The 54,783-nt window shown below is 62.1% G+C and carries 52 protein-coding genes (1 of these 52 running past the window's edge); 27 read left to right on the plus strand and 25 right to left on the minus strand.

Features of this window, described 5'->3' with window-relative positions:
- The 5 genes from urtA to urtE all read left to right on the plus strand — a co-directional run.
- Positions 1–606: the final stretch of an urea ABC transporter substrate-binding protein gene (urtA, locus tag BX592_RS20925; protein WP_134194043.1), read on the plus strand. Its footprint begins 693 nt before the window's first position; only the last 606 of its 1,299 coding nucleotides appear in the window; its start codon lies off the left edge, out of view; the stop codon is at positions 604–606.
- 148 nt (positions 607–754) lie between these two features.
- A complete protein-coding gene (gene urtB / locus BX592_RS20930) occupies positions 755–2,407 on the plus strand; it encodes an urea ABC transporter permease subunit UrtB (protein ID WP_134194044.1) in 1,653 nt (550 codons plus the stop codon).
- A 1-nt stretch (position 2,408) separates the two neighbouring features.
- The gene (gene urtC / locus BX592_RS20935) at positions 2,409–3,602 is read left to right on the plus strand and encodes an urea ABC transporter permease subunit UrtC (RefSeq protein ID WP_134194046.1); all 1,194 of its coding nucleotides are present in this window, start codon (positions 2,409–2,411) and stop codon (positions 3,600–3,602) included.
- 9 nt (positions 3,603–3,611) lie between these two features.
- Positions 3,612–4,460 carry an urea ABC transporter ATP-binding protein UrtD gene (gene urtD, locus BX592_RS20940; protein WP_134194048.1) on the plus strand — a complete coding sequence of 283 codons (849 nt, stop codon included), beginning with the start codon at positions 3,612–3,614 and terminating at the stop codon, positions 4,458–4,460.
- Between the two features lie 3 nt (positions 4,461–4,463).
- Positions 4,464–5,156, plus strand: a complete 693-nt coding sequence (urtE, locus tag BX592_RS20945; protein ID WP_134194050.1) for an urea ABC transporter ATP-binding subunit UrtE — start codon at positions 4,464–4,466, stop codon at positions 5,154–5,156.
- A gap of 142 nt (positions 5,157–5,298) precedes the next feature.
- On the opposite strand, the gene BX592_RS20950 is transcribed toward urtE, so the two are convergent.
- The 12 genes from BX592_RS20950 to BX592_RS21005 form a co-directional block, all read right to left on the minus strand.
- Positions 5,299–6,765 (minus strand): efflux transporter outer membrane subunit, encoded by a 1,467-nt coding sequence (locus tag BX592_RS20950; protein ID WP_134194052.1) that lies wholly within the window; start codon positions 6,763–6,765, stop codon positions 5,299–5,301.
- Positions 6,766–6,777: 12 nt separating this feature from the next.
- Positions 6,778–7,914, minus strand: coding sequence for an ABC transporter permease (locus tag BX592_RS20955; protein WP_134194054.1), 1,137 nt, complete (start codon positions 7,912–7,914; stop codon positions 6,778–6,780).
- Complete coding sequence (locus BX592_RS20960; RefSeq protein ID WP_243849649.1) at positions 7,911–8,930, minus strand: ABC transporter ATP-binding protein; 1,020 nt, start codon at positions 8,928–8,930, stop codon at positions 7,911–7,913. The genes BX592_RS20955 and BX592_RS20960 overlap by 4 nt, the downstream gene beginning before the upstream one ends.
- Positions 8,927–9,901, minus strand: a complete 975-nt coding sequence (locus BX592_RS20965) for an HlyD family secretion protein (protein WP_134194056.1) — start codon at positions 9,899–9,901, stop codon at positions 8,927–8,929. The genes BX592_RS20960 and BX592_RS20965 overlap by 4 nt, the downstream gene beginning before the upstream one ends.
- A complete protein-coding gene (locus BX592_RS20970; protein ID WP_134194152.1) occupies positions 9,898–10,605 on the minus strand; it encodes a TetR/AcrR family transcriptional regulator in 708 nt (235 codons plus the stop codon). The genes BX592_RS20965 and BX592_RS20970 overlap by 4 nt, the downstream gene beginning before the upstream one ends.
- 106 nt (positions 10,606–10,711) lie before the next feature.
- Entirely contained in the window at positions 10,712–12,421 is a 1,710-nt protein-coding gene (locus BX592_RS20975; protein ID WP_243849650.1) for an alpha/beta hydrolase, read from the minus strand.
- Positions 12,422–12,699: 278 nt separating this feature from the next.
- Complete coding sequence (locus tag BX592_RS20980) at positions 12,700–13,743, minus strand: YncE family protein (RefSeq protein WP_243849651.1); 1,044 nt, start codon at positions 13,741–13,743, stop codon at positions 12,700–12,702.
- Complete coding sequence (locus tag BX592_RS20985) at positions 13,740–14,981, minus strand: MFS transporter (protein ID WP_134194060.1); 1,242 nt, start codon at positions 14,979–14,981, stop codon at positions 13,740–13,742. The genes BX592_RS20980 and BX592_RS20985 overlap by 4 nt, the downstream gene beginning before the upstream one ends.
- 10 nt (positions 14,982–14,991) lie before the next feature.
- Positions 14,992–15,420, minus strand: a complete 429-nt coding sequence (locus BX592_RS20990) for a chromate resistance protein ChrB domain-containing protein (protein ID WP_134194062.1) — start codon at positions 15,418–15,420, stop codon at positions 14,992–14,994.
- Positions 15,421–15,589: 169 nt separating this feature from the next.
- Positions 15,590–16,324: a superoxide dismutase gene (locus BX592_RS20995; RefSeq protein ID WP_243849652.1), complete on the minus strand. Its 735-nt coding sequence runs from the start codon at positions 16,322–16,324 to the stop codon at positions 15,590–15,592.
- 31 nt (positions 16,325–16,355) lie between these two features.
- Positions 16,356–17,543: a chromate transporter gene (locus BX592_RS21000; protein WP_134194064.1), complete on the minus strand. Its 1,188-nt coding sequence runs from the start codon at positions 17,541–17,543 to the stop codon at positions 16,356–16,358.
- Positions 17,540–18,520, minus strand: coding sequence for a chromate resistance protein ChrB domain-containing protein (locus tag BX592_RS21005; protein WP_243849653.1), 981 nt, complete (start codon positions 18,518–18,520; stop codon positions 17,540–17,542). The genes BX592_RS21000 and BX592_RS21005 overlap by 4 nt, the downstream gene beginning before the upstream one ends.
- Positions 18,521–18,699: 179 nt before the next feature.
- On the opposite strand from BX592_RS21005, the gene BX592_RS21010 reads away from it, so the two are divergent.
- From BX592_RS21010 to ureG, 7 genes are all read left to right on the plus strand, one after another.
- Positions 18,700–19,581: an urease accessory protein UreD gene (locus BX592_RS21010; RefSeq protein WP_134194068.1), complete on the plus strand. Its 882-nt coding sequence runs from the start codon at positions 18,700–18,702 to the stop codon at positions 19,579–19,581.
- Positions 19,582–19,784: 203 nt separating this feature from the next.
- Positions 19,785–20,087, plus strand: coding sequence for an urease subunit gamma (gene ureA / locus BX592_RS21015; protein ID WP_134194070.1), 303 nt, complete (start codon positions 19,785–19,787; stop codon positions 20,085–20,087).
- Positions 20,088–20,125: 38 nt separating this feature from the next.
- Positions 20,126–20,479: an urease subunit beta gene (locus BX592_RS21020; RefSeq protein ID WP_134194072.1), complete on the plus strand. Its 354-nt coding sequence runs from the start codon at positions 20,126–20,128 to the stop codon at positions 20,477–20,479.
- Positions 20,480–20,537: 58 nt separating this feature from the next.
- Entirely contained in the window at positions 20,538–22,244 is a 1,707-nt protein-coding gene (gene ureC / locus BX592_RS21025; protein WP_134194074.1) for an urease subunit alpha, read from the plus strand.
- Positions 22,245–22,285: 41 nt separating this feature from the next.
- Positions 22,286–22,975, plus strand: a complete 690-nt coding sequence (ureE, locus tag BX592_RS21030) for an urease accessory protein UreE (protein WP_134194076.1) — start codon at positions 22,286–22,288, stop codon at positions 22,973–22,975.
- Entirely contained in the window at positions 22,962–23,642 is a 681-nt protein-coding gene (locus tag BX592_RS21035; RefSeq protein WP_134194157.1) for an urease accessory protein UreF, read from the plus strand. Before ureE ends, BX592_RS21035 begins: the two co-directional genes overlap by 14 nt.
- Before the next feature lie 11 nt (positions 23,643–23,653).
- Positions 23,654–24,289 (plus strand): urease accessory protein UreG, encoded by a 636-nt coding sequence (gene ureG, locus BX592_RS21040; RefSeq protein WP_134194078.1) that lies wholly within the window; start codon positions 23,654–23,656, stop codon positions 24,287–24,289.
- Between the two features lie 86 nt (positions 24,290–24,375).
- On the opposite strand, the gene BX592_RS21045 is transcribed toward ureG, so the two are convergent.
- The 3 genes from BX592_RS21045 to BX592_RS21055 form a co-directional block, all read right to left on the minus strand.
- Positions 24,376–24,945, minus strand: coding sequence for a hypothetical protein (locus BX592_RS21045; protein WP_134194080.1), 570 nt, complete (start codon positions 24,943–24,945; stop codon positions 24,376–24,378).
- 599 nt (positions 24,946–25,544) lie between these two features.
- Entirely contained in the window at positions 25,545–26,063 is a 519-nt protein-coding gene (locus BX592_RS21050; protein WP_134194159.1) for a DUF2778 domain-containing protein, read from the minus strand.
- A 16-nt stretch (positions 26,064–26,079) separates the two neighbouring features.
- On the minus strand, positions 26,080–26,391 hold the full coding sequence (locus BX592_RS21055) for a type VI secretion system tube protein Hcp (protein ID WP_134194161.1): 312 nt from the start codon (positions 26,389–26,391) through the stop codon (positions 26,080–26,082).
- Positions 26,392–26,748: 357 nt separating this feature from the next.
- Here BX592_RS21055 and BX592_RS21060 point away from each other — a divergent pair, with 357 nt between their 5' ends.
- Complete coding sequence (locus tag BX592_RS21060; RefSeq protein WP_134194082.1) at positions 26,749–27,984, plus strand: glycosyltransferase; 1,236 nt, start codon at positions 26,749–26,751, stop codon at positions 27,982–27,984.
- A gap of 35 nt (positions 27,985–28,019) precedes the next feature.
- Here BX592_RS21060 and waaA read toward each other — a convergent pair whose 3' ends face one another.
- The 4 genes from waaA to BX592_RS21080 form a co-directional block, all read right to left on the minus strand.
- Positions 28,020–29,354 carry a lipid IV(A) 3-deoxy-D-manno-octulosonic acid transferase gene (gene waaA / locus BX592_RS21065; RefSeq protein WP_134194084.1) on the minus strand — a complete coding sequence of 445 codons (1,335 nt, stop codon included), beginning with the start codon at positions 29,352–29,354 and terminating at the stop codon, positions 28,020–28,022.
- 109 nt (positions 29,355–29,463) lie between these two features.
- A complete protein-coding gene (gene kdoO, locus BX592_RS21070; protein ID WP_134194086.1) occupies positions 29,464–30,348 on the minus strand; it encodes a Kdo hydroxylase KdoO in 885 nt (294 codons plus the stop codon).
- Positions 30,349–30,393: 45 nt separating this feature from the next.
- Complete coding sequence (waaC, locus tag BX592_RS21075) at positions 30,394–31,413, minus strand: lipopolysaccharide heptosyltransferase I (protein WP_134194088.1); 1,020 nt, start codon at positions 31,411–31,413, stop codon at positions 30,394–30,396.
- Between the two features lie 307 nt (positions 31,414–31,720).
- Entirely contained in the window at positions 31,721–33,115 is a 1,395-nt protein-coding gene (locus BX592_RS21080) for a phosphomannomutase/phosphoglucomutase (protein ID WP_134194090.1), read from the minus strand.
- Positions 33,116–33,370: 255 nt separating this feature from the next.
- Here BX592_RS21080 and BX592_RS21085 point away from each other — a divergent pair, with 255 nt between their 5' ends.
- The 4 genes from BX592_RS21085 to galE all read left to right on the plus strand — a co-directional run bounded on the left by BX592_RS21085 (position 33,371) and on the right by galE (position 37,834).
- Positions 33,371–34,645, plus strand: coding sequence for an oligosaccharide flippase family protein (locus tag BX592_RS21085; protein ID WP_134194092.1), 1,275 nt, complete (start codon positions 33,371–33,373; stop codon positions 34,643–34,645).
- 143 nt (positions 34,646–34,788) lie between these two features.
- Complete coding sequence (locus tag BX592_RS21090; RefSeq protein ID WP_134194163.1) at positions 34,789–35,577, plus strand: glycosyltransferase; 789 nt, start codon at positions 34,789–34,791, stop codon at positions 35,575–35,577.
- 65 nt (positions 35,578–35,642) lie between these two features.
- On the plus strand, positions 35,643–36,800 hold the full coding sequence (locus tag BX592_RS21095; protein ID WP_134194094.1) for a glycosyltransferase family 4 protein: 1,158 nt from the start codon (positions 35,643–35,645) through the stop codon (positions 36,798–36,800).
- Positions 36,801–36,811: 11 nt separating this feature from the next.
- The gene (gene galE, locus BX592_RS21100) at positions 36,812–37,834 is read left to right on the plus strand and encodes a UDP-glucose 4-epimerase GalE (RefSeq protein ID WP_134194096.1); all 1,023 of its coding nucleotides are present in this window, start codon (positions 36,812–36,814) and stop codon (positions 37,832–37,834) included.
- Between the two features lie 97 nt (positions 37,835–37,931).
- On the opposite strand, the gene BX592_RS21105 is transcribed toward galE, so the two are convergent.
- Positions 37,932–39,191 carry an acyl-CoA dehydrogenase family protein gene (locus BX592_RS21105; protein ID WP_134194098.1) on the minus strand — a complete coding sequence of 420 codons (1,260 nt, stop codon included), beginning with the start codon at positions 39,189–39,191 and terminating at the stop codon, positions 37,932–37,934.
- A gap of 660 nt (positions 39,192–39,851) precedes the next feature.
- On the opposite strand from BX592_RS21105, the gene BX592_RS21110 reads away from it, so the two are divergent.
- The 6 genes from BX592_RS21110 to BX592_RS21135 all read left to right on the plus strand — a co-directional run bounded on the left by BX592_RS21110 (position 39,852) and on the right by BX592_RS21135 (position 46,742).
- Positions 39,852–40,841 (plus strand): helix-turn-helix domain-containing protein, encoded by a 990-nt coding sequence (locus tag BX592_RS21110; RefSeq protein ID WP_166676411.1) that lies wholly within the window; start codon positions 39,852–39,854, stop codon positions 40,839–40,841.
- 69 nt (positions 40,842–40,910) lie between these two features.
- Positions 40,911–41,237, plus strand: coding sequence for an ArsR/SmtB family transcription factor (locus BX592_RS21115; protein ID WP_134194102.1), 327 nt, complete (start codon positions 40,911–40,913; stop codon positions 41,235–41,237).
- 291 nt (positions 41,238–41,528) lie between these two features.
- Positions 41,529–42,923: a cytochrome ubiquinol oxidase subunit I gene (locus BX592_RS21120; RefSeq protein WP_134194105.1), complete on the plus strand. Its 1,395-nt coding sequence runs from the start codon at positions 41,529–41,531 to the stop codon at positions 42,921–42,923.
- A 24-nt stretch (positions 42,924–42,947) separates the two neighbouring features.
- Positions 42,948–43,946, plus strand: a complete 999-nt coding sequence (cydB, locus tag BX592_RS21125) for a cytochrome d ubiquinol oxidase subunit II (protein WP_134194107.1) — start codon at positions 42,948–42,950, stop codon at positions 43,944–43,946.
- 61 nt (positions 43,947–44,007) lie between these two features.
- A complete protein-coding gene (locus BX592_RS21130) occupies positions 44,008–44,271 on the plus strand; it encodes a hypothetical protein (RefSeq protein ID WP_134194109.1) in 264 nt (87 codons plus the stop codon).
- A 152-nt stretch (positions 44,272–44,423) separates the two neighbouring features.
- Positions 44,424–46,742: an FdhF/YdeP family oxidoreductase gene (locus tag BX592_RS21135; protein WP_134194111.1), complete on the plus strand. Its 2,319-nt coding sequence runs from the start codon at positions 44,424–44,426 to the stop codon at positions 46,740–46,742.
- 82 nt (positions 46,743–46,824) lie between these two features.
- Here BX592_RS21135 and BX592_RS21140 read toward each other — a convergent pair whose 3' ends face one another.
- A complete protein-coding gene (locus tag BX592_RS21140) occupies positions 46,825–48,000 on the minus strand; it encodes an FAD-dependent oxidoreductase (RefSeq protein ID WP_166676412.1) in 1,176 nt (391 codons plus the stop codon).
- Between the two features lie 98 nt (positions 48,001–48,098).
- Positions 48,099–48,503, minus strand: a complete 405-nt coding sequence (locus BX592_RS21145) for an HPF/RaiA family ribosome-associated protein (protein WP_134194115.1) — start codon at positions 48,501–48,503, stop codon at positions 48,099–48,101.
- 289 nt (positions 48,504–48,792) lie between these two features.
- On the opposite strand from BX592_RS21145, the gene BX592_RS21150 reads away from it, so the two are divergent.
- From BX592_RS21150 to BX592_RS21165, 4 genes are all read left to right on the plus strand, one after another.
- A complete protein-coding gene (locus BX592_RS21150) occupies positions 48,793–48,939 on the plus strand; it encodes a DUF3563 family protein (protein ID WP_134194117.1) in 147 nt (48 codons plus the stop codon).
- A gap of 79 nt (positions 48,940–49,018) precedes the next feature.
- A complete protein-coding gene (locus tag BX592_RS21155) occupies positions 49,019–49,306 on the plus strand; it encodes a hypothetical protein (RefSeq protein ID WP_134194119.1) in 288 nt (95 codons plus the stop codon).
- 470 nt (positions 49,307–49,776) lie between these two features.
- Positions 49,777–51,669 carry an ATP-binding protein gene (locus BX592_RS21160; RefSeq protein WP_134194121.1) on the plus strand — a complete coding sequence of 631 codons (1,893 nt, stop codon included), beginning with the start codon at positions 49,777–49,779 and terminating at the stop codon, positions 51,667–51,669.
- A 152-nt stretch (positions 51,670–51,821) separates the two neighbouring features.
- Positions 51,822–52,499, plus strand: a complete 678-nt coding sequence (locus BX592_RS21165; RefSeq protein ID WP_134194123.1) for a response regulator transcription factor — start codon at positions 51,822–51,824, stop codon at positions 52,497–52,499.
- Positions 52,500–52,520: 21 nt separating this feature from the next.
- Here BX592_RS21165 and BX592_RS21170 read toward each other — a convergent pair whose 3' ends face one another.
- The 3 genes from BX592_RS21170 to BX592_RS21180 all read right to left on the minus strand — a co-directional run bounded on the left by BX592_RS21170 (position 52,521) and on the right by BX592_RS21180 (position 54,310).
- Positions 52,521–52,892 carry a response regulator transcription factor gene (locus BX592_RS21170; protein WP_243849654.1) on the minus strand — a complete coding sequence of 124 codons (372 nt, stop codon included), beginning with the start codon at positions 52,890–52,892 and terminating at the stop codon, positions 52,521–52,523.
- A gap of 435 nt (positions 52,893–53,327) precedes the next feature.
- Entirely contained in the window at positions 53,328–53,681 is a 354-nt protein-coding gene (locus BX592_RS21175; RefSeq protein ID WP_166676413.1) for a BON domain-containing protein, read from the minus strand.
- 215 nt (positions 53,682–53,896) lie between these two features.
- Positions 53,897–54,310 (minus strand): DUF3331 domain-containing protein, encoded by a 414-nt coding sequence (locus tag BX592_RS21180; RefSeq protein ID WP_134194129.1) that lies wholly within the window; start codon positions 54,308–54,310, stop codon positions 53,897–53,899.
- Positions 54,311–54,783 lie beyond the last annotated feature (473 nt).

The raw sequence follows: 54,783 nt of genomic DNA on the forward strand, positions 1-54,783 counted from the left end.
ACTGTCGTGTCGACCATCAACGGCGATTCGAACGTGCCGTTCTACAAGGAACTCGGCAACCAGGGGCTGAAGGCGACCGACGTGCCGGTGGTCGCGTTCTCGGTCGGCGAGGAAGAACTGCGCGGTATCGACACGAAACCGCTGGTCGGTCACCTCGCGGCATGGAACTACTTCATGTCGGTAAAAGGCCAGAACAACACCGCGTTCAAGGGTGAATTCGCATCCTACGTGAAAGCGCAGAGCCTGCCGGGCGGTGCGAAGCGTGTGACGAACGATCCGATGGAAGCGACCTTCGTCGGCATTCATATGTGGAAGCAGGCGGTCGAAAAAGCGAAGAGCACCGACGTCGACAAGGTACGCGTCGCGATGATCGGTCAGACCTTCGCCGCGCCGTCGGGCTTCACGTTGACGATGGATGGCAATCACCATCTGCACAAGCCGGTGATGATCGGCGAAATTCGCGGCGACGGGCAATTCAACGTCGTATGGAAGACCAAGACCGCGATTCGCGCGCAGCCGTGGAGTCCGTTTATCGCGGGCAACGAGAACAAGCCGGACGTGGTCAGCTCGATTCCGTCGGTACTGCGCCGCTCGCGCGTGGCCTGATCGCGTCCGCGCGTACCGCATGGCTTCACGCGTGTTGTACGACGCCGTAGTGGCTGGACCATCCCTGTAGCAAGCGGCATCGGACTGACCCGCCTCGTGGTCGCCGATGCCGCCGACATGCATGCCGCTTTCCTCTTCAAAGGCCATCATGGCGCTCTCCTTCTTCACACTGGCGCGGCGCGGTTTGGGCGCGGTGCGCGTTGTTTCCGTCAGCGCCGCGTTCACCCTGCTGACGACGCTGCTGATACCGCAGCACGCATTCGCGTTGACCGCGACCGACGTCGCACCGCTTGCGGGCGACGACTTCGATGCGAAGTCCGCGGCCATCGACAAACTGATTGCGATGCATGACGCGCAAGCGCTCGCGCTATTGAAGGCGCTCTCCGAAGACAACGCGCTCGCGACCGATGCCGGCGCAGTGCTGATTCAGGACAACGACACCGCGCGCGACGCGGTAACCGGAAAAACCGTCGCACCCGGCGACGCGCAACCGGTGACGCTGAACAATCTGCTGCGCTCGAAGGTCGCGGGCGCGTTGTCGGGCTTGCAGCTCGCGTCGCCGGATCTCGACACGCGGCGCGCCGCGATCGCCGAATTGCTGAAAAACCCCGACATCGCGATGAAACCGATGATCGACGCGGCGCGCGCGAAAGAAACCGACCCGGCGTTGAAACGGCGACTCGATGTGCTGTGGGCAATGACCGCCCTGCACGACCCCGACGCCGCAAAACGGCTCGAGGCCGTGCAACTGGTCGCCGCGCGGCACGATCTGGAGATGAATGAACTGCTGCGCCCGATCGTCGCGAAGAAAGCCGACGGCGGCTTCGCCGAACCCGACGATCGCGTGCGCGCGGCCGCGCAGCAAGGGATCAACGCACTCGACGCGATCCAGCGACGCAGCGAGATCGCCGGCACGATCTTCGCCGGGCTATCGCTTGGCAGCGTGCTGTTGCTCGCCGCGCTGGGACTCGCGATCACCTATGGCCTGATTGGCGTGATCAATATGGCGCACGGCGAATTCCTGATGATCGGTGCGTACGCAACCTATGTCGTGCAGAACCTGATCCAGCATTACGCGCCGCGCGCGTTCGACTGGTATCCGCTGCTTGCGATTCCTGCATCGTTTATCGCCGCAGCGGTGGTCGGCATCGTGCTCGAACGGCTTGTGCTGAAGCATCTGTATGGCCGCCCGCTCGAAACGCTGCTGACCACATTCGGCATCAGCCTGATCCTGATCCAGGCGACGCGAATGATTTTCGGTGCGCAGAACGTACAGGTCGTGAACCCGTCATGGATGAGCGGTGGCGTCACTGTGATGCAGAACCTGATCCTGCCGTACAACCGGCTCGCGATTCTCGCGTTCTCGCTGATCGTGGTCGGCATCGCGTGGGCGGTGCTGACAAAGACGCGCCTCGGCCTGTTCGTGCGCGCGGTCACGCAGAACCGGCGGATGGCCGCATGCGTCGGCGTCAGAACCGCGCTGGTCGATTCGTATGCATTCGCGTTCGGCGCCGGCATCGCCGGACTCGGCGGCTGCGCGCTATCGCAGATCGGCAATGTCGGCCCGGACCTCGGCCAGAGCTACATCATCGATTCGTTTATGGCGGTCGTGCTAGGCGGTGTCGGACAGATCGCGGGCACCGTACTCGGCGGCTTTGGCCTTGGTCTCGTCAGCAAGGCGATCGAGCCGTTCTGGGGCGCGGTGCTCGCGAAGATCGCGGTGCTCGTGCTGATCGTGCTGTTTATCCAGAAGCGTCCGCAGGGCATGTTCGCCCTGAAGGGCCGCAGCGCGGAGGCCTAACATGACGTCCGCTACTTCTTCACCCGCCGCGGTCGACGCACGCGCCACCGCGCTTGACGATGCGCAGCGCGCCGCGCTTCCGGGCTTCGCGCTCGGCCTGCCGGCGCGTCCCGCGTTGCTGTCGCGCCGCGCATGGCAGGCGTTGATCGCGTTGATTATCGTGATCGGACTGGGCGTGCCGTTCTCCACGCTCGTGCTGCCCGACACCAGCGCATTCCATCTGTCCGCGTATGCGATCACGATCGCCGGCAAGTTCATGTGTTATGCGATCGCTGCGCTCGCGCTCGATCTGGTATGGGGCTACTGCGGCATTCTGAGCCTCGGGCATGGGCTTTTCTTCGCGCTCGGCGGCTACGCGATCGGCATGTACCTGATGCGTGCAATCGGCCACGACGGCAAGTACGGCAGCGATTTACCCGACTTCATGGTGTTTCTCGACTGGCACCGGTTGCCGTGGTACTGGCAAGGCACGCAGCATCTCGCGTACGCGTTGCTGCTCGTCGTGCTGGCACCCGCCATCGTCGCGTGGGTGTTCGGCTTTTTCACGTTCCGCTCGCGCGTGAAAGGCGTCTATCTGTCGATCATCACGCAGGCGATGACGTTTGCCGCGATGCTGCTGTTCTATCGGAACGAAACCGGCTTCGGCGGCAACAACGGCTTTACCGACTTCAAGCGCATCGCGGGCTTTCCGATCACGCACACCGGCACGCGCACCGTGCTGTTTCTGATTACGTTCGCGGTGCTCGTAATCGCGTTTGTCGGTGCACGCGCGATCGTCACATCGAAGCTCGGCCGTGTCGTCACCGCGGTGCGCGATGGCGAGACGCGGCTGATGTTCCTCGGCTATAACCCGCTTGCGTACAAGCTGTTCGTGTGGACCGTGTCGGCGGTGCTGTGCGGCATCGCGGGCGCGCTCTACGTGCCGCAGGTCGGGATCATCAATCCGGGCGAGATGTCGCCGGGCAATTCGATCGAAATGGCGATCTGGGTCGCGGTCGGCGGGCGCGGCACGCTGATCGGACCGATTATCGGCGCATTCGCGGTGAACGGCGCGAAGAGCTTTTTCACCGCCTACTTCGCCGAATACTGGCTGTTTTTCCTCGGCGCGATTTTCGTGCTGGTGCCGCTGTTCCTGCCGAACGGGATGATGGGGCTGATCGAAATGCTCACGACGCGCAGAAAAAACCGCGAATAAGGACCGCCAATGAGCCACTACGTCTACCAGCCGGACGCGATCGACGAACGCGCATACGGCGGCGTTGCCGGGATGGGCCACGTCGCGAAGCCAGGCGAGATCGACGTCTCGCACGGCACGATTTTGTATCTCGAAGACGTCACCGTCAGCTTCGACGGCTTTCGCGCGCTGAACAAACTGACGTTGTCGATCGACGCGGGCGAACTGCGTTGCATCATCGGCCCGAACGGCGCCGGCAAAACCACGATGATGGATGTGATCACCGGCAAGACCGCGCCTGATTCCGGCACCGTGTTTCTGGGCCAGACGATCGACCTCACGCGGATGAACGAGCCGGCGATCGCGCGAGCCGGCATCGGCCGCAAGTTCCAGAAGCCGACCGTGTTCGAGCAGCACCCGGTGTGGGAAAACCTCGAACTCGCGATGAAGACCGACAAGGGCTGGCTCGCGTCGCTGCGTGCGCGGCTCGATCGCGCCGCGCAGGCGCGCATCGAGGAAACGCTCGCGCTGATCCGCCTCGAGGGCGAAGCACGGCGACTGGCCGGCGAACTTTCGCATGGGCAGAAGCAGCGGCTCGAGATCGGCATGTTGCTGATGCAACAACCGGCGCTACTGCTGCTCGACGAACCGGCGGCCGGCATGACCGACGACGAGACGATGCAACTGGCGGAGCTGCTGAACCACCTGCGCGGCACGTGTTCGATGATGGTTGTCGAGCACGACATGGAGTTCGTCGCGGCACTCGCCGGCGATACGGGCATGGTCACTGTGATGGCTGAAGGCAGCGTGCTCGCACACGGCACGCTCGACACCGTAAAAAACGATCCGAATGTGATCGAGTCGTACCTTGGACGCTGACCCATGCTTGAAGTGACGAACCTGAACCAGTACTACGGCGGCAGCCATATCCTGCGCAATGTGAAGCTCGATGTGCCGGACGGCAAACTGACCGTGCTGCTCGGCCGCAACGGCGTCGGCAAGACGACGCTATTGCGCTGCCTGATGGGTGTCGTGCCGGCGAAGAGCGGCACGATCGCGTGGCGCGGCACGCCGCTCACCAAACTGCCGCCGCATGCGCGCGTCGCACAGGGGCTCGCGTATGTGCCACAAGGCCGCGATATCTTTCCGCGCTTGAGCGTCGAAGAAAATCTGCTGGTCGGAGCCGCGAGCCGCAAGGCGCCGAAGGGCGTTCCGGATCGGATCTATGAGCTTTTTCCGGTGCTGAAGGACATGCGCGCGCGCCGCGGCGGCGATCTATCGGGCGGCCAGCAGCAACAGCTCGCGATCGGCCGCGCGTTGATGAGCGAACCGCAATTGCTGATTCTCGACGAACCGACTGAGGGCATCCAGCCGTCGATCATTCAGGACATCGGCCGCACGTTGCGGCAGCTGGTCGAAGAGATGGGATTGACGGTGTTGCTGGTCGAGCAGTACTACGACTTCGCGAAAGCGATTGCGGACCGTTACTGGGTGATGAGCCGCGGTGAAATTGTTGCGGGCGGCGAAGGCGCAAATATGGACGATGACGGCGTGCGTGCGCTGATTGCGGTTTAGATTCACGCGGCGTTCTTGCGCGCTTCGAACCGCCAGCTGAAACTGCAAAGACCTCAGGCAACCCAGCGGCAGCAAACGGCGGCTATAAAGCTGCCGGGGACCCCGATTCGTCGGACAAAGCGCATCGCGCGACGTCACCGTTTCACTGTTTCACCGTCTCGCTCACCGTCAGCTCCGCTGAATCGTCAGGCGTCATCCCGCCCAACGCCTGAAACAGCGCCGCTGTATCCGCAAGACGATCGGCCTGTGCGTGCGTCCGGTCGATAGCGGTCTGCAACGCCTGTCGCTGCGCGTCGATCAGCCCAAATTGACTGACGCCGCCTGCCGCGTATTGCCCCTGAGCGATCTGCACGCTCGCTTGCGCTTGCGACGCCGCTTCGTCGCGCGCCTGCAATTCGCGCGCGTCGCCGTTCAATGCGTGCAGCGTATCAGCGACCTGCTGCAGCGCCTGCAGTACGGTCTGACGATACGACGCGAACGCGGCGTCGTATGCGGCCTGCGCGGCGCGTTTCCTTGCATGCAACTCACCGCCATGAAAAAGCGGCTGCGTCAGATTCAGACCGATGTTCCAGATGTTCAAGCCATTGATGACATCTTCGATGCGCGTGCGCTCCGAGCCGATCCCCGCCGATACGACGAACCGCGGATACAGGTTTGCCGTCGCGACGCCGACATTCGCGCTCGCCTGATGCAGCAGCGCTTCGGATGCGCGGATGTCGGGGCGTTCACGCGCGAGCGTCGAAGGCAGCGTGAGCGGCATCGTGTCGGGCAAATGCAGCGCGTCGAGCGTCACGTCGCCGAAGTCCGCTTTAGACGGCTCGATACCGAGCAGAATGGCAAGCTGATGATCGGCCGCCGCGAGTTGCGTCGTCAGCGGAGGCAATTGCGCCTGAGTCTGCGCGAGCAGCGTGCGCTGGGTGCGCACGTCGAGCAGCGCGACGCCGCCCGCCGCATGGCGGCCTTCGATGATCGTCAGTTGCCGCGCCTGGGCGTCGGCCAGTTGTTGCGTCAGTGCGAGTTGCTGTTGCAGCGACGCGCGCCGGATCGAAGTCGAAACGACATTGCCCGCCAACGTCAGTCGCGCGGCGTCGAGTTCATAAGTCTGGTAGTCGACTTGCGCAAGCAGCGCTTCGAGCGCGCGGCGGTTGCCGCCAAAAACATCGAGCACATACGAAACACTCACCGACGCATTGAGCAGCGTGAACGGCCCAGGGTTCGGCACGTTCGGAACGCCGAACGCGGCGGGATTGACCTTCTGCCGCGTGCCCGAAAGCGTCGCGTCGAGCGCGGGGAACTCAGTCGCACCGGCTTGCGCGACATAGTTTTCGCGTGCTTCGATGAGCTTCGCACGGGCTTCGTCCAGTGTCGGGCTGTGTTGCAGCGCCATATCGACCAGACGGTTCAGCGCGTCGGAGCGAAACTGCGTCCACCACGCAGGCAGCGCATGGTTCGCGGCGACCAGCGTTTGCGTCGCGCCCGCTGCCTGCGTGATGGCCGGCAACGTGTCGCGCGTGTAAGACGTTGCATCGGGCGCGGCGGGCGAGCGAAAGTCGGGGCCGACGGTGCAGCCGCATAGAGCGAATGTGCATAGCAGCACGTAGCGTTTCATCGCCGCCCCCTTCTAATCCAGCGTGCGCCGATAGAAGCGCACGGCAACCGCCATCACAACAACCGTGAAGATCGCAACGGGCCACACCGATGGCCACAGATCAGCCCAGCCGTTGCCCTTCAGAAGAATGCCGCGCACCAGCCGGTTGAAGTACGTGAGCGGCAGCAGGTTACCGATCCACTGCGCCCAGACCGGCATGCCCGCGAACGGAAACATGAAGCCCGACAGCAACAGGCTCGGCAAAAAATAGAAGATGGTCAGCTGCATCGCCTGCAGCTGGTTCTGCGCGATCGACGACAACGTGATCCCGACCGTCAGGTTTGCCGCGATAAACAGCAGCGCGGCGATATACAGCGCGATCAGACTGCCGACGAACGGCACCTGGAACACGTAGCGCGCCGCGGTCAGAATGATCGACGATTGCACGAGGCCGATCGCGATATACGGCACCAGCTTTCCCGCGATTACCTCGAGCGGTAACACGGGCGTGGCGAGCAGATTCTCCATCGTGCCGCGCTCGCGTTCCCGCGTCATCGCGAGGCCGGTCATCATCACCATCGTCAGCGTCAGGATCGTGCCCATCAGACCCGGCACGACGTTGTATTGCGTAATGCCTTCGGGGTTGTACAGCCTGTGGATCTGCACATCGAACGCGGCAGGCGTACCGTTCAGATGCGCGAGCGGCCCCGTGATGTCCTTGTCCGCAACCGCTTGCGCGATGCCTGGCAGCGCGGCAAGCGGCGCCTGCGTAGCGGTCGGATCGGTCGCATCGGCTTCGACGAGCAGCGCGGGCCGTTCGCCACGCAACAGCCGCCGCGAAAAATCGATCGGAATCGACACAACGAACGTCACGTCGCCTCGCGCAAGCGCGCGGCGTGCCGCTTCGTCGTCGGGTACCGTGTCGACGATCTGAAAGTAATCGGAATTCTTCATTGCCGCGATGAAGCTGCGCGAAAACGGGCTTTGATCGCTGATCACCACGGCCGTGCGCAAGTGCTTCGGATCGGTGTTGATCGCGAAGCCGAACAGCGCGAGCTGAAGGATCGGCAGGCCGACGATCATGCCGAAGGTGATGCGGTCCCGGCGCAACTGGACGAACTCCTTGAGCACGATGCCCCACCACCGCGTGACAGAAAAAAAGCGGTTCACGATGGTTTCCCGTAGTTGTCGCTCGCGCGGCTCATCATGTAGATGAACACGTCTTCGAGCCCGGTTTCGATCGGCGCGATCCGCACCGACAGGCCGGAGGTCACCTGTCTGATCGCTTTTTCGAGCGCCGCGTGATCGTGTCCGCTCGCGTGCAGTGCGGAGCCGAACACGACAGTCTGATCGACGCCGGGCGTGTTGCGCAGCCGTTCGGACAGATCGGTCAAACGCTCGCCGCCGTGTATGGACCATGTGGCAAGCGCCTGCGAATCGATGACCTGCTGCGCGGTGCCCTGCGCGAGCAGCTTGCCGTATGCGATATATGCGAGCTTGTGGCAGCGCTCCGCTTCGTCCATATAGTGCGTGCTGACCAGCACCGAAATGCCTTGCGCCGCGAGCCGGTGCAGCTCTTCCCAGAAGTCGCGGCGCGCGGTCGGGTCGACACCCGCGGTCGGCTCGTCGAGCAGCAGCAGCCTCGGCTCGTGCAGCATGCACGCGGCCAGCGCGAGCCGCTGTTTCCAGCCGCCCGACAACGCCCCGGTCATCTGGCCGGCGCGCGTCTGCAGTCCGAGATTTTCGAGCGCGCGGTCCACCTTCTCCTTGCGGTCGCGCATCTGATAGATACGCGCGACAAAATCGAGGTTCTCGCGGATCGTCATGTCTTCCCAGTATGAGAAGCGCTGCGTCATATAGCCGACGTTACGCTTGATCTGCGCGCTGTCTCGCACGATGTCGTAGCCGAGGCAGGTGCCGCTGCCGGAATCCGGCGTGAGCAGGCCGCACATCAGGCGGATCGACGTCGTCTTGCCACTGCCGTTTGGCCCGAGAAAGCCGAAGATCTCGCCATGCGCGACCTGCAGCGTGACGTCGTTGACTACATGCTTGTCGCCGAAATGCTTGTTGAGGTGGTGTACGTCGATGGCGAGCGAGCTTGCCGGCGAACCGCTGACGGGCGAACCGTCAGGCGTGCGTTCCGGCCCGTCGCCGCGTGAGCCGTTTTGCGCGTCGTGCGTCGTCATTGCAGCGTCACCGACACAGGTTGACCAGGATGCAGGCGCGGCGCGTCGTCGACCGACGGATGCGCTTCGATCATGAACACGAGCTTCGCGCGGCTCTCGTTGCTATAGATGACGGGCGGCGTGTATTCCGCCGCGGTCGATATGAACGTGATCCTCGCTTTTATGTCCGATGCGCAACCGTCGCAATGGATCGTCAGCGCTCGGCCGGGCGCGAGCGAGCCGACCACCGCTTGCGGCACGAAAAAGCGCACCTTCACGTTTTGCGGCGGCAGCAGTTGCACGATCGGACTTCCCGCCTGCACCCATTCGCCGACGCGAAACAGCGTGTCGTAGACACGCCCTTTGGCAGGCGCATTCATGCGCATCTGATCGAGCTTCCATTGCGCCTGTGCGACGGCGGCCTGCGCCGCGTCCACTTGCGCGGCCTGCGCGAGCCGTTGCTGCGAGCGCCCCGGCAAGCGGGCCACCTCGACTTCACGCGTGAGCTCACGCACCTGCGCGTTCGCGGCATCGGCGGCGGCGCGCGAATCGTCGAGTTGTCCCTTCGGAATGCCGCCTACGCGATACTGCGCGTCGTCGCGCGTCAGTTGCTGGGCGGCCTTGCGCGCATTCGCGACGGCTTGCGCGAGCTGCGCCCTCGTCACGTCGACTTCCGGCGCGCGCTTGCCCGTCTGGATGTCCGCGAGTTGCGCGCGGGCGGCGGCAAGCTGTTGCTGAGCCTGTTGCAGCGCCGCCGTCTCATAGACCGATTCGAGCGCGAACACGGGCGCGTTCGCGGCCACGTCCTGGCCGCGTGCGACGTCAAGTTGCATCAGCCGGCCCGACTGCGACGAGCCGAGATACACGAATTCGCCTTCGACATAGCCTTGCCACGTGTTGTCGGCCCGATGCGAGCATGCGCCGAGCGCACCGCATACGACGAGTGCGGTACAGAGCCACGTGGTGCGCGCGGAGAAACAGGAACGCTTCATGAACTGTGCCCTTTGCGTAAGCGGCGCGTAGTCTTGCGCGCGGCGCGCGCTGCCGGCGGATGCATACCGCCCAGTAACAGCGCGGTGACGTGCCGATGCAATGTGTCGCGTTCGATTGGCGCAAAACCTCGAACGCTCTTCCACAACGTGGCGGCCGCTAGCGGCAGCATCACGAGCGCGATGATCGAGTTGAACATCAGAAGCGGATCGAGTTCGGGATTCACCGCGCCCGCGAGCTGCGCGTCCTTGATGCGGGCGCCAAAACGCCGGATGTTGTCGAACGGAATGCGCGTGATCATCCGGTCGCGCAGCATGCCGCCTTCGTTGACGACTTCGCGCAACCACAGCGACGGCAGCCATGGCATGCGGCCGGTCACGTCGAACAGCCGCGTGACGAACTCGTCGACCATAGAGAACGGGTCGTCGTTCGACTCACCGCCGGCGGCACTCCATACAAATGCGACCGACGGAGCAAGCCGTTCGTCGACAAGCGCATCGAGCAGCGTCTCGCGATTCGTGAAGTAATAGTGCACCAGCGCGGACGTGACGCCCGCGCCCGCGGCAATCTGCGCGACGGTAGTCGCCGCGATGCCGCGCTCGGCGAAGAGTCGCGTCGCGGTGTCGAGCAGATGCTCGCGCACGTCGAAATTCTCGACGACCGGGCGGCGGCCGCGAGGCTTCGCGGACGGACGTTTGGTGTTCAGTTTGGTGTTCACGAACTGAGCCTAATTGATGAGTTAGTTAAATTCAAAGCGGGTTTACCTCATGTTCGGCCTCACCGCCCCACTCATTAAAGCGGCTGCGCCCCTGTCACGGCTCCGATTCGTCGCCCGGGACCCCGTCGATAAACTGCGCGAGCCGTTCGGTGTCGGCGTTTGTCCAGCCGTCGGGACGCGTCACGCTGGCCCACCCGTTGGTGTAGTCCCGCGACGAGTAGTTGTGCCCGAAACCCGGCGGCACGCCCGCCAGCATATTGAGCAGGTCGCCGACCGCCTGCACGCCCGAGACGATCGGAAACCAACGCATCGCGCGAGGCATGTCGAAGCCGCGGGGCTGGGCCATCCATTCCGGCGGCCACCCAAGCGCCCGGGCATTCCAGAAGACCGCCGGATCGGCCGGATGCTGCAGATAAACGATTCGCGGAGCCGGCCAGTCGGCGTCCAATACCGGTTGATGCGGGTCCCGGTTCAGGAATCGTACGGAGCGCCCGCCATCGAAGATCGGCTGCCAGAAAGGTGACCTGCGCTCACGCTCGCGCGTGAGCTGTGAATGGATGGGATTGCTCTGTTTGCCGCCGACGATGAGCGCGCCATCCGTGCGAGCCACCATGTTGGCCACCGACGAAGCGGCGTCCGCCCCCACGAACGATGCTTCCACGCCTGCGGCGCCGAGGCTTTTGCCGAACAGCACAAGCTTCGGCCGGCGATCCGGCGGCAGCTTTGACCAGCGGGCATGAACGGCATCGAAGAGCGCGACACCTGCCTCGTTCGCAAGCCCGGTGTCGATGAAGTTGGCAAGCAGACTTGGCAAAAATGAGTACTGGATTGCCACGATCGCTGTGTCGCCGCGGTGCAGTTGCTCGAGCGCAGCCGCGGCTTTAGGGACGATCCAGCCCGTGCCGGTGGGCACCCATACGACCAGCACTTTCCGGTCGAACCCGCCCGCGCGCTCAAGTTCGCGGACGGCGAGTTGCGCGCGCTGCTCGGCGGAGTCCGCGGAATGCAGTCCTACGTACACCCGCACCGGTTCAACGAGCCCGGCATTCGTCCCGTGGAACTTCGCAAGATCCTGTTTGCTGGTAGCGGTGGCGACGAAGGTGCGCCCCATGCGTCCCAACGTGTCCCACGCGACAAACGAGGCGCGGCTGCCGGACACCGCTGACGATTCGGGCGCCACGATTCCCTCGACTGTTTTCTCGTTCACCGACGCGTGCATGGAGTGGACGGCAGCGATGAGGGCAGGAAGCACCGCGGCGCGACCGAGTGCGATGCCGACCACGACAACGATCAGCAATGCGATTGCCGGCACCGATACGATCGACGGCACGTGGCGCTGGATGACGCGCTTTAGCCCGGCGGCAACACAAGCCACCCCCCTTCCGACGACCACGAGGAGCGCTCCGGCGACGGTTGATAGCGCGCTCGCCAGCACGCCGTCCGGCCAGACGATGAACGGCATTCCCATCAAACTGCGTTGTTCGTTCTGCCAGCCAGGCCATAGCTTCGCGCCGACGACTATCGCGACGAGCCAGACCGCTATCAGAACGATCCGGCCGCGTCTGCTGAACACGCTATTGGGCAAGCGCCTCGATCGCTGCAGCAGCCGATATGCGCCACAGCCGGCCAATGTGCCTATTGCATAACCGGTCGCGAGACAGATCGCGCCGATTATGGTTTGCGTTACCCATGATCGTGGAATCAGCGTTGGACTGAGTGACTGCCACCAGAACAGAAGCGCGAGCAACGAACCGCTGAAGGTCGGCGTCCGCCGTGCGCGTCGGAGCGGGTTGGAATCGTGCATGCGTGCTCGCCCGGTTTGATACGGCTCGCATCCCGCTCACGCGGTTTTGACTGCTACGAGGTTAAGGACGCGAGCAGGCTTCGGAGAAACGTCCGGCGACAGTCGGCCCAAATTGGCCAGATGTCCAGCATTTTCGAGCGGCCGATGCACATCCCGAAGCGCGCAGGCTCGTCTCGAGACCAACCGGAGCTTTCACTGATTATATGGAAATGGACGAGCTCAGCCAGGAACGCTGCGCACTTCGGAGTCCCGTTCCCGAACACGTCGACAATCGTCCTTTATCGCGGCGCCATCACACGCAGCACCGGGTGCCCGTCGATACTCTTCAACGGAAAGTAGGATCGGTGCGTTTCCGGATCGACAGTGACGACGTGCGCATTCGGCGCCAGTTGACCGTCGCCGATCTTCGAGACGTTTGCACCTGCAATGCGGAACATCGACACGACACCCTTCTCGCCCGCCACATACACCGTGCGGTCGCCCGGATCGAACGCGAGCACGTCCGGATCGCCGCCGACGTCATAGGACGCCGTTACCTTCATCGTGTGCATATCGAGTACCAGCAGCCGGTCGTTGTCTTCACATGCGATAAATGCGAGGCGTTGCTCCGGGGCAATGAGCAAGCCATGATTGCCTCGCGCTCCCGGCAGATCGATGCGCGAGACGATGCCGTCGGTGCCCGGATCGATTTCGACGAGTTGCCGTTGCGACTGCACATTGACGAAAATATGCCGTGTGACTGGGTCATATTGCGTATTGCCAACTTCACCGCCAAGCGTAATGGTCGCAACACGCGTGTTCGCCGCGACATCGATCACCGTCTCCGTTTCACCGGTCTCATCCGAGACATAAAGCTTGTGGGCTTCCGGCGCGTAGGCCATGCCGTCCGGATAGACGCCGCCAGGTATGCGCGCAACCTCCTTCAGGGTTTGTTCGTCAATAGCAACCACCTGGTTCGCTCCTGTCGCCGATGCAAACACGCGCGACAGACCAGGCACCACCAGCACGCCATGAACGGCCTCAATACCAGGTATCCGCGCAACGACGCGCGACGCGAGCGTATCGAACACCACGACTTCGCTGTCACCGAGATGCGCAATAAACAGCAGATGCCGACCCGGATCGTAGCTCTCATAGTCGAATCGGGATGCGCGCCCCGGCAGCGGTATGTCGGCGATGTGCGTAAGCGGCAAACTGCTCGCTGTCGGTACGGCCGAACCCTTTGCGAGACACCCGGCGGTCAGTCCCAAAGCGGTGGCGATCAGACCGGCAGCGGCCATCCGGCGTCCCGCGCAAGCGCGATTGGCGCGCGTGTGATTCATGACGATCCTCCGTCCGGCCTGATGCGGCGGAACGAGACAAGCAGCGCAAGATCGTAGACGATCTTCAGCGCGCCGCACGCGATCAACGGTGCACCGAGCCAGCCGGCGCCGAGCAGAGCGCCGGCAATCGTCGGCGCTACCGCGGCTGCGAGGCTGCGAGGCACTGCGGTAAAGCTCGCGGCGGCCGGCCGCTCGGGCGGCGTAACAACAGCCATCACGTAGGCACTGCGGGTTGGCACGTCGAGTTGCGACAATGCGCTGCGCAGAAGCAGGAGCGCCAGTGTTAGCGGTAGTGAATGCGTGAAGGCTGCGGCGATCAGGCACACGCTCGACGGAATGTGCGTGAAGACCATGGTATTGAGTAGCCCGATCCGGCGGGCAAGGGGTGCCGCGGCGAGCTGCGACGCGGCGCTCAGCAATCCGGCCCAGAAGAAGAACCGTCCGGCCGCGCCAAGCGAGAGACCGAATCGCTGGATGAGCCACAAGGTCAGCAGCGAGTTGACGAGCAGGCCACCGGCGAAGGCGTCGACGCTGAACAGCAGCGCAAGGCGCGTCACGATTCCGCGCGAGGGTCCGAGCGGTGCACGCGCCGTTGCTGCATGCGACTCGCGCTTCGGCAGACGCAGATACAGCATGCAGATCACACAGCCCGTCAACGCGTATAGGACGAACATTGCGCGCACGGCCGCGAGTGCGGGAATGCCGGAATGAACCGCCATCCAGTCCGGCACCCCGGCCAGCAGCGCGCCGCATGCGGCGGATAGCGCGCCCGCGAGGCTGTAGCGCGCGAACAGCGCGGTACGGCTATCGGAATTCGCCGCCTCGGCAAGGCGGGTGTGTTCGAGCGGCAGAAACAGGCTGACATCGCCCGAGCTCGGGTTCAGCGTGCCGGCAAAGGCGACCACGAGCAACGGCCATAGCGACGACAGGCTGGCAAATCCAAGACCTGTGGCTGCCATCAGGCTCGCCGCAACGAGCAGCAGCGCGCGCTGCGGATAGCGGTTGCCTAAAAGGCCGACCGCGATCGTTGCGAGCGCCGATCCGACGAGCGTCGCCGTGCTGATCAGGCCGACCGTCAACTGCCCGAAGCCGAGCGACAACAGATAGGCAGGCAGCAACACTGCGATAAACCCGTCGCACAAGCCGCGCAGGCTACGTGCGGCCAGCAATATCGACGCGCTCCGGTCGATGCCCGGCGGCAACAGCAACGTCGATAGCGGCATGCGAGCGGGAATCATCGCTGGATACTCATGAACGCACGCCAGATTCGCACCACGCGTACAGCGCGTCGTAAAGCACCAGGCCGTGGCGCAACTGTTCATGGTCATCCGCGAAGGTGCGCGACATGCCGACGGAGACGGCGTACAGTCCGGCCGACTCCGGCGCGAGATGAAGACAGCCGGTGTCGGCGCCGCGCACGATTTGCGCGAGCCGGTGTACCGCCGGATCGGCAAGCCGATACTTGCGCACGAACGCATCAAAGCTGCACAGCTCGCCATGATGGCCCAGTTCGACACCGGGCACGTCGTACGGCGTCGCCCGCTGCTGCGCGGCGATACGCATCACATCGTCGCCTGGTACGTACAGGAACTCGGCGTCGCAATCGATGAAACGGAGGATCAGCCAGGGACAGGCGATCCGGTCGACCTTCGGTCTTTCGCGTGTGATCCATTTCATTGCGACCTCCGTTGTGCAACGGGCAGCGTGCCGAATGTCAGACGCGTAGGGACCACCCATTGAGCTCCGCTGCTACTGCCATCAGCGAGCGGCCCGAATCGTGCCGGCTACCTCACGGCGTGCTCCTCGTTTCGGTTTCCCTACTGCGATCGATTGGTTCCGGCGCAATTCACGCGGCCCTTCGGGACGGCATTGCCGCCTGCAGCCTGAGCGACGCGTTGTCCCAGTTGACGATACTGAACAGCTGGTTGACGTACTCGTTGCGACGGTTCTGATACTTCAGGTAATACGCATGCTCAAAAACGTCGAGCACGAGGATCGGCTGAATGCCCCAGGCCGTGAGTTTCTGATGGTTCTCACACTGCAGGATCATCAGCTTGCCGGTGACCGGGTGATAGCCGACGACGCCCCAGCCCGAGGCTTCGGTGGCGATAGTCGCCGCGGCGAGTTGAGCCTTGAATTTCGCGTACGAGCCAAAGTTGCTGTCGATCATCTTTGCAAGCTCGCCCTTCGGCTCACCGCCCTTGCCCGATATGCTCGTCCAGTACACCGTATGCAGGATGTGGCTGGAAAGCTGGAACGCGAGTTCCTTCTCGTAAAACTTCACGAGCGCGAAATCGCTGGTGTCCCGTGCTTTGGCCAGCGCTTCTTCAGCCTTGTTGGCTGCAACCACTGCCGGCTTATGGTGAAAGTTGTAGTGCAGTTCAACCGTACGCGCATCGATGACCGGTTCGAGTGCGTCATAGGCGAATGGCAGCGGTGCCGCCGCGTATTTGCCGTCCGCGTCGACCAGCCTGTCGGTGTAGACCGCGCCGTCTGCGGCGAAAGCCGTTTGCGCCTGGGCCAGCAACATCCCGGCGCCGACTGCTGCGGAGTTATGCAAAAAGGTACGACGTGTTGCCATGTGTTCCTCACAGTTTCGCGCACGCGTCCGGTCACAGCGTGTGCAGGTGGACAAGTGGATAGACGACAAGACCGACGACCGCGGCCGCCACGACGATCACAGGCTCCTGGAGCTTCCTGAAGCGCCACAGCAGCACCACGGTTGCGAGCGCGAGCAGCGCGGTCGGCCAGTCGAAAACCGAGCGCTTCGCGATGACGATCACCGAGCCGGTGATTGCGCCGACCGCCGCAGCCGTAATGCCGTCGACGAACGCCTTGACGGCGGGCAGCCGGCCATATTTCTTGAAGTACGGTGCCGGCAGCACCGTGAACAGGTAGCAGGGCAGGAAGGTGCCGAGTGCCGCCACGCAGGCGCCGGAGAATCCCGCGACGAGGTAGCCGATGAATCCGACCGTGATGACGACAGGGCCCGGCGTGATCATCGCGACGGCCACCGCGTCGACGAACTGCCGGTCATTGAGCCAGTGGTGTTCGGTGACGACACCGCCGTAAAGGAACGGCACGATCGCGAGGCCCGAGCCAAACACGAATGCACCTGCCTTCGCGAAGAACACGCCAAGCTGGCTGAGCAATGACAGATCGACGCCGCTGAGCATGCCGCTTAACGTTGGCGCCTGCGCGATTGCGACCGCATTGAGTCCGCCCCGGCCCAACCATCGCGGCGGTGCGCTCCGAAACCAGTTCGCCAGACCGCCCGCGATGAACAGCCAGGCAATCTCGGACTCGGTGACGACGGTCACGACGGCGAGCGTCAGGTAAATAGCCCACAGTAGCCTGTCTGCACCGAGGGTCCTGGTCGTAAGCTTGTACGCGCTCATTGCGATGATGCCGACCACCGCCGCGCCTACGCCGTAAAAGACCGCCTGCATCCACGACAGTCCGCCGAAGTGCGCATACGCCCAGCCGAGCGCGACGACCATCAGGAACGACGGCAGCACGAAAGCGAGGCCGGCAACCGTCGCGCCGACGATCCGGTAATGCACGTAGCCGAGATAGATGCCGAGCTGCGCAGCAAGCGGGCCGGGCATCATCTGGGCCAGCGCGAGACCTTCGCGATAGTCTGCTTCGGTGATCCAGCCGCGCTCCTCGACCAGATCGCGACGCATGTAGCCCACGAGCGCGACCGGACCACCAAACCCGAACGTGCCGAGCTTCAGCATATAGAGCACCATCTGGCCGAGCGTATAGCCAGGCGCCGTTGCCGTCGTTGTCGTGCTCATGAACGCTTGCCCTTGTCGCTGGATTTTTCGCTCGCAACGAAGTGCGTGTACATCGAGTCGAGCACGCGACTCATTTCGTCGAGCAGATGGTCATCGTCGGCCGCGCGCTCGCGGGCGCCGGCCATGATCGCTTCAAAGCCGATCGCCTCGGGCACCGGCGCGCCGCCCACGTCCAGCGCATGAACCATCGCGCCGAGCCGAAGCAGTGCCGGGTCCTTGTCGAGACCGAAGCTCGCGACCAGCACTTCGAATGTCACGCGTTCGCCCACATGGGTAAAAGCCGCGCCATCGAAATCGAAGCCAAGCGCGTCGGCCGGACAGACGTCCGGTGAAGTCAGCCAGATGAAGCGGGCATCACGGTCGATGAAGCGGCGGATAAGCCACGCGCTTGCAACGCGGTCGACCCACATGCGCCGACGGGTGGCCCACGTGCGGCCCTGATAGTCGTCAACGGAAAGCGAGCGAATCGCGCGGTCGGCCGCATGCGGTTCACCTGGCGAAAGCACCGTGTCGACGTGCGCGACGAAGTCCTCCCAGGCGACTGCGGCGCGCGTGGCCGCTTCACCAGGGAAATAGTCGATGGCAACGATCGCCTCGTAATCCTTGCGCAACCGTCGCAGCAGTTTCGTCAGGTCCGCTGCCGACTGGCCGGCGACCGTCTTGCGCGCATCGGAAAGCACGCGAATAAACCCGTCGTACTCGTCGACGCGGTCGAAAAGCGCACGGAATTCGGCTTCCTGCGCCGCGTCGAGACTCGGTGCTCGCAACAGATGGGCGGTGCCGCCGCTGTCGGCGATCGCCACGGCCAACTCGCGCAGCACGGCTTCCCGTTCTTCGGTGTAAGGCAACAGATAGATACCGTCCCGCAAGACGGCGCAGCCCTTCGCTTTCAGCGCCCGCCAGAAGCGCATGCGCGCTGTCGCATTCTCGGTGGGAAGCGTCAGCACCAGCAGTGACCAGGTCAGTTGGGTGTCCATGTAGAGAATGCTACTCATACGTAGCAATCTCTACAAGTTAACAATACTCGCTCGACGGAGCCGCATCCGCTCGCGATGAGTCCGCGTGTCGTGCACGCTCGATTCGCGGCAGCCGCCCAACGTCAGATCTGCCGAAGCCAAGCGTGTTAGCAGCACGTGCACAATGCTATTCTCGCGGCATGTCGCTGCACGAAAACCACTCCGCCCTCGCCGCCCCCGATTCGACCTCACACGCGCATTGGCATGCGCGTCTCGAACTCGGCTTCACGAAGCACGGCAATCGAACCACGCTCGCGCACCGGCTGCATGAAGGTCCGTTGCGCGTGCAACGGCCGCTCTATCCGGAAGGCGATGCGATCTGCCACGCGGTGATCGTCCATCCGCCCGGCGGCATCGCGGGTGGGGACGCGCTCGATATCGACATCGCGCTCGCCGACGGCACGCACGCCGTGCTGACGACGCCCGGCGCGACCAAGTGGTACAAGTCGAACGGCCGCGCCGCGCGACAGCGAATCGCGATTCGCGTCGGCGCACACGCGAAGCTCGACTGGCTTCCGCAAAACAATATTGTTTTCGACAACGCGCATGCGTCGCTCGATTTCACGCTGACGCTCGCCGAAGGCGCGAGCGCGCTTGGCTGGGACGCGACACAGTTGGGCCGCCAGGCAGCCGGCGAACGCTGGAGCGCGGGTCACTTGAAAGCGTTGTCGCGCATCATCGGAGCCGATGGACAGCCGCTCTGGTTCGAACGCGCGCAACTGGCCGCCGACACCGCCCTGCGCGATGCCCCGCAAGGCCTCGCGGGTTTTCCGGCGTTCGGCACGTTGTGGGCGGTCAGCCCGGCCTGCGACGACACGCTTGCCGAAACGCTGACCGCAAAGCTGCCATTCGACGCAGACCTGCGCGCCGCGGCCTCATGCGTGTGTCCGGGCGTGCTACTGGTGCGGGCGGTCGCGCGCGCGATGGAGCCGCTACAGCGGGTGCTCACGCAATGCTGGATGGATTTGCGGCCACGCGTGCATCGCGCCGACGCAGTGCCGCTGCGTTTGTGGTCGACCTGATTGCGCCGATGCACCAACCGCACGTGCGTGCCGGATCGCACCATAACAGAACACGCCAGGCGCGATGATGGTGCATAGCCTGTGGCCCTTGTTCGCAGCAACCCCGCGCATCGACATGGCATAACGCTTGCTCGCCAATCGCCCGCTAGAATGACGTCGCTACCGCCTGCCTACCACTCACGCGCATTAGAACAACGCATCCGATGAAGCTGACTCCACGCGAGCGAGACAAACTCCTGATCTTCACCGCCGCGCTGCTCGCCGAACGCCGCCGCGCACGCGGCCTGAAACTGAACTACCCGGAAGCGGTCGCGTTCATTACCGCGGCGCTGATGGAAGCCGCGCGTGACGGCCGCACAGTCGCGGAAGTGATGCACTACGGCACCACGCTGCTCAGCCGCGACGATGTGATGGAAGGCGTGCCCGAGATGATTCCGGACATTCAGGTCGAAGCGACCTTTCCCGACGGCACGAAACTCGTGACCGTCCATCACCCGATTCCCTGACGTTTCCACCTGACGTTGCCCATTAAGGAGCGCACGCGATGATCCCCGGCGAACTGATCACCGACGATGGCGAACTCGAACTGAACGCGGGCCGCACGACGATCACGTTGACCGTCTCGAATACCGGCGACCGTCCAGTGCAGGTCGGCTCGCACTACCACTTCGCCGAAGTGAATGCGGCACTGGCGTTCGATCGAACGGCCGCGCGCGGCTTCCGGCTCAATATCGCGGCGAGCACCGCGGTGCGTTTCGAGCCGGGCCAGGAGCGCACGGTCGAGCTCGTCGAACTGGTTGGCGATCGTGTCGTGTACGGCTTCAACGGCAAGGTGATGGGCAAGCTCGACCAGCCGGTCAACACGCCGGTGCCGGACACTTCGCTCGTCAAAGCCTGACCTCTTGTCTGATCCCGCTTGATCGAAATCGGACGCCCTATCCTTTCGGATTTCACACATGACACTACGCATTGGCCGCCGCGCGTACGCCGAGATGTTCGGCCCGACGACCGGAGACCGTCTTCGGCTTGCCGACACCGACCTTGTGATCGAAGTCGAGCGCGACTTCACCGTCTATGGCGAAGAAGTGAAGTTCGGCGGCGGCAAGGTGATTCGCGACGGCATGGGCCAGTCGCAGCGTCTCGCGGCTGACGTCGTCGATACGGTGATCACGAACGCGGTGATTCTCGACCACTGGGGCATCGTCAAGGCCGACATCGGCCTGAAGGATGGCCGCATTGCCGCGATCGGCAAAGCGGGCAATCCGGATATCCAGCCGGGCGTGACGATTGCGCTCGGCGCCGCGACCGAAGTGATTGCCGGCGAAGGGATGATCGTCACCGCGGGCGGTATCGATACGCATATTCACTTCATCAGCCCGCAGCAGATCGACGAAGCGCTGGCGAGCGGCGTAACGACGATGCTCGGCGGCGGCACCGGCCCCGCGACCGGCACGAACGCGACGACCGTCACGCCAGGACCGTGGCATCTCGAGCGGATGCTGCAGGCGGCGGATGGCTACCCGATGAATCTAGGCTTTCTCGGCAAGGGCAATGTCAGCGTGCCGGCGCCCGCGCTCGAGCAGATTGCCGCCGGTGCAATCGGGCTGAAGCTGCATGAAGACTGGGGCACGACGCCGGCGGCGATCGACAATGCGCTGTCAGTCGCCGATGACACCGACACGCAGGTCGCGATCCATACCGATACGCTGAACGAAGCGGGGTTTGTCGAAGCGACCGTCGCTGCGTTCAAGGGCCGCACGATTCACACGTATCACACCGAAGGCGCCGGCGGCGGCCATGCGCCGGACATCATCAAGGTGTGCGGCGAGGCGAACGTGCTGCCGTCGTCGACGAATCCGACACGTCCGTACACGGTCAATACGCTCGATGAACATCTCGACATGCTGATGGTGTGCCACCACCTCGACCCGTCGATTGCGGAAGATATCGCGTTTGCCGAATCGCGGATTCGCCGCGAGACGATTGCCGCCGAAGACATCCTGCACGATCTGGGCGCGCTGTCGATGCTGTCGTCCGATTCGCAGGCGATGGGACGCGTCGGCGAAGTGATCATCCGCACCTGGCAGACCGCGCACAAGATGAAGGCGCAGCGCGGCGCGCTGCCTGAAGACAACGCGCGCAACGACAACTTCCGCGCGAAACGGTATGTCGCGAAGTACACGATCAATCCGGCATTGACGCATGGTATTGCGCATGAGGTCGGGTCGGTCGAGCCTGGCAAGTGGGCGGACCTCGTGCTGTGGGAGCCAGCGTTTTTCGGCATCAAGCCTTCTTTGATTCTCAAGGGTGGGATGATCGCGCTGGCGCAGATGGGCGACCCGAATGCGTCGATTCCGACGCCACAGCCGGTTCACTATCGCGAGATGTTCGCGACGCGCGGCGGTGCGTTGGGCCGCACGTCGTTGACATTCGTGTCGCAATTGGCGGCTGAGCGCGGCGTCGCGGAACGTTACGGGCTGACCAAGCGCATCGTTGCCGTGCACGGCTGTCGCAGCGTGACGAAAGCCGACATGATCCACAACGCGTGGCAGCCGACGATTAGCGTGGATCCTGAGACGTATCAGGTGATCGCGAACGGCGAACTGTTGACCTGCGAGCCCGCGAAGGTGTTGCCGATGGCGCAGCGGTATTTTCTGTTCTGATTGCCTGGATTCTTTGGATTGCTTTGACAGGTTTGATTGATATGAGAACGATCGACAAACGACTCGATGCGCGGATCAAGATCGCCCGCGTACTGGTTGCGCGCGCACCGGGTCTGACGTTGCCGTTTGATGCGCGTTGCAAGAGTCGGCTCGCGGCGACGCTCGATACTGGAGAGGAAGTCGCACTGGTGCTGCCGCGCGGGACGGTGCTACGCGACGGCGACGTGCTGGTTGCGGACGATGGCGGACTGGTTCGCGTTGTCGCCGCGCCGGAAGCGGTGCTGCAGGTGCGTGCGCCGGATGCGCTGACGTTGACGCGTGCGGCTTATCACCTCGGTAACCGGCATACGCCGGTTGAAGTCGGCGTCGATTATCTGAAGCTCGAATACGATCCCGTGCTGGCGGATATGCTGAAGCGGCTCGGTGCGTCGGTTGAACAGGTGTCGTTGCCGTTCCAGCCGGAGACCGGCGCGTATGGCGGCGGTCATCGGCATGGGCACGATGAGACGTTTGCCGAAGACTATGCGGTCGCGCAGAAGGTGTTCGATGAGCATCATGGGCATGCGCATTCGCATGAGCATGGGCATGGGCATGGGCATGCGCATTCGCATGGGCACGGTCACGATCATTCGCACGGCCACCCGCACGACCACGACCACGACCACGACCATGACCACGATCATTGCGACGAGTCGTGCTCGCACGGTCACCACCATCATGCGCATCGCTGAACTGACTGCGCTATTGCATCTCGCGTCGCCGGCGCTGCCGATTGGCGCGTTCAGCTATTCGCAGGGACTCGAAGCGGCAATCGAAGCGCAACTGATCACAAATGCGGACAGTGCGCGCGACTGGATCGCGAGCGGGCTGACCAATGTGCTCGCCGTCGGTGAACTGCCGTTTCTCGCGCATCAGATTGAACGCTGGCGGGTGCATGACGCCACGGGCCTCGCGCAAGCGAACAGTGAATTTCTCGCGAGCCGCGAATCGATGGAGTTACGTCGCGAAACCGAGCAGATGGGCTGGTCGTTGCGGCAGCTATGCGCATCACTCGAATGGGGCGACGCGTCTCGCCGCGCGACACTCGATACGCTGACGCCGGTCGCGCAACCAACTGCGTTTGCGTTTGCCGCTTTCGCACACGATGTGACCACCGATTCCGCGCTCGCCGCGTATGCGTTTAGCTGGGTTGAAAACCAGGCTGCCGCTGCGCTGAAGGCGGTGCCGCTTGGGCAATTCGCTGGACAACGGATTATCGTGGCGCTGCGTGGAGCGATCGACGCCGCGGTCGCGCATGCGCTTGCGACATCACCGGATGACATCAATACTTTCGCGCCGCAACTCGGCATTCTGTCGGCGCGGCATGAGTCGCAGTATTCGCGGCTCTTTCGCTCTTAGGGTTGGACATCATGAACGCACGCTCTCAACGCACGAAGAAACTGCCGCCGCTACGCGTCGGCGTCGGTGGACCGGTCGGATCCGGCAAGACGACGCTGCTTGAAATGCTATGCAAGGCCATGCGCGATCGCTATGACCTCGTTGCAATTACCAACGATATCTATACGAAGGAAGATCAGCGGTTGTTGACGGTCGCAGGTGCGTTGCCTGCGGAGCGGATTATGGGCGTCGAGACGGGTGGTTGCCCGCATACGGCGATTCGCGAAGATGCGTCGATTAATCTCGAAGCGGTCGACCGGATGCTGACGCGCTTTCCGGATGCGGACATCGTGTTTATCGAATCGGGTGGCGATAATCTTGCGGCGACGTTTAGCCCGGAGTTGTCCGATCTGACGATTTACGTAATCGATGTGGCGGGTGGGGAGAAGATTCCGCGTAAGGGCGGGCCCGGCATTACGAAGTCGGATTTGCTGGTGATCAACAAGACCGATCTCGCGCCGTTTGTCGGCGCGAATCTCGATGTGATGGCGTCGGATGCGAAGAAGATGCGCGGCGACAGGCCGTTTGTGATGTGCAATCTGAAGGCGCTGGATGGGTTGGATCAGGTGGTGGGGTTTATTGAGAAGAAGGGGCTGCTGGTCGTCTAGCTCGCCGGGTGACATGCGGGCGCGCGCCGATGGGGACCGGCGGTCCTTCAGGCCTCATGTCATACCGCTCATACGCGATGTCCTCACTACGCAGGACGATTGGATCGCAGCCTCGTCTTGCAAATTCGCCAACTCTTCACGATTGCCATGTATGCGAGGGTCGTCAATACAAGGTCTACAAGCAATGCCACAGGCGTTTCAAGGGCCTTCGGATCGCGGACACCCAGTTTTCCGGCGATGTTCGACCACCAGCGCGTGTACTCGGGCTGCATAGGGTCAAAGACGAAATCCCCGATTAGCCCGAACAGGCTGACGAATAACATCGTTTTGACGATGCGTCGTGCCAGTACGGGTGGCGTAATCGATATCTCGCTAGCGAGGGGTGCTACACGCTTCGCTATCAGCAGATAAACAAGAATAGTGACGACAAGGTCTAGAGCTAATGTCACGGATACCCAGGAACCTGCGGGATCGCGAATGCCCCATTTCGCTGAAAAAGCGGTCCACCATCGCATATGTTCGACTGTCATTGGAAATGGACCGGTGCTTACGAACAGCACCGCGAGCAGATACAAGCCCACAAACAGCAAAATCTTTATGAGCCTGCTCGCGAACCGCGACGGTTGGTTCGACGTTTCGTCTGTAGAGTCTTCCAAAGCTTGATAACTCCGATGTATAGAAAAAAAGCGATGATAAGGTCCGCGAGACATGTCACGGGTACCCAGATATTTTCCAGATCGCTAATATCGAGTTTTTCCGACAAACACAACCACCACTCCACTTGCTCACCTGTCATTGGAATAGGGTACGTGCGCACAACTTTCAGCGATAGTATGAACAGGCCGACAAACAACGACCCTTTAAGCATTCTCAGGAAAAAAATCACCATGCGGAGTCACCTGAATCGAGCCCTATACAAGTGTGCCTGAATATCGAAGGTCGCCGATCTTGAATCACGATCAAGGAATACACACGATCAATATGAACGATAATTTTCCAATCTCAGCATTAGATTCATCTCGTCGCACGCAAAAGCGCCCAGAGTTTGAGCAATGCCAGATATAAGAAAAAACCAAAAATAATATTCGCAATGAAAGTCAGGGAGATCTCCAGATTTTCAGGGTCCTGGATATCGAATTTTTCCGAAATCGCAAACCACCACCGTAGCTGCTCATCAGTCATTGGAAAGGGGTAAACATGGATTAATCTAAACGACAGAAGGAACAGACCAATGAACAAAGAGAACTTCAGGAAGCTATGGACAAGTATCACCATGTGTAATTACCTCGATCCAACCATATGCCTGTAACCCGGAATTGCCGGCAGGAACGGTGGCGGTTTGCATCAACGCCTGGCGAACAACCCGAAAGTGGGTGTAACTTTGCAGCGTAATACAACCCAATGAAGTACCTAGACCAGCCTTAGGATGCAATCTGAAATTGCCGCGCCTTACTCCATCGATCCATGTATAGTCGTCAATTTGGCCATCGTCACAAAATAGAGCGAACCACTCTTCGCGATGGGAAGGTGCACCGTGAAATTGGTTCCTTACATCCTTGATGAAAGCCTCCGCCTGTGAGCGAAAACCGCCCGTAGGCCTATCGACAATCCAATATCTTCCCGCTGGAATTGGCCCTTTGTTAACGATTTTCGTACATCCCCCGCGATTAAGGTAAATTCCATCGCCGGAAAATGCAGGAAACGAGCCTACCCCAAACATCACGAGTGGTGAAAGCGTCGTATTGTCGATCACAAATTTCCCATTTATAGCCATAATTTCGCCTCTTCGGCTATCGCTCACTCCACGAATCCGTAAACCTGATATTCCCATCCACATAGTGCCACGTGATACGGTCATACAATATCGAGACGGACTCCGTATGATTAAGCTGAGACACAGTAGCGATCTTTGTATTTGCCATACCCATAGGTGAATGCGAGCGAGTACCGGTGACCTTCCCCGTACTGTTGTCGACGGGGAGGTTAAGGCCATGCCCGAATCCGATCACCTCGATACTCCCTTCGCGATCTTGCACAGTGACGGAACCCTTGATGTCCGCACCACCATCGTCTTTAAGCCACATATAGGCAGGAATTGGCATGCTGGCTTTTGCTCCACTTTTGAGTATTTTTAACAACCAGGCACGCATACTGCCACAAGAAGGATTAAAAGAATTATCCTGCACAAGCGATTTGACAAATCTTTCCACATTTTCAGACGCCAATCTTATTTGGCGCAAAATCAAATCAGAAACACCCCAATATCACCAAGACAAACACAAGAAAAATCAAACCAGACGCGACACTGCATCGGAAAGCGAAAATCCTCCTCTCGAGCATCGACAGGTGCCGCCCCAAGCAAGGTCCCCACCTACGCCCGATGCTAAAATGTCAAAAACGATTACAAACCGCCCGCACCCAAGCGCCACCGCACCGCACACACACTCTCCCGCTGACCCATGCGCCAAACGGCTCCCCGCACCTCCGTCCTGTTCCACGTCGTCGATTTCAACGACGGCGGCATCGAGTCCTCGCTGATTCAATGGCTGCGCATCCTCGACCGCAGCCGCTTCGAGATCACGTTGTCGGTGATGTTTGCGTCGCCGCCGTTCATCAGCCGCTTCCGTGCGTTGATTCCGCAGGACGTGAAGGTCGAGATCCTGGTCGATCGGCCATGGCTCAACCACTTCCAGTCGCGCCGTTACGCGCGCAAGCTCAGCAAGCTCGGACGCGTCGGGCGCGACGTCTTCAACACACTCGCGGTGCGGCCCTATGTGCGAAAGCGCATCGCCTCGCTAGCGAAGCACCACGACGTGATCGTCGACTTCGATATGTCGCTGCGGCGTTGGGCATCGCAATTCAATGTAGCGTGGCTTGGCGTCAATCACTTCAGTTTCGACGCGCGTCTTGGGAATCGCCCGCGCAAGGCGCGGCGGCTCGCGCAGCAATACGCACGCTATGACGCGGTCGTCGCGCTGAATCAGCACATGGCCGACGAGGCCAACGCGATGTTCGGCGACGGCCTGCGCCGTCTCGTCGTGCTGCCCAACGCAATCGACATCGACGCGATCAACGCGTCAGCCAGCGCGCCGGACGCGAGCACCGCGCCGGTCGCGGCGCCGTACATCGTGTCGGTCGCACGGCTCGACGAAATCCAGAAGGACCACCGCACGCTATTGCATGCGTACGCGAAGATGGTGAGCAGCAACGCTGTCGCGGAACATCTGGTGATCGTTGGAAACGGCGCGTTCCGTCAGGAACTGGAAGGCGTCGCCGCGCAACTCGGTATCGCGCAGCGTGTGCATTTCGTCGGCCATCAGGACAACCCACATGCGCTAATCGCACACGCACGCGCGCTGGTGCTGAGTTCGCGCTACGAAGGGATGCCGATGGTTTTGCTCGAAGCGCTTGCGCACGGCAAGCCGATCGTTGCGACCGACTGTCCGACCGGCCCGCGCGAGATTCTCGATGATGGCCGCGCCGGCATCCTTGTGCCGATCGGCGAACCCGACGTGATGGCGGATGCGCTGATGCGTGTCGTCGCCGATGCAGGGTTGCGCGACGCGATGACCGCGAACGCATTGGCGCGCGCGCAGCACTATGGAATCGAACAGAGTAACCGGCGCTTCGCCGAGTGTGTCGCGGATATTCTCGCGGCGCGGCACGCTCATCGATCGGTGAAGGCGCCCGCGTAGCGCATCGCGCGCAAACCAAACCCCAGGCACACCCGTTATTGCGACTCCGCCGCCAACGCGGGAGCCGGATTCTCGGGCAATAGTGTCGTCAGCACATCGACCGTGCGCGCGGTCGCGCCGCGATGCCGCGCGGCAAACGCGGAAGCCGCGGCGCCCATTGCGGTACGACGCGGCCGGTCGGTGAACAACTCGCACAACACGCGCGCAAGGTCCGCCGGATCTTTCACCTGAATCGTTGCGCCGGCCGCGACCGCGTCCGCCGTTGCCTGCGTGAAATTGAACACGTGAGGACCGATCAGCACCGGCACGCCGACCGCACACGCTTCGATCAGATTCTGTCCGCCAAGCGGCAGCAGGCTGCCGCCGATAAACGCGATATCCGATGCCGCGTAATACGCGCCCAACTCGCCCATCGAATCGCCCAGCAACACCTTGACGTCGCGCGACAGTGCCGGCACCGGCCCGAGCGCGGCCGCCGCGGTGCCCGCCGGCGCCCACGCGGAACGCCGCTCGACGCGCAAGCCTTGTCGCTCGACGAGTGCCGCGACTTCATCGAATCGCTGCGGATGACGCGGCACCATCACAAGCAGCGCATCATCGCGTGCAAGCGCCGCAAACGCCTGCAGCACCAGTTCCTCTTCACCTTCGCGCGTGCTCGCGGCAACCCACACCGGTCGCTCGCCAATCGCCGCACGCCACGCGTGACCGCGCGCAATGAGCTCCGGCGGCGTATGCATATCGAACTTCAGATTGCCGAGCACCGCGATATTGCGCGCGCCGAGCGCGGTCAGCCGCTGCGCGTCCGCGGGGCTTTGCGCGAGCACGCGCGCAAAGCCGCCGAATACATCGCGCGTCGCGTGACCGAAGCGCGCCGCGCGCCGGTACGAGCGCTCCGACATCCGCGCATTAGTCAGCACGAGCGGCACGTCGGCGCGACGGCATTCGTCGATCAGCGTTGGCCACACTTCGGTCTCCATCACGAGACCTAGCGACGGGCGCCATGCGCGCAAAAAGCGTCGCACCGCATGAGGCAAGTCATAAGGGAGATAGCTGCGCAACACCCGGTCGCCGAAAATCTGCTCGCCGGTCGCGCGGCCGCTCGGTGTCATATGAGTCAGCAGGATGCGCGCGTCGGGGCGCGCTTTCATCAGCGCGTCTATCAGCGGTTGCGCCGCGCGCGTCTCGCCGACCGACACCGCGTGCACCCAGATCAACGGCGCATCGTCTTCAGGCAGACGGCCACGCCCGCGGCCGAATCGCTCGCCGATATAGCGGCGGTAGCCAGGTTCCTTGCGCGAACGCCATAGCAGACGCAGCACCGCGATCGGCGCGGCGATCCACCAGAGCGCGTTGTAGACCGCTCTTAGCATCGCGCCTCCACGACGGTGTTCCAACCTGCTGCGAGCGCGCGAGCACAAACGCAAGCGCCACCATCGGCACGCACGCCCAAACCACCGTCGCGCTTCGATCGGCTGCCGCTCAAACCAGCGCCCTGCCCTGCAAGCGTTCGAGAATGCCAAGCGGTGCGCACTCCGGCTGCACCATCGCCTTTACCGGCAGGAAGAATGTCTGTTCGAGCATGAACTGGCCGGACATCACCGCATGCGATGTCTGGTCCGAAAAACACACCCAGACGCTGCCGGGCGGAAACGGCATGGTTTGCTGCGGCGACGTCTTCTGATAGTCGAGGTCCGCTTTCATTCCGTCGTGCAGATGCAGCATCAGATGGTCGTAGTCGCTGCGCGGCGTCTTCGTCACATGCAGCAGATTCAACAGCCATGCGGCGCCGGGCATCTGCGGCTTGATACGCGGCAAGAAGCGTTTGGCCATTGCCTCGAATGGCTCGCCAACGCGCCATACGCGCGGCACACCCTGCTGATTGACATTAGTGAACACGCGCAGAATCCGCTCGCCGTAATTTGGCCGCGACGGAAACGCGTCGACATGCAGCCGGCTATCGTCCTTGCGCCACGACGTTTGGCGCGTCTCCACCTGATGCAACCGCAGGCTCGTCGGCGCGACGCGCAGCTTGTTGCGGTACTCGGGGAACAGTCCATCCACCAGCGTGCGCGCATTCGTCTGGTAACGCGCGATCAGCGCGCGCACCGCCGATTGCATCACCGTATCGCCGAGCACACCGTGCAACGCGCCGCCGTTGGGTTCGAGGCTGATGTTCTTGCGGTTCGGATCCGCGATCGCCGGATCGAGCAACGCGGTCTCGCCGCCTTCGATCGCAAAGCGCAGGTTTGGGAAATACAGCACCTTGCCGCGCTCGACGCCCGCGAGCAGCGTTTCGCGCGGCATCGACAGGTTTTGTCCGTGCCAGTCGGCGCTTGTCACTTCGATGATCTGGGATTCGTTCATGGTCGCCCTTTATTTGCAGCGGATGAAGCGTGTGTGCGTGTGCCGTTACAGCAGACCAAACGCGGCCAGCGCGTCCTTCACGGCCTGCAGCGTCGGCGGTCGGCCGGCCGTGCCGAGATTGACCACATTCGACGACCAGTAGCCGCCGGTACGCCACGCGGTGGCGAAATTGTACAACTCGACCGTCGGCCGCTTGAGCGCCGCGGCAATATGCACAAGGCCGGTATCGACGCCGACCGTTGCCGCCGCGCCTTCGATCAGTCCGACTACCGCCGGCAGCGACAGCTTCGGCGGCACGACCGCGGCCGCGCCGAACTCCTTCGCGAGGCGCTCACTGGTCGCGCGTTCCGCGTCGCTCCCCCAAGGCAATACCAGCGACGCGCCGCGCCGCACCAGCGACTGGCCAAGCTCGATCCACGCGGTATCGGGCCACTGCTTGTCCACCCGCGACGTCGCATGCACGAACACGACATACGGCACCGGCAGGTTTAGCTGCGTCTGCGAAAGGGCGAGCGCGGCGCGGTTCGAATCGAGGCCGAAGTCGATTTCGTCAGTGGGTTGCGGCGGCGGGTTGCCGAGCGCGGCCGCAACCAGCTGGCGCGTGCGTTCGACCACATGGGTGCGCGGCTCGATCGGCACGCGCCGGTCGTAAAAGAAGCGCACCGGCCACTCGTAGCCGGCGCCGTCTGTGCGGTTGCCGAGGCCCACCAGCGGCCCGCGCGCCATCCGCGCGAGCCATGCGGTCTTGATCAGCCCCTGACAGTCAATCACAAGATCGTAATGCTCGGCCGCGAGCGCTCGGCGAAACGCGCGAATCTCGCGCCAGTTGGCCGGCGATAGCAGCCCCCTGCGCCAGCGCCGCAGCGACACCGGAATCGCGCGGCGCACGCCCTGCACGAGTTCAACCAGCCCAACGAAGCTTTCTTCGACCAGCCAATCGATTTGCGCGTCCGGATGGCGGCGGCGGATATCGGCGATCGCCGGCATGTTGTGCACGACGTCGCCCAGCGACGACACCCGTACGATCAGTATCTTTTGCGCGCTCAAGGATGGGAGGCCGGTCATTCCGGCACGACGATGCGTTGAAAGGACGCAATTCTAGCGCGCCGCACGGAAAAACCATGAAAAAACGCGGCGCGGCCCTTGTCTGGCTCACGCCGCGTTGGTATGCGGCTGTTTGTTCACGCTGGTTCGTTCGCGGTCGCGCGCTCGCCGCGGTTCGTTCACGGCGGTTCTTTCACGGCGGGTCGCTCGCCGGAGAGCATTCGCCGCGAGGTGCGGCCAGCTGCCACAGTAACTGCCGTGCCGCGCGATCAGCGCATCGCAGGCCGCCGCCTGTGCGGCCCTTCACGCGCCGCAAGCGTCAAACCCGTCAGAACGGCAACTTCGCGTCGGACTTCTCCGCGAGAATCACGCGGCGGAAGTCCTCCTGGATGCGCTTGAGCGCCGCATCGTTATCGGCTTCGAAGCGCATCACGACAACCGGGGTGGTGTTCGACGAACGCGCGAGACCGAAACCGTCCGGATACTCGACGCGCAGTCCGTCGATGGTGATGACCTGGTCCGCCTGCGGGAACTTCGCGCTCTTCTGCAGACGCGCGATCAGTTCGAAGTTCTCGCCTTCCTGCAGCTTCAGTTGCAGTTCCGGCGTCGAATGCGAGTTCGGCAGACCGTTGAGCAACTGGCTCGGGTCCTTCACACGCGACAGAATTTCCAGCAGACGCGCACCGGTATAAAGACCATCGTCGAAGCCATACCAACGATCCTTGAAGAACACGTGCCCGCTCATCTCGCCGGCTAGCGGCGCGCCGGTTTCGCGCAGCTTCGCTTTCACGAGCGAGTGGCCGGTCTTCCACATCAGCGGTTCGCCGCCCTTGTCCTTGACCCACTTCGCGAGATTGCGCGTGCACTTCACGTCGTAGATGATCTGCGCGCCCTTGTTGCGCGACAGCACTTCTTCGGCGAACAGCATCAATTGACGGTCCGGATAGATGATCTGCCCATCCTTCGTGACGACGCCAAGGCGATCGCCGTCGCCATCGAACGCGAAGCCGATTTCCGCATCGGTTTCCTTCAGCTTGCGGATCACGTCCTGCAGGTTTTCCGGGTGCGCCGGGTCCGGATGGTGATTCGGGAAGTTGCCGTCGATCTCGGTGAACAGTTCGACCAGCTCACAGCCGAGCGCCTTGAAAAGGCGCGGCGCGAGCCCGCCCGCGACGCCATTGCCGGTATCGACGACGAGCTTCAGCGGCCGCGTGAGTTTGATATCGCTGACGATACGCTCGACGTATGCATCGGCGATGTCGTAATCGGCATAGCTGCCGCTGCCGGATTCGAACCTGTTGTCGACGATGCGCTTGTACAGCGCCTGGATCTGGTCGCCATAGATTGCCGCGCCGCGCAACACCATCTTGAAGCCGTTGTAGTCCGGCGGATTGTGGCTGCCGGTCACGACGATGCACGAATCGACGCGCCGCTCGCCGCCCGCGAGCTTCAGCGGCACGCTCGCCGCGAAGTAGCCGACCGGCGTCGGCACCATGCCGACATTGACCACGTCGACGCCAGCGGAACGCAAACCTTCGGACAGCGCCGCGATCAGTTCCGGGCCTGACAGACGGCCGTCGCGGGCGACCACGACCGCATCGCCACCTTGTGCACGCACTTCGCTGCCGAATGCGCGGCCGATCGAACGCGCGGCATCGGCGTCGAGCGTCTTGCCGATCACACCGCGGATGTCATACGCCTTGAAAATCGATTGGGAGATCATGGATAGGCTCACTTACGTGCAATGGGAAATTTTGTCCGGCGCATCACGTGGTCGTCGCCTGCGCCCTTGCCGGAAGCGGTCCGGTTCCAACTTATAATTGCGTTTTTCAGCAGATGCCTGTCACTCTATTCTAATGCCTAGACGCGCCCCGATTGTGAAGTTGCGCCAGTTGTGCGAGGAAATGGCGGGCCCGGGTGCGCCGCTGCCCACACGCATCGCGGGTCCGGCAGCGTGCCGCGCACGGGCGGGCGCCGGATGCTGACGTGGAAACGCTACGCGAATCCGGACGTCACGCGCGCGTTCGCCAATATCGTCTGGCTCGGGCTTGAGCGGCTCACGCAGATCGCTGTGGCGATCGCGATCAGCGGCCTGCTCGCCCGCTACTTCGGCCCCGACGTGTTCGGCAAGTGGCAGTACGCGAATACGCTGCTGCTCGTGCTCGCGCCGCTTACGTGGGTATGCGGCGCCGAAATACTGGTGCCGACTATCGTGCGCCGCCCGGCCACCGAACTCGGCACGGTGCTCGGCAGCGCGTTCGCATTACGGCTAACGGTGTCCGTGGCCGCGTTAGGGCTCACGTGGGCGGCGATTGCAGCGAACCACACCGTGCACTTCACCGATCCGCTGGTCGGCACGATGCTCGCCGGCCTCGCAGTGACGATGCTGTTTCGCGAGCCGGTCGTCGGCGTGATCAACGCGTGGCTGCAAAGCATGACCTACAGCAAGCCGCAGTTGCTGACCAGCATGACGACCGCGATTGTCAAAGCGGTGCTGGTCTGGCTGCTGGTGCGCGCGGCGGCGCCCGCGGGCAGCTTCGGCTGGCTGTGGGCGCTCGAAGCGGCCGCCATCGGCGCGGTGCTGGTCGTCTATTACGTGAAGCGCCACGGCGGCACGCTCGGCTGGCATGTCGAGCGGCCGCTGGTACGCCACTTCGCGAATGCCGGCACGGTGTTCTGGATCGGGCTGATCTGCATGTATCTGTTTCTGAAGCTGGACCGCCTGATGCTCGAGCGGGCGATTTCGTTCGCGGACCTTGGCCGCTATTCGGCCGCGCAACAGCTGAACGAAAACTGGATCACGCTCGCGCTGATGCTCGCGCAAACCATCGCGCCCGCGTTTGTCTACCGCGTCGACGATGCGTCGCGGCTGCGCCGCAATATCTGGCGGCTCGCCGCGTTGACTTTCGCGGTGATGGTGAGCGGCGCGCTCGTGCTCGATCTGCTCGCGGGCTTCATCATCCATCATGTGTTCGGACCGGCTTATGAAGGCGCGATCGGTATTTTTCGCTGGGCGGTGTGGTTATCGGTACCGGCCGGCATCGAGGCAATCGGTAATCTCGTCGTGCTGAAATATCAGGCGAAGTTCGTGTTGCTGTCGAAATGGCTGCTCGCGCTGGCCGTCGCGTTCGCGGTGAACTGGCTCGCGATTCCGCGTCTCGGTGCGTACGGCGCGCTGGTGGGGCTTGCCGCCGGGTATCTGGCGGCCGCATCGGTCAATCTTTATTACATCCGCTTGAAACTGGGCTCATGACGTCTTCGTCCGCACCGGCACGCTCGCCGCATCACGCACAGCCGCATGCCCCCGAGCATGGGGACGTGCACACACCGGACGCCGCTGCGCCGGACGGTTCGGCTGTGCCGCACCGTCCTTCGCTCGCCGACGTCGCGGTGTTGATGCCGGCCTACAACGGCCAGGCCGATGTCGAGCGCACGCTCGCGTCGTTCAGCGAGAGCGAGCCGGTGCACGTTCTGATCGTCGATGACGGCAGTACCCCGCCGCTCCTCGCGCCGTCGCTGCCGAACCTGTCGGTCGAGATTTTGCGGATGCCGCAAAACGGCGGCATCGAGCGCGCGCTGCAAACGGGCGTCGAAGCGCTCGCCGCGCGCGGGTTCCGTTATGCGGCCCGAATCGACGCGGGTGACCTGACCGTGCCGCAACGGCTCGCGAAGCAGCGCGCATGGCTCGAAGCGCATCCGCGGGTGGCCGCGCTCGGCATGTGGGCGCAAGTCGTTGCGCTCGACGGCACGCCGCTCTTTATGCTCGCGCCGCCGGCCGAACCGCATGCGATCCGCCGCATTCGCTTTCTGCGCGCCTGCTTCGTGCACCCTTCGATGATGCTGCGCATCGACGCGGTGCTGGCGGTGGGCAACTATCGCGTCGCTTACCGTTCCGCCGAAGATCTCGATCTGTTCCTGCGCCTGATGGAACGCTATGACTGCGCGAATCTGCCCGAACTCGGTCTTTACTACGAGCTCAACGAAAGCGGCATTAGCGCGACGAAGCGCCACCGCCAGATCGCGTCGACACTGCGGCTGCAACTGCATTACTTCAACATCGCGAATCCGTACGACTGGCTGGGCCTCGCGAAAAACCTGCTGCACTTCATCACGCCATACGGCGCGTTGCGGCGGATCAAACGTCTTGTCTATGCGCGCGACCCGCAACCTCGCGCCGGCGGTTGAGTGAAAGCCGCTGCCGCCATCTGGTTGCTCACTCAACATTGCCACTTCTGCCGACCCGCGACTTCATGAAGCCACGCCTCGAGCGCCCTGCCGACCTTCGCGTCATCCTTGTCTGCAATACGTCGTTTGCTATCTACACGTACCGGCAGGGGTTGATCCGCACGCTGGTCGAGCGTGGCGTACAGGTCACGGTGATCGCGCCGCGCGACCGCACGACCGACCTGCTCGCGCAGATGGGCTGCCGTCACATCGAGCTGGCAGTCGCGTCGAAAGGCACGAACCCGCTCGCCGATCTGCGCACGATGTGGCAGCTGTTCCGGCTGTATCGGTCGCTTCGCCCGCATATCGTGTTTCACTACACGATCAAGCCGAATATCTACGGATCGGTTGCGGCACGGCTCGCCGGTGTCGCGTCGGTGGCCGTGACGACCGGCCTCGGTTATGTTTTCATTCAGAAAAGCCGCGCGGCGGAAGTCGCAAAGCGCCTGTACCGCTTTGCGTTCCGCTTCCCACGCGAAATCTGGTTTTTGAATCGCGATGACGAAGCCGCGTTCATCGATCAGAAGCTGCTGGTCTATCCGGAACGCGCGCGCCTGCTGCATGGCGAAGGCGTCGATCTCGTGCAGTTCGCGCCGGCACCGCTGCCCGAGCGTTCATCGCGCGCAGCGTTCGTCTTCGTACTGATCGGCCGGCTGTTGTGGGATAAAGGTATCGGAGAGTACGTCGAAGCAGCGCGGCAGCTGCGCAAGCGCTATCCATCCGCGCGCTTCCAGTTGCTCGGCCCGCTCGGCGTCGATAATCCAAGCGCGCTTTCGCGCGCCGACGTCGACGCGTGGCAACAGGAAGGCATCGTCGAGTATCTCGGCGAAGCGCATGATGTGCGGCCCATCATCGCCGCGGCCGATTGCGTCGTGCTGCCGTCGTATCGCGAAGGCGTGCCGCGCACGCTGATGGAAGCGGCCGCGATGAGCCGGCCGATCGTTGCAACCGACGTGCCCGGCTGCCGTGAAGTGGTCGAGCACAATGTCAACGGCCTGTTATGTGAAGTGCGTAGTGTGGAAAGTCTTGCCGCGCAGCTCGCGCGAATGCTCGATATGAGCGACGCGCAACGGCGTGCAATGGGAGAACGCGGCCGGCAGAAAGTCGCATCCGAGTTCGATGAGCGGCTTGTCATCGAACGCTATAAAGACCTGCTCAAGAACCTGACGGGTGTCTCACTTTAACGGAGTAAAGCATGGCGATGAAGGGCACGATTCTGGTAACGGGCGGCGCGGGCTTTATCGGCTCGCACACCTGTGTGGCGTTGCTCGACGACGGCTACGACGTCGTGGTGATCGACAACCTCGTGAACAGCAATCGCAAATCGCTCGAACGTGTCGAGCAGATTACCGGGAAGAAGGTCGCGTTCTACGACAACGACGTGCGCGATGCCGCGGCCCTCGAGCGCATTTTCGAGCGTCATCCGGTGACCGGCGCGATTCACTTCGCGGCGTTGAAAGCAGTCGGCGAATCGGTTGCGAAGCCGGTCGAGTATTACCAGAACAACATCGGCAGCCTGCTGACGCTGCTCGATGTGATGCGCAAGCGCAATGTGAAGCAGTTCGTGTTCAGCTCGTCGGCAACTGTATACGGCGTGCCGGAAAGCTCGCCGATCGACGAGTCGTTCCCGCTTTCCGCGACGAACCCGTATGGCCAGTCGAAGCTGATTGCCGAGCAGATCCTGCGCGATATCGAAGTGTCGGACCCGTCGTGGCGCATCGCGACGCTGCGCTACTTCAACCCGGTCGGCGCGCATGAAAGCGGCTTGATCGGCGAAGCGCCCGGCGGCATTCCGAACAACCTGATGCCATATGTCGCGCAAGTGGCAGTCGGCAAGCGCGACAAGCTAAGCGTATTCGGCGGCGATTACGACACGCCGGACGGCACCGGTGTGCGCGACTACATTCACGTCGTCGACCTGGCCCTAGGGCATATCAAGGCACTCGACGCGCTCGCGAAGCACGATAAAAGCTTTGTGGTGAATCTGGGCACGGGCCAGGGCTACAGCGTCCTTGAAGTGGTGCGCTCGTTCGAGAAGGCGTCGGGTCAGAAAGTGCCGTATCAAATCGTTGCGCGGCGGCCTGGCGATATCGCGCAGTGCTTTGCGAACCCGGCAGCGGCCGAACGCCTGCTCGGCTGGCGCGCGCAGCACGGCATCGAGCGGATGTGTGTCGACCACTGGCGCTGGCAGCAGCGCAACCCGAACGGGTTCGAATAACGCGCGTGTTGCGTTGCTCGCGATGTGCGTGGCATCGGATGATGCGACGCACATCGTGCACGCAGTGTGTCGGCCAGCTGGTGTTACTCCAGTGGTGTTACTCCAGTTCAGGCAGCAGGAACGTAATCGGTGTCTTGCCCGCCGCCGCGCGGCCGTAAATCTCGTAGCACGTGTCGTGGTAGATCGCGCCGTGCATATACGCGACGCGCACGTCGCGCCAGACCCGGTTCATCGGCGCATCCCGGTTGATAAACGCCGTGCCCGACGCGCCCGCGATCTGATCCACCCCTTCCCAGATCAGCCGGCTCGCAAAGCCGGCATCCCGCCAGATGCGCGCACGCTGCTGCACGCTCATCTTCTCGCCGCGTTCGGTACTCGTTTCCAGCAAGCGGATCGCTTGCCGCAGGATCGATTCGGCCGCATCGATTTTCGCGGTCGCCTCGCCGATCTGCAGATGCGTGACGGTCGCGTCGTCCTGTTTTCCGTAGGTCGTAAACGCAATGCCGCGCGTGCCGATCTTCTCCATGAAGAGTTCGACCGCAGCTCTCGCCATGCCGACCATCGAGCACACAAGCCGTATTGCCAAGGTCGGCACCATCGGCATCCGGTAAGGCAGCCCATCGCGCAGATGCGTGGCCGCGTAGTCGTCCTGCAGCGTGCGGCTCGTCGATACGATCCGCTCGTCGGGCACGAACACGTCCTTGACGGTCACGCTCGTGCTGCCACTGCCGCGCAGACCGATCGTGTCCCAATCGTTGAGCAACGTGATTTCGGATACCGGCAATAGCGCGGCGCCGCGGCCGATCACCTGCCCCGCGTCGTCGACCAGCGGAATGCCGAGCTGATCCCATTGCGCGTGGTAAACGCCGGTGTTGTACATCCACAGGCCGTCTTCGATCACATAGCCGCCGGCCACACGCCGGGTCTTGGCCTTGCGTGGCGCGAGCGTGCCGCAGATGCGGACATTCGCGTTTTGCCCGAACACCTGGTCGGCCACCTGCTTCGGGTACGACACGGCGACGAGCCAGATGCCCGTCGAAATAAGCCCTAGCGTCCACGCGGTCGCAGCATCGCCGCGCGCCACTTCGATGATCGCGTCGAGGTAAGTTTCGTAAGAGACCTGCAGGCCGCCGTACATCTTCGGACGCACCATATCGAAGAGGCGTGCGTTCTGCAGATCGGCGACCGTCGCATCGGGCAGCTTGGACAGCGCATCGGTTTGCGCCGCACGCGCGCGCAATGCGGGCACAAGCGCCGCAGCCGCGGCGACTACGTCATGGCCGCTGTTACCGGTGGATACGGCTGGTTGGACGGTTTGCGCGGCCGCTGCCGGCTCCGCCCTGTCGATCGTACTCATGCACTGACTCCTGATGGGCGCCGCTGCGCCGACGAAGATTTTGGCGAAGCTGGCAAATTAGGTCATAAACAAGGCTGGAAACACGCAATCGGCGCGGCAGGCGACGCAACGATTTGCCGTCGACCGCTTTCAGTGAACGCCCGAGCGGCCGCCAATATTCCGACTATTTCATCTCTCCAACGTGCGTTTGCACCGACCGATAGCGACATGTAAGCAGGCAACACAACGCGTCATAGTGCTGTGCGCCGACTGTTCCCGAGTGACAGACAATCCATGCGCAAGACCAATAATGGACGTCCCGTTTGCGCACAACACGCTGCTCTTCTTCGTCAATCAACGCGACAATGATCTCTTTTCGCGTTGATCGACGCTCCGTTCGGAATCCCAACTCATCGCGATGCTTTACGACCCCGCGCTCCGCTATTCATCGTACGTAACGCGCTCGCCGACCTGGTAAATCAGTTCGCCGGACAGACAGCGCTGAAACTTGACTGCGCCGCGCAATGGCTATGCTGCGGATGGCAACGCGCGCCGCACGTTGATCCGCCACGACATCCACGCGGAATAAAGCGAAATCGCGACGTGTTTTTCGTTTAACTGCGGCACGCATGGATCATGCATGCGCGCCATGCGACGACAGGCACTCAATCACATCCGGGCATGCAGACAATCAGCTATACGAGCGCGGGGGGCAACCAGTCCAGCCGCCGTCGATGGGCCGAGGAGATGGCAAGCCGCTTCGGCCTGAATTGCACGCTCGATACCGCGCGTGCGAGTCATTCGATCGTCACGCAATGGCGAGCCGGTCCACTGAAGCTCACCGATGCCGAACTTGCGTGGCTGTGGCTGTCGCCGGTCATGCAGCGCACACCCGCGTGGCTTGGTGAATACATGCTGCTCAAGCAGGTCGAGAGCGGGTCGATGACGATCGAACAGAACCGCACTACGCATCGGATCGACGCGGGCGGCATGGTGCTGGTCGACCCCGCGCGAGCTTTCCACGATCACTACAGCGAGACGACACGCATCATCTCGCTTCGCATCCCCAAACAATCGTTGCGCGACCGCGGTATCCGCTATGCGTTGGACGATCTGTATTTTCCGGACCTGAAGTCGCCCGACGTAGCCGCGGTACGCGACTACGTGTCGTTCACCGCGCAGCACGCGTCCGCGATCAGCACAAAGCTGCTCGATCGCCTCGGCGATCAATGCCTCACCTGCTTCGACATTGTGATTGGCGATGCGCCGAGTCAATCACTGGCTCGGTCCGCCGCGGCGCTCGCGTTGCGTGCCAGGCAGGTCATCGCGCGATCGATCGGCGACCCTGACTTGACCGTCTCGAAGATCGCCGCGGAACTGAACGTGTCGGCGAATTATTTAAGCCGCGTGTTTCGCGCCGAAGGACTGTCGCCGATGCGCTATGTGTGGTCGATGCGGCTCACGCATGCGGCGCGGCTGCTTGCTGAAACACCGGTGGAGCGCGTGATGTCGAAGGAAATCGCGTTTCGATGCGGCTTCTCGAACGCATCGAACTTCAGCCGGGCATTCAAGGACGAATACGGCGTCGCACCGCTGGCTTACGCACGCCGTGCACAGGAAGCCGCAGGCGAACGCGGTAGCGATTCCGACATGCCGATTTCGAACACATAACGAACGCTCAAGCCATCGCGACCGTGCGGCGCTTCGTGCCGCGTGCGCGATGGCCGTAGCCGCCCCTCTATGGAAACCACCGATGCCCTTATCGCGCTCGATGCGCTTGCGCATGAGTCGCGGCTCACGGTGTTCCGGACACTCGTCCAGTTCGGGCCCGCGGGACTGTCCGCCGACAAGCTTGCGGCATTCACCGACACGCCCAGTGCCTCCCTGACACTGCATCTGCAGCGCCTGCTCGACGCAAAGCTGGTGTCGCGGCATCGGCGCGGCGGCTCGGTCATCTATAGAGCGCGCTACGATGAAATCAACGGGCTGCTTGCGTACCTGATGGGGCGCTGTTGCGCCGGCTACGCGTGCCGCCCCGTTGCATTGAAGTTCGGAAAATTTCTATAAACGCACGCTTTGCCTATCCGTCGATCGCGTATCACGTAAACCTGTTAACGCTGCCTGCTCGCAGCGGCAAGCGTTTATCGGCGGTCATCATTCACGGCTGCGTGATCGCATAAACGGATGTACCCTAAACCTTCGTTTAGCCTTGTGCTACGCCGGTAGACTTCCGCCGTCCGCGCTGCGCATATATCTTGCGGGAATCCGGGGGGAAACGCGCCTGCCGACGATGCCCTGATGCGGGCGTCGCCGCGTATCCCGTGTTGATGGTGTAACAGACAAAAGCAAGGTAAGACAATGGATCCGAGCGCACTTGAACTATCCCGCATTCAGTTTGGGTTCACCGTGTCGATGCACATCATTTTCCCAGCGATGAGCATCGGCCTCGCAAGCTTTCTCGCCGTGCTCGAATTTGCGTGGCTGAAAACGGGCAAGCCGCATTACAAGGAACTGTGCCACTACTGGGCGAAGATCTTTGCAATCGGCTTCGGCATGGGCGTGGTGTCGGGCGTCGTGATGGCCTATCAGTTCGGCACGAACTGGTCCGGTTTTGCGCGCTTCGCCGGGCCCATTTCAGGACCGCTGCTGACGTATGAAGTGATGACCGCGTTCTTCCTCGAAGCGGGCTTTCTCGGCGTCATGCTATTTGGCTGGGAAAAGGTCGGACCGAAGATGCACTTCGGCGCGACGCTGCTGGTCGCGATCGGCACGCTGATCTCGACGTTCTGGATTCTCGCGTCGAACAGCTGGATGCAGACGCCGCAGGGTTTCATCATCGAGAACGGGCACGTCGTGCCGGTCGACTGGTTCAAGGTGATCTTCAATCCGTCGTTCCCGTACCGGCTCGCGCATATGACGATGGCCGCGTTTATCGTCGCCGCGCTGGTGGTGGCCGCGACCGGCGGCTGGCACCTGCTGAAGGGCCGGCGCGACCCGGCGATCAAGACCACCTATTCGATGGCGCTGTGGCTGCTGCTGATTCTCGCGCCGATCCAGGCGTTCGTCGGCGACCAGCACGGGCTGAACACGCGCAAGTACCAGCCGGCGAAGATCGCCGCGATCGAAGGACTGTGGGAAACCGAGCACGGCGGCACCGCGTTGAACCTGATCGGCTTTCCAGACATGAACGCGGAAGTGACGCGCTATGCGATCAGAATTCCGCATCTCGGCAGCCTGATCCTGACTCACTCGTGGGACGGCGAAATCCAGGGCCTCAAGGACTTTCCGAAGGAAGACCGGCCTAACTCGTCGATCATCTTCTGGACCTTCCGCATCATGGTCGGCCTCGGTCTGCTGATGATTCTCACCGCGTTGATCGGCGTGTTTCTGCGGCGCGACGGGCGATTGTTCGAAACCCGCTGGTTCAACTGGCTGACTGTGCTGATGGGACCGACCGGCTTTATCTCGTTGCTTGCCGGCTGGATCACGACCGAGGTCGGGCGTCAGCCATGGGTCGTGTACGGACATATGCGCACGTCCGAAGCCGTGTCGCCGATTACGGCCGACGCTGCCGGCATCTCGCTGCTGATCTTTGTGCTCGTCTATTTCGTCGTGTTCGGCATGGGCGTTTTCTACATCGTGAAGCTGATTCGCATTGGGCCTCAGTCCGGCGATGAACACACGCCGACATCCGCCGCACAGTCGCGCGACGATCCGGCAACCGGCAGGCGCCCGCTTGCGGTAGCCGAATAATCAACGCCACGTACGGAGGAACGCATGATCATCACCACGATATGGGCCGCAATCATTGCGCTCGGCATTTTCATGTACGTCGCGCTCGACGGCTTCGATCTCGGCATCGGCATCATCTTTCCGTTCTTCCCGGACGAAGGCGAGCGCGACATGATGATGCACACGATCGCGCCCGTGTGGGACGGCAACGAGACCTGGCTCGTGCTGGGCGGCGCCGCGCTGCTCGCGGTGTTTCCCGCGGTCTACTCGATCGTGCTGTCCGCGCTTTATCTGCCGATCATCTTCATGCTGATCTGCCTGATCTTTCGCGGCGTGTCGTTCGAGATTCGCGGCAAGGCGGCGCGCACGAAAAACCTGTGGAACGTATCGTTTATCTGCGGCTCGGCGGGCGCAGCCTTCTTTCAGGGCATGATCCTTGGCGCGTATCTGCACGGCATTCCGACTACCAATGGCGTGTTCTCCGGTGATCCGTTCTTCTGGGTTACGCCATTCGGCTTCCTCGCCGGCCTGGGACTGATGTCGACCTATGCGCTGCTTGGCTGTGGGTACCTCGTGCTGAAAACGAGCGGCGATCTGCAAAGCCGGATGCATGGTCTGATCGGCCCGCTCACGCTGGTGCTGCTCGGCTTTATCGCGGCCGTGTCGGTGTGGACGCCGCTTTCCGACCCGCATATCGCCGCGCGCTGGTTCGAGTCGCCGTTCCGTTACCGCCTCTATGCAGTGCCGGCCCTCGTGGTAATCGTCGCTGCGTGGATGTATCGCGCGGTGAAACGCCGCAGCGACGCGATGCCGTTCGTGCTCGCACTCGCGCTGGTGCTGCTTGGCTATATCGGCTTGCTCGTCAGCATCTGGCCGTATGCGATACCGAACACGATCACGCTCGCCGACGCCGCTGCGCCGCACGCGAGCCAGGTGTTCACGCTGGTGGGCGCAGTCATCATTATTCCGATCATCACCGTGTACACCACTGCCGGCTACTGGGTGTTTCGCGGCAAGGTCGAACCCGGCGCACGTTACGAGTAGCCGACGTACCGGTTTCGCACCGCAAGGTGAGAATGCAACACGCGCCAAAGGAAAATCGATCATGCCGGAATCCATTGTTGACCCATCTGTCAAACACACCACTGAGCGGTCTGTGCAGCGTCCCGTCGGGAAAGCGGTGATTCGGCCTTCGGTTCAATCCGCGCTTGCGCCTGTCACGCAGTCGGCAAAACAACCCGCCGGTCAGCCACGCACGCTGGCAAACCGCATCATGTGGCTGGTTATTTTGTGGTGCGCGGGTTTTGGCGCCACTTTTCTGTTCGTGTTGCCGTTCCACTTACTCGTGCAATGGGCGGTGCGCCGATAACGGGCACCGCCATCAGTCACATCGTCACGTCCGCATGTCGTGCGGGCGGGCGTGCGTGTGTTTCGATAATCCATCAGCAATCTTGAAAGAGACGCCGTGCGTCTCTGCATAACATTGCTTTACTCAATCCCGCTATGCCGGAAGGGGGCACTATGGCAGAAAGGAAATCGATTCGCGTCTATCGCGAGCCCGCGGGAGGCTGGGGCGCACTCAAGGCGACCGGCAAAGCGCTCGCGGAACAGGGCATTCCCGTATTTGGCGCACGCACGCTGCTGCGGATGAACCAGCCCGAAGGCTTCGACTGCCCAGGTTGCGCATGGCCTGATCCGAAACATACGTCGTCGTTCGAATTCTGCGAGAACGGTGCCAAAGCGGTCGCGTGGGAAGCGACGTCCGAACGCTGCACGCCGCAGTTCTTCGCGAACCATACCGTGACCGAACTCAGCGCGTGGGACGATTTCGACCTCGAGATGGCTGGCCGCCTCACTCACCCGATGGTCTATGACGCGTCGTCCGACCGTTATGTGCCGATCTCGTGGGACAACGCGTTCGCGCTGATCGCCGAACATCTGAACGCACTCGATTCACCTAACCAGGCGGACTTCTATACGTCGGGCCGCGCGTCGAACGAAGCGGCGTTTCTGTATCAGCTGTTCGCACGCGAGTACGGCAGCGGCAACTTTCCCGATTGCTCGAACATGTGTCATGAGGCGACGAGTGTCGGCCTGCCGGAGTCGATCGGTGTCGGCAAAGGCACGGTGCTGCTCGAGGACTTCGATCACGCGGATGCCATCTTTATCTTCGGGCAGAACCCGGGCACGAACAGTCCGAGAATGATGACGAGCCTGCACGATGCCGCGCGGCGCGGCGCTCGAATCATTTCGTTCAATCCGTTTCGCGAACGCGCGCTCGAGCGTTTCCAGGCCCCGCAAAATCCGGTCGAAATGGTCACGCTGACGTGGACCGCGATCAGCAACCCGCTGTATCAGGTGCGCGTCGGCGGCGATGTCGCCGCGTTAAAAGGCATCATGAAAGCGATCGTCGAAGCCGACGACGACGCGATTGCGAACGGGCAGCCGCGAAAGATCGACGTCGATTTCATTCAAACCCATACGCTGGGCTTTGAAGCGCTGGTCGACGATCTGCGCAAGACGAGCTGGAGTGCGATCGAGCACACATCCGGCTTGCGGCGTTCCGACCTCACGGCAGTCGCGAATGTCTATATGGAAGCGAAAAACGTGATCCTCGTCTATGGGATGGGGGTCACGCAGCACCATCGCGGCACCGAGAATGTGCAGCAGATGGCCAACCTCGCCATGATGCGCGGCAATATCGGCCGACCCGGCGCGGGCGTGTGCCCGGTGCGCGGCCATTCGAATGTGCAGGGCAACCGCACGGTCGGTATCACTGAAAAACCCGCGCAGGAATGGCTCGACCGCATCGAGCAGACGTTCGGCTTCAAACCGTCGCCGCAGCATGGGCGCGATGTGGTCGCGACGCTCGAGGCGATGTTGTCCGGCGACTGCAAGGTGTTTGTCGCGCTCGGCGGCAACTTCGCCACGGCGATTCCCGACTGGCCGCGGATGCAAAAGGCGATGCGCAATCTCGCGCTGACCGTCCATGTCGCGACGAAGCTGAACCGCAGCCATCTCGTGCATGCGAAGGAAGCGCTGATTCTGCCGTGCCTCGGACGCACCGAAGTCGACATCCAGCAGACCGGGCCGCAGTCGGTGACCGTCGAAGATTCGATGTCGATGGTGCATGCGTCGGCGGGCATCAACGATCCGGCGTCGGAGCATTTGATGAGCGAACCTGCGATTGTCGCCGGCATTGCGCGTGCGACGCTCGGTGACGGGTCGACGGTGCCGTGGGAAGAACTGGTCGCCGACTATGACCGGATTCGCGACGCAATTGAAAAGGTGTTCCCGCAGTTCGAGTCGTATAACGCGCGGATTCGCGTGCCGGGCGGCTTTCACCTGCGGTCGACCGCACGCGAGCGGATCTGGGCGACAAAGACCGGCAAGGCGAACTTCGCGGTGTTCGAAGGTCTGGACGAAGACCCGTGGCATGGCGAAGACGACGGGCTGTGGCTCACGACGATGCGCAGCCACGACCAGTACAACACGACGCTCTATTCGCTATCGGACCGCTATCGCGGTGTGTTCGGCCAGCGCGATGTGGTGTTCGTCAACTCGCAGGAAATCGCAAAGCGCAATCTGCATCCGGGCGACCTGGTCGATGTCGTGTCGCTGTCGAGCGATGGGATCGAGCGGGTCGTGCGCAATCTGAAGGTGGTCGAGTATCAACTGCCCGACGGTTGCTGCGGTGCGTACTATCCGGAGGCTAATCCGCTGGTGCCGCTGTATGCGTACGATAAGCGTAGCCGCACGCCATCGTATAAGTCGGTGCCGGTGAGGATCGTGAAGTCGGCGCGCAATATCGTGTCGGGTGCGTGGGCGCCGCAGTCGTGATGTGCAACGGGCGACATGAAACCGCGCGCGCATCGTCAGCCGGTAACGGCTGCGGTGCCCCCGCGGCGTGGGTGCATCACCGTCATTTCATTGCGGGGGCCGCTTGCGCCGGACGATGCGGATCGTCGACGTAGCCCGGTTCCGTCATAAAACGCATCTCCGCCGCTGCGCGTAGCAGATGGGTCCGCTTTCCGACCAGCGGCTCCGCATGCAGGATCGCGTGCTCAGGCTCGATCATCGCGAGCGCGGTTTCGGCCGCATTGATCGCGAGAGACAGCTTGTTCGGCAGCACGCATACGACACCATCGGCAATCTGCTCGACGTACGGCCCGCTCGGGCGCCCGCCCGCGCCCGTCACCGCGCTTTCCGTCTTTTGCGCGAGATACAGCGTGCGTTCGTTCGCCGCTGCGTGCAAACCAGGCAACAACGACCTCAGCGCATTCAGTTGCGCATGCAACCGGGTTGGATCGACGGCAGCGCGCTTGCCGTTTTCCAGCAGTGGGTCCGTGCCGTGCGTATAGAGCAGCACGGGTGAACCGTCCGCTTCATACTGCGGCGCGATAAACAATTGCGCGTCGGGTATCACAATGCTCGCGTCCGGCACGCGTCCGCGCATCGCCAGCACCTGGCTCGCGCGCGTTTGCACCGCTGCGGTCTTGCGCACATGCGGCAGCATGCCGATCAGCTCCGGTGTGCCCGCGCCGGCACACAGCACGATCTTTTGCGTTTCAATCGCGCTGTCGCCGATATGCAGCCGGTAGCCGTCGTGACACGCTTCGATCGCGTCGATCGTGCCGAACTTCAGGCAGTTCCGGTTGCGTTGCACGAGCTTCGCGAGCAATTCGCGCCCATCGAACATCACGTGCGAAAAGCGGAAGATGTGCGCGAGGCGATGGCCTTCGAGGGCCGGCGGACAGCCTTTCACCGGCACATAGTGGAGATCGCAGAGCGTCCACATCGCAGTCCACGCGCTCGGGTCGCCGACGAAGCCGACATACGAATCGGTCGAACGCACATTCACACGCAGGCGCCGCATCAGGTCGCGCCACTTCGGATACGCGTCGTTCAACTGGTCGACTAATTCGCGATCGTTATAGAAGTGACCACGATGGATATAGAACTGCGAACGCAGTGTCTGGCCTTCGCCGACGCGCGGCATCCTGTCGATGCAGCATGCGTTTAATCCTCGCGCTAGCGCCTGATCGAGCAGCAACAGTCCCTGAATTCCTGCTCCGACAATTACGCAATCGTATTTCACGTCAATTCCCCTTTCGAATGGCGTCGTTGGCTCGATGCAACCGATCGTACGAGCCAACAATGATGTGAAAATGAGGAGCGGGAAGCCGCCGCAGCCTCTCAGACAGTGGGCTCCGACGGCTCACGAGCCTGTTCACTGAGCGCCTGTTCGTCCCGCGCAAGTCCGCTGTTCCTTCTGAACGCGGCGGTATCGATACGCCGTTTGAGCCGCTTGAGTGTGTTGCCCGCCGCGCAAGCGGACACACGGTTGACGAGCGCGAACAGATTACGGTCGCGCCCTTGCGCGAGCGCGGCCGTCGCACCGCCAATGCCCACTTTCATCAGGCAGTGCATCGCGTGTCCGCCACGCGGACCGTCGACATCCTCGAGATGCACGGTGACATGCGAAATGCGCCGCGCAATACGCGCGAAGGTTTCCTTGATCCGCTTATGTACGTGCTCGCGAAGCGCGTCCGATTCAGTACGCGACAAGTGAAGCCCTGAAGTATGAATGCTGATCTCCATCACAACCTCCCGTTCCGTTTCAGACAGTGACAGGTACCAATCTACGGGGCAACGCACTGCAGTAATAGTCGTTTTTTTCTGATGGTCGGTTCGTTCCATTCGAAGTAGCGCGCGCTCGCGGTGCTCACTTTCGCCTCATTCCCGGCTTCTACGATCAGTGGCATCGACGAGCCACGCCGGTTCCAGCCTTATCGAAGCCTGCGCAATAACCGGTGCCGGCGCACGTCGACCGCATCGCGGCCCGTTTTTGCGCTGCGCCGCGAGTCTCACTGAGTGATAGGAGAACATCATGTTTGCGTACTTACTCGAAAAGCTGGGCGAATGGATCGAACGTGCCGAAAATCGGCGCCGTCATGACTACCTTGCACAGGCATCGGACCTCGTTGACCTCGAACGGCGGATGCGTTCGCTTGAACGCAACGGCTACCCTGGGTGATCGACGCGCGGGCCGCAAGCGCATCGGCCTTGCGCCCGCCCTGGTCGACTCGTGAAGCTTTGCCTTACTAAGGATCGCCATGAAACACGAACCGCTATCACATTGCCCTGATCGCACCAACGCAGCGATATTGCGTGCCGGCTTCAATGCCGGTTCGCGCGCGGCACACGAGAGAAAACCAAATGACCGCACGCATCCGCAAGATGCTCCGGTACCGCGTTTCTTCGTACGCTTGCGCATCACACTCAGGCGTCTTTTCACACGTGGCACGCCGGATCACACCTGTGTGTGCGATATCGATGCGCGCCTGCTTGAACTCGAATTGCACAAGTTGAATATGCAACATTTAGGTAACCTGCACCATTAGTCACATCGTCGCAGCGATAATCCGTGCGTCGATCATGAACTTCAAACAAGGCATTCGCGCGGCGCATGCGTGTTTAATGCCGGCTTCGTGAAAGCGTTGCTTGACGCGGCCTTACCTGCCAGCACTGCGTAACACCTGGGTGCTCATGCGCGATACGCGCGCTACACTGATGCGCATTGGGTTGCCGCGCCCCGTTAGGGGGCGGTCAATCCGCCGCCGTTCATCTTGCCCCCGCTTTTAGCAGACGATTCCGTTATGGAATCGCACGATTTTTCGTTTTCGACGGGTTACTTTACGTGGCGACATAAACGGCGGCGCGCGGACGCGTAAGATCGACAAGACCGCCAGTCTCACACTGACACCGTCGCCATCGCGCGGCACGGCCGGCTCCGGCCTGACGATATAGACGGCAATCGGCGGCAATCACATCCTGCATCGATCGAGTGACCTTGTGACCTGACCGGGAGACCATGATCTCGCTCTTTCAAGCGGCACGTCGCGACGGCTGGTGGGACACATGGGTGCGCTGGATGCGCGCCGATCTGGACCACCCGTCTGATTTTCTACGCCAGCTTGCGCTCGGATGGGTGGTTGGATTCATCGCGTTCGGCGCGATCGGTTGGGTATGCTACAGACTTGGCCTCAACGCGCTCGCAGGGGAATCGATTTTCCTGATCATGATCGTGCTGCTCTCGCTGGTGGGCAGCTTTACGATGTCGATTGTGCTGTGCCTCGTCGCAGTGCTGTTTATCGACTTCTTCTTTATCGCACCGACCCTGTCGTTCGGTACCAGTAACAAACAGGACATCCCTGCGTTACTCACGTTCGCCATCGCATCGTTCGCGATTACCGGGCTTGTACGGCACGTGCGCATGCTTGGTGAAACACAGAGCGAGCAGGCACGTCTGCTCGACCTCACGCACGACACGGTCATCGTGCGCGATATGGACGGTGTGATCCTGTTCTGGAATGTCGGCGCCGAAGAAATGTACGGCTGGAAAAAGCGCGAAGCGATGGGCCAAATCATCCATGGGTTCCTGAAAACGCGCTTCCCCGTTTCGGTCGACGACGCGACGAACACGCTGCTGCATACCGGTCGCTGGGAAGGCGAACTGATCCATACACGCCGCGACGGCACCGAGCTGGCAATAGCGAGCCGCTGGTCGTTGCAGCGCAATGGTGGCGGGCGCGCACTCGCGATACTGGAAACCGGTAACGACGTCACCGCACGCAAGCAGGCCGAACAGGCACTGCGGCGCAGTCAGGCGACCTACCTCGCCGAGGCTCAGCGATTGAGCCGCACGGGTAGCTTCGGCTGGAACGTATGGAGCGGCGAAGTCGTCTGGTCGGAACAGACGTTCCGGATCTTCGAGTTCGAGACTGGCGTCGTACCGACACTCGAACTGGCGCTGCAGCGCGTTCACCCCGACGACGTCGAGCGGTTCCGCGACACGATTGGCCATGCGTCGACCCATAAGCAGGATTTCGACTTCGAGTTCCGTCTGCTGTTTCCCGACGGCGCGATCAAGCATCTGCACGTGGTCGCGCACGTGATGAAAGACGAGCCGGAACGGCTGCACTACGCTGGTGCAGTGATGGATGTGACGAATACGCGACAGGCGGAGCAGCAGCTCCACCATGCGCAATCCGAACTGGCGCGGGTGACGCGCGTGACCACGCTCGGCGAGTTGTCCGCGTCGATCGCTCACGAAGTCGGCCAGCCTCTCGCGGCGATCGTGACCAATGGCGAGGCCTGCCTGCGCTGGCTCGAGCATCAGCCGCCGCAGCCCGATGAGGTGCGCACGGGCGTCATCAGAATGATCGGTGAAGGCCGGCGTGCGACCGAAATCGTGCGGCGCATTCGTACGCTCGCGCGAAAGGATACCGGGCAGAAAGCGCCGCTCGAGCTGAACGATGTGGTCAACGATGTTGTGTCGCTGACGCAACGCGAAGTGCTGAGCCACCAGGTGCCGCTGCGCGTGCGGCTCGCGCCGCTGTTGCCGCCCGTGCTTGGCGACCGCGTGCAGTTGCAGCAGGTGTTGATCAATCTCGTGATGAATGGGATTCAGTCGATGGATGGCATTACCGGCTGGCCGCGCGAGCTGTCGATTGAAACCGGTGTGACGCCCGACGGCGAGGTGCAGCTAGCGGTGCGCGACCGCGGCACCGGCATCGATCCGCGGCACGCCGAACGGCTGTTTGATGCCTTTTTCAGCACGAAACCGCACGGCATGGGCATGGGCCTGTCGATCTGCCGATCGATCATCGACTCACATGGTGGGAAAATCAGGGTATTCAACAATGACACTCACGGTGCAACATTTGAGTGCGTTTTGCCGCCACTAGCAAAAGAGATCGCATGAGTCGCGCCGAACGGAATATTTTTTCCACCTGGGATTCTTTCGCCGCGAAAGCGAAACATCTACTATCTATACTGCATGCAACGATAATCATTTATTGAACGGGCAACGGCTCGCGTACAGTTCGCGATTGGCCGCTGCAGTTGGAGGGACACATGAATTCGCAGCAGTTGAATTCGGCTTCGACTGGCTTGGCGGCGCAGGCGGCGCCGTCAGTGGTCTATGTGGTCGACGACGACGAAGCAATGCGCACCGCGCTTGGCGCGTTGTTGCGCTCAGTTGGCTTGCGCGTCGAAACCTTCGCGTCTTCGCGCGCGTTTCTCGACTATCCGAAGTCCACTGTGCCGAGCTGCCTCGTGCTCGATGTCAGGCTGCGTGGCGAGAGCGGCCTCGCGTTCCAGGAAGAAGTCGCAAAGACCGACATGCGCATTCCGATTGTGTTCATGACGGGGCACGGCGACATTGCGATGTCCGTGAAAGCGATGAAGGCCGGCGCACTCGATTTCTTTACGAAACCCTTTCGCGATCAGGACATGCTCGATGCGGTCGCGCATGCGCTCGCGCAGGACGCGAAGCGCATCGAAGCCGAACATGCGGTCGCCTCGGTGCGCTCGTGCTACAACACGTTGACGCCGCGCGAACAGCAGGTGATGGAGTATGTGGTGGTCGGGCTGATGAACAAGCAGATCGCCGCGGAGATGAAGCTGAGCGAGATCACCGTGAAGATTCACCGCGGGCAGGTGATGAAGAAGATGGAAGCGCGCTCGGTGGCGGATCTGGTGAGAAAGGCCGAAGCGATCGGCATCGGCACGCACGGCGAACGCACGTCGTAGTGATTGCGCTACGACGCTACGTTAGGGTGAACCCAGCGCCGTGGTTAGCCAATGCGCGATGACGTTTGCGTCGACCGGTTTTTCAAGTAGCGCCAACGCGCCTTGCGCCTGAGTTTGCGCATGCAGGAACGCGGTCGGAAACGCGGTAATGAAAATGGTGGGCGGTGCGTGGCCTTGCTTGAGCAGACAGTCGTGCAATTCAATGCCGGACATGCCCGGCATGCGAATATCGGAAATCAGAAACGACGTTTCGTCGATACGACCGGAACTGAGATACGCCTCGGCGGACGCAAAGTCGTTGACATCCCAACCGAACGAGCGCACGAGACTCGCGGTTGCAAGACGCACCGCGTCGTCGTCATCGACAATGCTAACAAGGTGGGACGTATCCACGCGGCGGACCCTGAGTTTGAAAAATAACTCCGCAAGTTTACGGATCCAGGCCGTGCCATTTTCTCTTTTGCTTTCAAGAGAATAGATCGCGGGATGCGGCCCGCAAATCATACAAACGTATAGCGCGGTCGCCTATTAGCGGTGCTACGTAGATGAGTACGGCGCCGTGCAAGTGGACCTCCGGCGCGAAGCAGTCGTTAAACTATTCCAATTACATAAAATCGCAAAGCCGATCCTCACGCGCCTCATGCGAAAACCGATAAACGGCTCGATTAATGCGCGAACCGCAAGCACGTCGTAAATGAGAATCGCGGCGATTTCGAGCCATTGATTCAATGGCTCGACGCGGCGAAACGACACGATGCGTAACCAGCCGACGGCTTGACATCGTTGCGAAAAACGACGACGGCTGCCGCCGGCCGGATCGCATCAAAATCAGTTGCCTGCCTCGTGCATGGTGAGGTTGTTCTTCACCGACTTCACGCCTGCGACGCCTTGCGCGGCGCTCGTCGCAACCGGGATCAGCGAAGCATCTTCGACGGTGCCGTCAAGCGTGACGACGCCATGGCGGGCGACGATGCGGATATCGGACGACTCGACCTTGTGGGTCGTCAGCGCGTGACGGACTTGCGCTTCCAGTTTGTGATCGGCGTGCCATTTCTGCTTGTGGGTTTCCTTTGCCATAGGCGCGGAAGCCGCGGTGTCGTCCTGAGCCTGAGCGGCTCCGTAACCGACGGATAACATCAGCGCAATACTGGTACCGACCAACATCTTCAACGGCTTGTTCACATGGACCTCCATCGTTGCCAAGGGTGATTTATCGGACGTCGAAACGCCCGTTTCTTTGCTACTAATCTTCGATTGCTTCTTGTCGCTTTGTTTTTTCGAAAACGCTAGCCTGTACCCGCTTCGTTTGCGCAAATTGCGCATTTTTTGCCATGCTTATTGCCACGTCCCGCTTTGCTCTAATTTCAATGAATGCCGGTGTTTGATCTCGTACCGCTTTAACACTCGATCGGCGCGATCAGCACACACGCCGCGAGCATCATCGAGCCGGCGTTAGCCGGCGCGAGTCGATAGTGCGAAGGGCGATAGACGACATCGCCACGGTGAATCTGCTGTCCGCTCAATGCGCAAAAACCGTCGCTCGATGCTCGCGCGACGCGCCATACCTGGTCGCCGTAATGGCACGACGTCGCGTCGCCCCATGTGACGATCGCCGTTCTGCTCGTTGGACGATCGAGCACCCTGATGTTTGCGTCGCGCTCGCCGTCCGCGCATCCTGTCGACGTCACGCGACGTTGTGCGTGACGGCTGGCGGGAATCGCATCGCATCGTGTTCTATCCGTTCGCGACAGCGAGTGAAGCAGACCCAACGTCTGCGACCACGGATCAGTCCGGCTGTGTTTCGCATGCATCGAGCAGTCCCCCCATCGTTGCTCGTGGAGGTCCTCGCGCGCTGCGTTTTCGCGAAGGCCACGTCTTTCAGGCGGTGCCGTAACGTTAACGCGATGTCCGCCTGACGGCCATTCCACCAACGTGTGTTGGGGTGATACGAAGGTTTAGGCGGGGTGTGGGGTTGGGTTAGCGAGGGGCGTTAAATGGGCTGTTTGTTGTCGGGTGGGGCGCACTGATGGCGGGTGCGGTGGGTAATTCGGGTTGGAATGGAGGGATGGGGTCGTGAAGGCGGGTGTCGGCGCGGCGCGGGAACCCGTCCGCACCGCACGGGCACACTCGACACTCTCTTCAACAAGACCGTTCGCCCGAGTTGACGGATACGGGAAAGCGCGCAACTGGGAGGTATCAGGAATTTTGTGTGTCGAGGTCGGTTTAAAAAATCTCAGCTCATGGCGTTCGTGAACCGCTCGCCGAACAGAATGGCGAACTGATT

Source organism: Paraburkholderia rhizosphaerae (assembly GCF_004366595.1).
Taxonomy (GTDB): domain Bacteria; phylum Pseudomonadota; class Gammaproteobacteria; order Burkholderiales; family Burkholderiaceae; genus Paraburkholderia; species Paraburkholderia rhizosphaerae.

What these genes read in the sequence shown, in the direction of transcription:
- galE (WP_134194096.1), top strand. Translation starts at nt 36,812, where the DNA reads ATGGCGATGAAGGGCACGATTCTGGTAACGGGCGGCGCGGGCTTTATC.
- BX592_RS20985 (WP_134194060.1), bottom strand. Translation starts at nt 14,981, where the DNA reads ATGATTCCCGCTCGCATGCCGCTATCGACGTTGCTGTTGCCGCCGGGC.
- BX592_RS20990 (WP_134194062.1), bottom strand. Translation starts at nt 15,420, where the DNA reads ATGAAATGGATCACACGCGAAAGACCGAAGGTCGACCGGATCGCCTGT.
- BX592_RS21180 (WP_134194129.1), bottom strand. Translation starts at nt 54,310, where the DNA reads ATGCATGCGAAACACAGCCGGACTGATCCGTGGTCGCAGACGTTGGGT.
- BX592_RS21000 (WP_134194064.1), bottom strand. Translation starts at nt 17,543, where the DNA reads ATGAGCACGACAACGACGGCAACGGCGCCTGGCTATACGCTCGGCCAG.
- BX592_RS21130 (WP_134194109.1), top strand. Translation starts at nt 44,008, where the DNA reads ATGCCGGAATCCATTGTTGACCCATCTGTCAAACACACCACTGAGCGG.
- BX592_RS20975 (WP_243849650.1), bottom strand. Translation starts at nt 12,421, where the DNA reads ATGCACGATTCCAACCCGCTCCGACGCGCACGGCGGACGCCGACCTTC.
- BX592_RS21090 (WP_134194163.1), top strand. Translation starts at nt 34,789, where the DNA reads ATGCCGGCCTACAACGGCCAGGCCGATGTCGAGCGCACGCTCGCGTCG.
- waaA (WP_134194084.1), bottom strand. Translation starts at nt 29,354, where the DNA reads ATGCTAAGAGCGGTCTACAACGCGCTCTGGTGGATCGCCGCGCCGATC.
- BX592_RS20980 (WP_243849651.1), bottom strand. Translation starts at nt 13,743, where the DNA reads ATGAATCACACGCGCGCCAATCGCGCTTGCGCGGGACGCCGGATGGCC.
- BX592_RS21145 (WP_134194115.1), bottom strand. Translation starts at nt 48,503, where the DNA reads ATGGAGATCAGCATTCATACTTCAGGGCTTCACTTGTCGCGTACTGAA.
- BX592_RS20965 (WP_134194056.1), bottom strand. Translation starts at nt 9,901, where the DNA reads ATGAAGCGTTCCTGTTTCTCCGCGCGCACCACGTGGCTCTGTACCGCA.
- ureG (WP_134194078.1), top strand. Translation starts at nt 23,654, where the DNA reads ATGAACGCACGCTCTCAACGCACGAAGAAACTGCCGCCGCTACGCGTC.
- BX592_RS21005 (WP_243849653.1), bottom strand. Translation starts at nt 18,520, where the DNA reads ATGGACACCCAACTGACCTGGTCACTGCTGGTGCTGACGCTTCCCACC.
- BX592_RS21165 (WP_134194123.1), top strand. Translation starts at nt 51,822, where the DNA reads ATGAATTCGCAGCAGTTGAATTCGGCTTCGACTGGCTTGGCGGCGCAG.
- BX592_RS21115 (WP_134194102.1), top strand. Translation starts at nt 40,911, where the DNA reads ATGGAAACCACCGATGCCCTTATCGCGCTCGATGCGCTTGCGCATGAG.
- BX592_RS21085 (WP_134194092.1), top strand. Translation starts at nt 33,371, where the DNA reads ATGCTGACGTGGAAACGCTACGCGAATCCGGACGTCACGCGCGCGTTC.
- urtB (WP_134194044.1), top strand. Translation starts at nt 755, where the DNA reads ATGGCGCTCTCCTTCTTCACACTGGCGCGGCGCGGTTTGGGCGCGGTG.
- BX592_RS21060 (WP_134194082.1), top strand. Translation starts at nt 26,749, where the DNA reads ATGCGCCAAACGGCTCCCCGCACCTCCGTCCTGTTCCACGTCGTCGAT.
- BX592_RS20960 (WP_243849649.1), bottom strand. Translation starts at nt 8,930, where the DNA reads ATGACGACGCACGACGCGCAAAACGGCTCACGCGGCGACGGGCCGGAA.
- BX592_RS21150 (WP_134194117.1), top strand. Translation starts at nt 48,793, where the DNA reads ATGTTTGCGTACTTACTCGAAAAGCTGGGCGAATGGATCGAACGTGCC.
- kdoO (WP_134194086.1), bottom strand. Translation starts at nt 30,348, where the DNA reads ATGAACGAATCCCAGATCATCGAAGTGACAAGCGCCGACTGGCACGGA.
- BX592_RS21035 (WP_134194157.1), top strand. Translation starts at nt 22,962, where the DNA reads ATGCGCATCGCTGAACTGACTGCGCTATTGCATCTCGCGTCGCCGGCG.
- BX592_RS21160 (WP_134194121.1), top strand. Translation starts at nt 49,777, where the DNA reads ATGATCTCGCTCTTTCAAGCGGCACGTCGCGACGGCTGGTGGGACACA.
- BX592_RS21095 (WP_134194094.1), top strand. Translation starts at nt 35,643, where the DNA reads ATGAAGCCACGCCTCGAGCGCCCTGCCGACCTTCGCGTCATCCTTGTC.
- ureE (WP_134194076.1), top strand. Translation starts at nt 22,286, where the DNA reads ATGAGAACGATCGACAAACGACTCGATGCGCGGATCAAGATCGCCCGC.
- urtE (WP_134194050.1), top strand. Translation starts at nt 4,464, where the DNA reads ATGCTTGAAGTGACGAACCTGAACCAGTACTACGGCGGCAGCCATATC.
- ureC (WP_134194074.1), top strand. Translation starts at nt 20,538, where the DNA reads ATGACACTACGCATTGGCCGCCGCGCGTACGCCGAGATGTTCGGCCCG.
- urtC (WP_134194046.1), top strand. Translation starts at nt 2,409, where the DNA reads ATGACGTCCGCTACTTCTTCACCCGCCGCGGTCGACGCACGCGCCACC.
- BX592_RS21135 (WP_134194111.1), top strand. Translation starts at nt 44,424, where the DNA reads ATGGCAGAAAGGAAATCGATTCGCGTCTATCGCGAGCCCGCGGGAGGC.
- BX592_RS20950 (WP_134194052.1), bottom strand. Translation starts at nt 6,765, where the DNA reads ATGAAACGCTACGTGCTGCTATGCACATTCGCTCTATGCGGCTGCACC.
- BX592_RS21110 (WP_166676411.1), top strand. Translation starts at nt 39,852, where the DNA reads ATGCAGACAATCAGCTATACGAGCGCGGGGGGCAACCAGTCCAGCCGC.
- BX592_RS21155 (WP_134194119.1), top strand. Translation starts at nt 49,019, where the DNA reads ATGAAACACGAACCGCTATCACATTGCCCTGATCGCACCAACGCAGCG.
- cydB (WP_134194107.1), top strand. Translation starts at nt 42,948, where the DNA reads ATGATCATCACCACGATATGGGCCGCAATCATTGCGCTCGGCATTTTC.
- waaC (WP_134194088.1), bottom strand. Translation starts at nt 31,413, where the DNA reads ATGACCGGCCTCCCATCCTTGAGCGCGCAAAAGATACTGATCGTACGG.
- BX592_RS21055 (WP_134194161.1), bottom strand. Translation starts at nt 26,391, where the DNA reads ATGCCAATTCCTGCCTATATGTGGCTTAAAGACGATGGTGGTGCGGAC.
- BX592_RS21010 (WP_134194068.1), top strand. Translation starts at nt 18,700, where the DNA reads ATGTCGCTGCACGAAAACCACTCCGCCCTCGCCGCCCCCGATTCGACC.
- BX592_RS21105 (WP_134194098.1), bottom strand. Translation starts at nt 39,191, where the DNA reads ATGAGTACGATCGACAGGGCGGAGCCGGCAGCGGCCGCGCAAACCGTC.
- BX592_RS20995 (WP_243849652.1), bottom strand. Translation starts at nt 16,324, where the DNA reads ATGGCAACACGTCGTACCTTTTTGCATAACTCCGCAGCAGTCGGCGCC.
- urtD (WP_134194048.1), top strand. Translation starts at nt 3,612, where the DNA reads ATGAGCCACTACGTCTACCAGCCGGACGCGATCGACGAACGCGCATAC.
- BX592_RS21050 (WP_134194159.1), bottom strand. Translation starts at nt 26,063, where the DNA reads ATGGCTATAAATGGGAAATTTGTGATCGACAATACGACGCTTTCACCA.
- BX592_RS21120 (WP_134194105.1), top strand. Translation starts at nt 41,529, where the DNA reads ATGGATCCGAGCGCACTTGAACTATCCCGCATTCAGTTTGGGTTCACC.
- ureA (WP_134194070.1), top strand. Translation starts at nt 19,785, where the DNA reads ATGAAGCTGACTCCACGCGAGCGAGACAAACTCCTGATCTTCACCGCC.
- BX592_RS21020 (WP_134194072.1), top strand. Translation starts at nt 20,126, where the DNA reads ATGATCCCCGGCGAACTGATCACCGACGATGGCGAACTCGAACTGAAC.
- BX592_RS21080 (WP_134194090.1), bottom strand. Translation starts at nt 33,115, where the DNA reads ATGATCTCCCAATCGATTTTCAAGGCGTATGACATCCGCGGTGTGATC.